Annotated in this window: 53 protein-coding genes and 8 pseudogenes (1 of these 61 cut by a window edge); 30 read left to right on the top strand and 31 right to left on the bottom strand. The window is 69.2% G+C overall.

Annotated features, from left to right (window positions below; genetic code table 11):
* Positions 1-69: 69 nt before the first annotated feature.
* The 3 genes and pseudogenes from OHT77_RS45020 to OHT77_RS15235 all read left to right on the top strand — a co-directional run.
* Positions 70-261, top strand: a pseudogene (locus OHT77_RS45020) (hypothetical protein); the annotation flags it as partial.
* Between the two features lie 31 nt (positions 262-292).
* Positions 293-799 carry a sigma-70 family RNA polymerase sigma factor gene (locus tag OHT77_RS15240; RefSeq protein ID WP_328828953.1) on the top strand — a complete coding sequence of 169 codons (507 nt, stop codon included), beginning with the start codon at positions 293-295 and terminating at the stop codon, positions 797-799.
* On the top strand, positions 796-1476 hold the full coding sequence (locus tag OHT77_RS15235) for a hypothetical protein (protein ID WP_328828952.1): 681 nt from the start codon (positions 796-798) through the stop codon (positions 1474-1476). The genes OHT77_RS15240 and OHT77_RS15235 overlap by 4 nt, the downstream gene beginning before the upstream one ends.
* Here OHT77_RS15235 and OHT77_RS45015 read toward each other — a convergent pair.
* The 5 genes and pseudogenes from OHT77_RS45015 to OHT77_RS15215 all read right to left on the bottom strand — a co-directional run.
* Positions 1436-1810: pseudogene (locus OHT77_RS45015) on the bottom strand (transposase family protein); the annotation flags it as partial. The gene OHT77_RS15235 and the pseudogene OHT77_RS45015 overlap by 41 nt on opposite strands.
* Before the next feature lie 431 nt (positions 1811-2241).
* Positions 2242-2613, bottom strand: coding sequence for a BlaI/MecI/CopY family transcriptional regulator (locus tag OHT77_RS15230; protein WP_328828950.1), 372 nt, complete (start codon positions 2611-2613; stop codon positions 2242-2244).
* 141 nt (positions 2614-2754) lie between these two features.
* A pseudogene (locus OHT77_RS15225) lies at positions 2755-3434 on the bottom strand (IS5 family transposase); the annotation flags it as partial.
* A 280-nt stretch (positions 3435-3714) separates the two neighbouring features.
* Positions 3715-4512 carry a hypothetical protein gene (locus OHT77_RS15220; protein WP_328828948.1) on the bottom strand — a complete coding sequence of 266 codons (798 nt, stop codon included), beginning with the start codon at positions 4510-4512 and terminating at the stop codon, positions 3715-3717.
* Positions 4509-4823 carry a PadR family transcriptional regulator gene (locus tag OHT77_RS15215; RefSeq protein WP_328828947.1) on the bottom strand — a complete coding sequence of 105 codons (315 nt, stop codon included), beginning with the start codon at positions 4821-4823 and terminating at the stop codon, positions 4509-4511. Before OHT77_RS15215 ends, OHT77_RS15220 begins: the two co-directional genes overlap by 4 nt.
* 201 nt (positions 4824-5024) lie before the next feature.
* Between OHT77_RS15215 and OHT77_RS15210 the strand changes: the two genes are divergently transcribed.
* Both OHT77_RS15210 and OHT77_RS15205 read left to right on the top strand, forming a co-directional pair.
* The gene (locus OHT77_RS15210; RefSeq protein ID WP_328828945.1) at positions 5025-5147 is read left to right on the top strand and encodes a hypothetical protein; all 123 of its coding nucleotides are present in this window, start codon (positions 5025-5027) and stop codon (positions 5145-5147) included.
* The gene (locus OHT77_RS15205) at positions 5120-5473 is read left to right on the top strand and encodes a sensor histidine kinase (RefSeq protein ID WP_328834245.1); all 354 of its coding nucleotides are present in this window, start codon (positions 5120-5122) and stop codon (positions 5471-5473) included. Before OHT77_RS15210 ends, OHT77_RS15205 begins: the two co-directional genes overlap by 28 nt.
* A gap of 169 nt (positions 5474-5642) precedes the next feature.
* Here the strand turns inward: OHT77_RS15205 and OHT77_RS15200 are convergent, their stop codons facing one another.
* The 4 genes from OHT77_RS15200 to OHT77_RS15185 all read right to left on the bottom strand — a co-directional run bounded on the left by OHT77_RS15200 (position 5643) and on the right by OHT77_RS15185 (position 10748).
* Positions 5643-7523 carry a phospholipase C gene (locus OHT77_RS15200; RefSeq protein ID WP_328828944.1) on the bottom strand — a complete coding sequence of 627 codons (1881 nt, stop codon included), beginning with the start codon at positions 7521-7523 and terminating at the stop codon, positions 5643-5645.
* Between the two features lie 198 nt (positions 7524-7721).
* Positions 7722-8939, bottom strand: a complete 1218-nt coding sequence (gene efeB, locus OHT77_RS15195; protein WP_328828943.1) for an iron uptake transporter deferrochelatase/peroxidase subunit — start codon at positions 8937-8939, stop codon at positions 7722-7724.
* Entirely contained in the window at positions 8936-10213 is a 1278-nt protein-coding gene (locus OHT77_RS15190) for an EfeM/EfeO family lipoprotein (protein ID WP_328828942.1), read from the bottom strand. Before OHT77_RS15190 ends, efeB begins: the two co-directional genes overlap by 4 nt.
* Positions 10214-10394: 181 nt before the next feature.
* Positions 10395-10748, bottom strand: coding sequence for a hypothetical protein (locus OHT77_RS15185; protein WP_328828941.1), 354 nt, complete (start codon positions 10746-10748; stop codon positions 10395-10397).
* A 138-nt stretch (positions 10749-10886) separates the two neighbouring features.
* Between OHT77_RS15185 and OHT77_RS15180 the strand changes: the two genes are divergently transcribed.
* The gene (locus OHT77_RS15180) at positions 10887-11477 is read left to right on the top strand and encodes a PD-(D/E)XK nuclease family protein (RefSeq protein ID WP_328828939.1); all 591 of its coding nucleotides are present in this window, start codon (positions 10887-10889) and stop codon (positions 11475-11477) included.
* Here OHT77_RS15180 and OHT77_RS15175 read toward each other — a convergent pair.
* Together OHT77_RS15175 and OHT77_RS15170 are read right to left on the bottom strand one after the other, a co-directional pair.
* Entirely contained in the window at positions 11438-11707 is a 270-nt protein-coding gene (locus tag OHT77_RS15175) for a hypothetical protein (RefSeq protein ID WP_328828938.1), read from the bottom strand. The two genes, OHT77_RS15180 and OHT77_RS15175, sit on opposite strands and share 40 nt — an antisense overlap.
* Before the next feature lie 36 nt (positions 11708-11743).
* Complete coding sequence (locus tag OHT77_RS15170; protein WP_443048023.1) at positions 11744-12976, bottom strand: IS110 family transposase; 1233 nt, start codon at positions 12974-12976, stop codon at positions 11744-11746.
* A gap of 261 nt (positions 12977-13237) precedes the next feature.
* Here OHT77_RS15170 and OHT77_RS15165 point away from each other — a divergent pair, with 261 nt between their 5' ends.
* Both OHT77_RS15165 and OHT77_RS15160 read left to right on the top strand, forming a co-directional pair.
* Complete coding sequence (locus tag OHT77_RS15165) at positions 13238-13882, top strand: hypothetical protein (protein ID WP_328828937.1); 645 nt, start codon at positions 13238-13240, stop codon at positions 13880-13882.
* 61 nt (positions 13883-13943) lie between these two features.
* The gene (locus tag OHT77_RS15160) at positions 13944-14621 is read left to right on the top strand and encodes a DUF429 domain-containing protein (RefSeq protein WP_328828936.1); all 678 of its coding nucleotides are present in this window, start codon (positions 13944-13946) and stop codon (positions 14619-14621) included.
* Positions 14622-14934: 313 nt separating this feature from the next.
* On the opposite strand, the gene OHT77_RS15155 is transcribed toward OHT77_RS15160, so the two are convergent.
* The 4 genes from OHT77_RS15155 to OHT77_RS15140 all read right to left on the bottom strand — a co-directional run bounded on the left by OHT77_RS15155 (position 14935) and on the right by OHT77_RS15140 (position 18753).
* Positions 14935-15552 (bottom strand): uracil-DNA glycosylase, encoded by a 618-nt coding sequence (locus OHT77_RS15155; RefSeq protein WP_328828935.1) that lies wholly within the window; start codon positions 15550-15552, stop codon positions 14935-14937.
* 345 nt (positions 15553-15897) lie between these two features.
* A complete protein-coding gene (locus tag OHT77_RS15150; protein ID WP_328828934.1) occupies positions 15898-16944 on the bottom strand; it encodes an SgcJ/EcaC family oxidoreductase in 1047 nt (348 codons plus the stop codon).
* A 216-nt stretch (positions 16945-17160) separates the two neighbouring features.
* Positions 17161-17904 carry an alpha/beta fold hydrolase gene (locus tag OHT77_RS15145; RefSeq protein ID WP_328828933.1) on the bottom strand — a complete coding sequence of 248 codons (744 nt, stop codon included), beginning with the start codon at positions 17902-17904 and terminating at the stop codon, positions 17161-17163.
* Positions 17905-17976: 72 nt separating this feature from the next.
* Complete coding sequence (locus OHT77_RS15140; RefSeq protein WP_328828932.1) at positions 17977-18753, bottom strand: alpha/beta fold hydrolase; 777 nt, start codon at positions 18751-18753, stop codon at positions 17977-17979.
* A gap of 95 nt (positions 18754-18848) precedes the next feature.
* Between OHT77_RS15140 and OHT77_RS15135 the strand changes: the two genes are divergently transcribed.
* Positions 18849-19694: a helix-turn-helix domain-containing protein gene (locus OHT77_RS15135; protein WP_443048022.1), complete on the top strand. Its 846-nt coding sequence runs from the start codon at positions 18849-18851 to the stop codon at positions 19692-19694.
* Positions 19695-19720: 26 nt separating this feature from the next.
* On the opposite strand, the gene OHT77_RS15130 is transcribed toward OHT77_RS15135, so the two are convergent.
* Positions 19721-20281, bottom strand: coding sequence for a carbonic anhydrase (locus OHT77_RS15130; RefSeq protein ID WP_328828929.1), 561 nt, complete (start codon positions 20279-20281; stop codon positions 19721-19723).
* A gap of 111 nt (positions 20282-20392) precedes the next feature.
* Between OHT77_RS15130 and OHT77_RS15125 the strand changes: the two genes are divergently transcribed.
* Complete coding sequence (locus tag OHT77_RS15125) at positions 20393-20818, top strand: MarR family winged helix-turn-helix transcriptional regulator (protein ID WP_328828928.1); 426 nt, start codon at positions 20393-20395, stop codon at positions 20816-20818.
* Between the two features lie 94 nt (positions 20819-20912).
* Here the strand turns inward: OHT77_RS15125 and OHT77_RS15120 are convergent, their stop codons facing one another.
* Positions 20913-21368 carry a hypothetical protein gene (locus tag OHT77_RS15120; RefSeq protein ID WP_328828925.1) on the bottom strand — a complete coding sequence of 152 codons (456 nt, stop codon included), beginning with the start codon at positions 21366-21368 and terminating at the stop codon, positions 20913-20915.
* A 347-nt stretch (positions 21369-21715) separates the two neighbouring features.
* A complete protein-coding gene (locus OHT77_RS15115) occupies positions 21716-21922 on the bottom strand; it encodes a three-helix bundle dimerization domain-containing protein (protein WP_019074973.1) in 207 nt (68 codons plus the stop codon).
* 161 nt (positions 21923-22083) lie between these two features.
* On the opposite strand from OHT77_RS15115, the gene OHT77_RS15110 reads away from it, so the two are divergent.
* Complete coding sequence (locus tag OHT77_RS15110; protein ID WP_328828924.1) at positions 22084-23571, top strand: MFS transporter; 1488 nt, start codon at positions 22084-22086, stop codon at positions 23569-23571.
* Entirely contained in the window at positions 23568-23762 is a 195-nt protein-coding gene (locus OHT77_RS15105) for a hypothetical protein (RefSeq protein WP_328828923.1), read from the top strand. Before OHT77_RS15110 ends, OHT77_RS15105 begins: the two co-directional genes overlap by 4 nt.
* Here the strand turns inward: OHT77_RS15105 and OHT77_RS15100 are convergent.
* Both OHT77_RS15100 and lgt read right to left on the bottom strand, forming a co-directional pair.
* The gene (locus OHT77_RS15100) at positions 23717-24553 is read right to left on the bottom strand and encodes a phosphatase PAP2 family protein (RefSeq protein ID WP_328828922.1); all 837 of its coding nucleotides are present in this window, start codon (positions 24551-24553) and stop codon (positions 23717-23719) included. The two genes, OHT77_RS15105 and OHT77_RS15100, sit on opposite strands and share 46 nt — an antisense overlap.
* Positions 24550-25434, bottom strand: a complete 885-nt coding sequence (lgt, locus tag OHT77_RS15095) for a prolipoprotein diacylglyceryl transferase (protein WP_328828921.1) — start codon at positions 25432-25434, stop codon at positions 24550-24552. Before lgt ends, OHT77_RS15100 begins: the two co-directional genes overlap by 4 nt.
* Positions 25435-25592: 158 nt before the next feature.
* On the opposite strand from lgt, the gene OHT77_RS15090 reads away from it, so the two are divergent.
* Positions 25593-26108, top strand: coding sequence for a MarR family winged helix-turn-helix transcriptional regulator (locus OHT77_RS15090; protein ID WP_328828918.1), 516 nt, complete (start codon positions 25593-25595; stop codon positions 26106-26108).
* Positions 26109-26477: 369 nt separating this feature from the next.
* On the opposite strand, the gene OHT77_RS15085 is transcribed toward OHT77_RS15090, so the two are convergent.
* The 5 genes and pseudogenes from OHT77_RS15085 to pstS form a co-directional block, all read right to left on the bottom strand.
* The gene (locus OHT77_RS15085) at positions 26478-28139 is read right to left on the bottom strand and encodes a penicillin-binding transpeptidase domain-containing protein (protein WP_328828917.1); all 1662 of its coding nucleotides are present in this window, start codon (positions 28137-28139) and stop codon (positions 26478-26480) included.
* A 45-nt stretch (positions 28140-28184) separates the two neighbouring features.
* A complete protein-coding gene (locus tag OHT77_RS15080) occupies positions 28185-28703 on the bottom strand; it encodes a winged helix-turn-helix domain-containing protein (protein ID WP_328828916.1) in 519 nt (172 codons plus the stop codon).
* Positions 28704-28742: 39 nt separating this feature from the next.
* Positions 28743-29582: pseudogene (gene pstA / locus OHT77_RS15075) on the bottom strand (phosphate ABC transporter permease PstA); the annotation flags it as partial.
* A gap of 189 nt (positions 29583-29771) precedes the next feature.
* Positions 29772-30758, bottom strand: a pseudogene (pstC, locus tag OHT77_RS15070) (phosphate ABC transporter permease subunit PstC); the annotation flags it as partial.
* Between the two features lie 89 nt (positions 30759-30847).
* On the bottom strand, positions 30848-31975 hold the full coding sequence (gene pstS, locus OHT77_RS15065) for a phosphate ABC transporter substrate-binding protein PstS (RefSeq protein WP_328828915.1): 1128 nt from the start codon (positions 31973-31975) through the stop codon (positions 30848-30850).
* A 302-nt stretch (positions 31976-32277) separates the two neighbouring features.
* Between pstS and OHT77_RS15060 the strand changes: the two are divergent.
* The 7 genes and pseudogenes from OHT77_RS15060 to OHT77_RS15030 all read left to right on the top strand — a co-directional run.
* Positions 32278-32397 (top strand): annotated as a pseudogene (locus OHT77_RS15060) (phosphatase PAP2 family protein); the annotation flags it as partial.
* 300 nt (positions 32398-32697) lie between these two features.
* Positions 32698-33942 carry an IS110 family transposase gene (locus OHT77_RS15055; protein WP_328828914.1) on the top strand — a complete coding sequence of 415 codons (1245 nt, stop codon included), beginning with the start codon at positions 32698-32700 and terminating at the stop codon, positions 33940-33942.
* A 674-nt stretch (positions 33943-34616) separates the two neighbouring features.
* A complete protein-coding gene (locus OHT77_RS15050) occupies positions 34617-35000 on the top strand; it encodes a BlaI/MecI/CopY family transcriptional regulator (RefSeq protein WP_328828912.1) in 384 nt (127 codons plus the stop codon).
* 34 nt (positions 35001-35034) lie between these two features.
* Positions 35035-35979 (top strand): M56 family metallopeptidase, encoded by a 945-nt coding sequence (locus OHT77_RS15045; protein ID WP_328828911.1) that lies wholly within the window; start codon positions 35035-35037, stop codon positions 35977-35979.
* A gap of 173 nt (positions 35980-36152) precedes the next feature.
* On the top strand, positions 36153-36800 hold the full coding sequence (locus tag OHT77_RS15040) for a phosphatase PAP2 family protein (RefSeq protein WP_328828910.1): 648 nt from the start codon (positions 36153-36155) through the stop codon (positions 36798-36800).
* A gap of 279 nt (positions 36801-37079) precedes the next feature.
* On the top strand, positions 37080-37262 hold the full coding sequence (locus OHT77_RS15035) for a hypothetical protein (protein WP_328828909.1): 183 nt from the start codon (positions 37080-37082) through the stop codon (positions 37260-37262).
* Between the two features lie 5 nt (positions 37263-37267).
* Complete coding sequence (locus tag OHT77_RS15030; RefSeq protein WP_328828907.1) at positions 37268-37873, top strand: undecaprenyl-diphosphate phosphatase; 606 nt, start codon at positions 37268-37270, stop codon at positions 37871-37873.
* A 305-nt stretch (positions 37874-38178) separates the two neighbouring features.
* Here OHT77_RS15030 and OHT77_RS15025 read toward each other — a convergent pair whose 3' ends face one another.
* Positions 38179-39330, bottom strand: coding sequence for a cation:proton antiporter (locus OHT77_RS15025; protein WP_328828906.1), 1152 nt, complete (start codon positions 39328-39330; stop codon positions 38179-38181).
* 317 nt (positions 39331-39647) lie between these two features.
* Here OHT77_RS15025 and OHT77_RS15020 point away from each other — a divergent pair, with 317 nt between their 5' ends.
* The gene (locus OHT77_RS15020) at positions 39648-41084 is read left to right on the top strand and encodes an IS1380 family transposase (RefSeq protein WP_328834243.1); all 1437 of its coding nucleotides are present in this window, start codon (positions 39648-39650) and stop codon (positions 41082-41084) included.
* Between the two features lie 453 nt (positions 41085-41537).
* Here the strand turns inward: OHT77_RS15020 and OHT77_RS15015 are convergent.
* Positions 41538-41990: pseudogene (locus tag OHT77_RS15015) on the bottom strand (transposase); the annotation flags it as partial.
* Between the two features lie 147 nt (positions 41991-42137).
* Here OHT77_RS15015 and OHT77_RS15010 point away from each other — a divergent pair.
* From OHT77_RS15010 to OHT77_RS15000, 3 genes are all read left to right on the top strand, one after another.
* Positions 42138-43760, top strand: a complete 1623-nt coding sequence (locus OHT77_RS15010; protein ID WP_328828905.1) for an IS1182 family transposase — start codon at positions 42138-42140, stop codon at positions 43758-43760.
* 80 nt (positions 43761-43840) lie between these two features.
* Positions 43841-44611 carry a transposase family protein gene (locus OHT77_RS15005; RefSeq protein WP_328826102.1) on the top strand — a complete coding sequence of 257 codons (771 nt, stop codon included), beginning with the start codon at positions 43841-43843 and terminating at the stop codon, positions 44609-44611.
* Positions 44612-44744: 133 nt separating this feature from the next.
* Positions 44745-46829 carry an ISAzo13 family transposase gene (locus tag OHT77_RS15000; protein ID WP_328828904.1) on the top strand — a complete coding sequence of 695 codons (2085 nt, stop codon included), beginning with the start codon at positions 44745-44747 and terminating at the stop codon, positions 46827-46829.
* 15 nt (positions 46830-46844) lie between these two features.
* Here the strand turns inward: OHT77_RS15000 and OHT77_RS14995 are convergent.
* A pseudogene (locus OHT77_RS14995) lies at positions 46845-47615 on the bottom strand (IS256 family transposase); the annotation flags it as partial.
* Between the two features lie 748 nt (positions 47616-48363).
* Here OHT77_RS14995 and OHT77_RS14990 point away from each other — a divergent pair.
* On the top strand, positions 48364-48804 hold the full coding sequence (locus OHT77_RS14990) for a hypothetical protein (RefSeq protein WP_328828903.1): 441 nt from the start codon (positions 48364-48366) through the stop codon (positions 48802-48804).
* A gap of 559 nt (positions 48805-49363) precedes the next feature.
* Positions 49364-50044, top strand: coding sequence for a hypothetical protein (locus OHT77_RS14985; protein WP_328828902.1), 681 nt, complete (start codon positions 49364-49366; stop codon positions 50042-50044).
* Positions 50045-50340: 296 nt separating this feature from the next.
* Here the strand turns inward: OHT77_RS14985 and OHT77_RS14980 are convergent, their stop codons facing one another.
* Positions 50341-50628: a universal stress protein gene (locus OHT77_RS14980; protein ID WP_328828901.1), complete on the bottom strand. Its 288-nt coding sequence runs from the start codon at positions 50626-50628 to the stop codon at positions 50341-50343.
* Between the two features lie 522 nt (positions 50629-51150).
* Between OHT77_RS14980 and OHT77_RS14975 the strand changes: the two genes are divergently transcribed.
* Entirely contained in the window at positions 51151-51993 is an 843-nt protein-coding gene (locus OHT77_RS14975; RefSeq protein WP_328828899.1) for a phosphatase PAP2 family protein, read from the top strand.
* Between the two features lie 137 nt (positions 51994-52130).
* Here the strand turns inward: OHT77_RS14975 and OHT77_RS45010 are convergent, their stop codons facing one another.
* Positions 52131-52625 (bottom strand): three-helix bundle dimerization domain-containing protein, encoded by a 495-nt coding sequence (locus tag OHT77_RS45010; protein ID WP_443048021.1) that lies wholly within the window; start codon positions 52623-52625, stop codon positions 52131-52133.
* Between the two features lie 27 nt (positions 52626-52652).
* On the opposite strand from OHT77_RS45010, the gene OHT77_RS14970 reads away from it, so the two are divergent.
* Positions 52653-52847, top strand: a complete 195-nt coding sequence (locus OHT77_RS14970; RefSeq protein WP_328828897.1) for a hypothetical protein — start codon at positions 52653-52655, stop codon at positions 52845-52847.
* Here the strand turns inward: OHT77_RS14970 and OHT77_RS14965 are convergent.
* Positions 52802-53101, bottom strand: coding sequence for a phosphatase PAP2 family protein (locus tag OHT77_RS14965; RefSeq protein ID WP_328828896.1), 300 nt, complete (start codon positions 53099-53101; stop codon positions 52802-52804). The two genes, OHT77_RS14970 and OHT77_RS14965, sit on opposite strands and share 46 nt — an antisense overlap.
* A 4-nt stretch (positions 53102-53105) precedes the next feature.
* On the opposite strand from OHT77_RS14965, the gene OHT77_RS14960 reads away from it, so the two are divergent.
* Both OHT77_RS14960 and OHT77_RS14955 read left to right on the top strand, forming a co-directional pair.
* Positions 53106-53588, top strand: a complete 483-nt coding sequence (locus OHT77_RS14960) for a MarR family winged helix-turn-helix transcriptional regulator (RefSeq protein ID WP_328828895.1) — start codon at positions 53106-53108, stop codon at positions 53586-53588.
* Between the two features lie 687 nt (positions 53589-54275).
* Positions 54276-55527: the 5' portion of an MFS transporter gene (locus tag OHT77_RS14955; protein WP_328834242.1), read on the top strand. Its footprint extends 161 nt past the window's final position; only the first 1252 of its 1413 coding nucleotides appear in the window; its start codon is at positions 54276-54278; the stop codon falls past the right edge of the window.

Genomic DNA, 55527 nt, shown 5'->3' with positions numbered 1-55527 from the left:
CCACCCGGGCATCGACGCCATGCCGACCACGACCGCACCCGGGGCACCGCCTACGCCGCCTCGCTCACCGCATGGCTGGGCGCCGTGGGCAGCGTCGGCGAGACTGCGCAACGATTGACGATCCAGCCCGACGCCCTGAGGTACCGGCTGCCCCACGCACGGGAGCTGTTCAGCCTGGACCCACCCGGACGACCCGCTGTCACGCCGGCCTCAACTCCGCCTTGGACGACTGCCGCTGGAGCCAGCCACCAGAGTAGGTAAGCCGATCGCGGCCCCGAAGCGTTCAGGGGGTGTGAAGCAGTTGGAGTTCAGCGAGTTCTACGAGGCCAATCGGGACGTCTGCCTGCGGGCGGTGCTGGCCGGGGTGGGTGATCGGCAGTTGGCCGAGGACCTGGTCGCCGAGGCGTTCACCCGCGCCTGGACGTCGTGGCACGTGGTGCGCCGGCACCCCGCGCCCCGCGCCTGGGTGGTCCGGACCGCGTTCAACACCCGGGTGTCGTGGTGGCGCAGACGGCGGCGCGAGGTCGCCATCGACATCGTCCCCGACACCCCAGAGGTCGCCGCCCGTGACCGCGGTCCGGACACCGGGCTGGACCCCGACCTGCTCGCCGCGCTGCGCGGCCTACCGCAGCGGCAGCGCGAGGTGATCGCGTTCCGGGTCTTCCTCGACCTCGACACCAAGGCCACGGCCACGGCTCTGGGGATAGCACCCGGAACCGTCACCGCCCATCTGGCCCGGGCCGTCGCGACCCTGCGCGGCCACTTCGTGAGCACGGACAATCTGGAGGTCAGGCCATGAGCCCGCACAGCATGAACGAGGACACCACCGAGGCCGAGCAGGTCCTGGGCGCCCTGCGGCAGTCCATGGACGGCGTCACCATGGACGCCCCGGTCGAGCGGATCGCCGCGGCAGGCCGGGCCCGGTCCCGGCGGCAGCGCCTCGCCAAGGTCTCCCTCGTCGCCGCGGCGGCAGCCGGGCTGGCGCTCGGCGTCAGCAGCTACGGCAATCCGGCGACCGCCCCGCCCGCTGCCGGGAACAGCACCGGGGCGGGTTCCGTGCACATCCACACCGTCGCGTTCAGCGTGGACACCAAGACTGACGGCACGGTCCACGTCAGCTGGGACAAGGCGAAGTACTTCAGCGACCACGCCGGCCTCCAGGCGGCCCTGGCCAAGGCCGGGCTCCCGGTGACCATCAAGGTCGGCGAGTTCTGCCTGGGGCCCGGCGACGACGCGAGCCTGGACCACGGCCAGGGCCCCGGAGTCACGCAGGTCATGAAAGGCGAACGGCAGAGCAACGGCAGGGTCGACCTGGTGTTCACCCCCTCGGCGATGCCCGCGGGCAAGCAGCTCTTCATCGGCTACCTCAACGCCGCCCAGCTGGCCGCCAGCGGGGGCCGACCCGGCTCCGTCGAGCGCCTGGTCCCGACCGGCGTCACCCTGAACTGCACCACCCAGGCGCCGACGCACGACTGACAACCGCACCCGCGAGTGATCTGTGGGTATGCGGGCCTGATGGTTCGGCTGGTGGATGGTCAGCCGGCCGGATCGCGGGCGAGCACGAATTCGGTGCTGTGCTCGCGGCGGGTGGGTCGCGTGGGGCAGCGCGGTCAGAGATCAGGCCGGCGATTGCCCGGTGGGTCTGCGTGCAGGTCTCGCGGCATCCGGTGAATCTGCGCATCAGTGCCCACTGGCGTAGCTCGGCGATCGCCCGGCCGACAGTCGAGGAGCCGACGCCGTAGGCCACGGCGAGCGCCTCGTGGGTGAGGCCGCTGCGCAGGTGGACGAGCGTGACCACCAGCCGGTCACGGAAAGTGAGTTCGTACTTCGGTCCCGCGCCGGCCTACCTGCGGCGAGCACCACGGCGCCGGTCTTGACGCCCGCAATCGCAGCGCGCCTGCCACTGGGGTTCGAGTTCATCGAGCAACTCACACCGCAGAAGGCAGGATTGGACAAGGCCGCGCGGGCCCACTCCTTGTTCACGCCTGAAGAACCCGTGCGGCCCTCGTCATGTCACGGCCGCACCTCGATCAATCGCGGGTGAGGTCGTATGCCCGCGTTGCCGGTCGCCTGGGTTGCGACAACGCATCCAGCCTGTGGGCGTGCCAATCTGGTTCCGATCCAGGACGGAACGCCGCCCCGAGAGGACCTGCGCGGCGGCGGGAACGACCCGGTCGAGCGTCCGGCGGCGCAGCTGCGGCGCGCGGAGCGGCAGGGCCAGCGGTACGGGCAGCTCAGTGGTCATCGCCCGTCACGGTCCAGGAGCCGGCGCAGGAGCCGCTCGTCGCCGGAGCTGAGCTGGGCGACGAAGCGGGCCAGGACCGTCTCCCGGTCGGTGTCCCGGTCGAGTTCGGTGTGCATGCGCCGGGCAGTCAGGCCCGGGGCGTCCTCCACGGGGAGGTAGACGTAGCCGCGCCCCTGGCGCCCTCGGCTGACGACGCCCTTCTCGTACAGACGGGCCAGCGTCGTCGCCACCGTCATCCGGGCCAGGCCGAAGCCGAGTTCGCTCCGCACCCGTCCTGGCATGAGCGGTGCCCCGGCGTCCCACAGCGCGACCATGACGGCGGTCCCAAGTTCGCCGGCCGACCGCCTCTCGTAACTCGCGTGGGTCATGGGAAGGTCCTCACATGTCCCGGTCGGCGGTGATCATGATGACGTCGGGGCGGGCGCCGCCCTCGCCCGAGCTGAGCAAGCATGACGCCGCCGAGCCGACGGACAGGTAAGGGCGCACAAGCCCGGGAACGCCTCCCACTCGACGTAGCGGAATATGCCCAGGCCAGTGCCGTGCGGCTCGCCTCGCTTCGCGATCACGGGGCGGATCCCTCGCTGCCAGAGCAGGCGACGGTACTTGTCGTGGTCGTACCCGCGGTCGGCCAGCAGCGCGTCGGGGCGTCGGCGGGGTCTGCCGACCCGGCCCGCGACGGCCGGGATCTTGTCCAGCAGAGGCTCGAGTTGGGTGACGTCGTTGCGGTTTCCGCCGGTCAGCGACACCGCGAGCGGGATGCCCTGGCCGTCGACGATGAGGTGGTGCTTGCTGCCCGGACGTGCGCGGTCGACCGGGCTGGGTCCGCTTTTGGGCCCCGTCGGGCCGCGCGGACGTGCGAGGAGTCGATCACCGCCCTCGACCAGTCCAGCTGGTCCTTCGACCGCAGCTTCTCCAGCAGCACCACGTGCAGCTGATCCCAGACGCCGGCCTCGTTCCAGGCCGCCAGGCGCCGCCAGCAGGTCATCCCCGAGCCAAAGCCCAGCTCCTGCGGCAGGTACTCCCACTGGATGCCGGTATGCAGGACGAACAGAATCCCGCACAGGGCCTGGCGGTCCGGCACTCGAGGTCTGCCCTCGACCAGCTTCGGCGTCGGCTCGGGCAGCAACGGCTCGATGAGCGACCAGAGTTCATCCGACACGATCCACGGTCGCGACTGGCGTTTCCCCACGACCAGACCAACGAGCGGACAAGCCAACAGTCACATGATCGACAGCTTTTATTAGAGCCAGTAAGCCATTTCTCGACTCCTGAGTCCAACCCGGAGTACCCGGGCACGATGTGGCTCCGGGTGCTGGTCAGGGTCCAGGACCAGCCGGTCTCGTCCTCGATGGTGTCGCCCTCCTTGACCGGCCACGCCCGCGGGTCGAGGTGTACCGACCATGAACCGTCAGTCTGCTCGTCGGGTCAACCGAAGGCCCGCCATGCCACGTAGGGCGGCGTCTTTGTCTTCAGTCGTCAGCGCGCAGGTGCTTGCTGGCGCTCTCGTCTGGAACGATGCCTCGGATGTGGCGTAGCCAGCGCGAGAGCCCGTATAGCGCGGCCGCGAAGAAGGTGCACGGTTCCCACACCTCGGCTACGAGCGCGACGAGGCCGTCGTCCCCGACGATGTAAATAGCCTGTGCTCCCACGAGGGTGGCGATGAACCCGTTGGTGCGGGACGACTTCCTCAGGAGCCAGTCGACGGGCCGCCAGAGAGGCCGAGCTAGGTCGCGGACCCGCATGTGTACCGCGGCGCACAGGAATCCGAGCGCAAGACAGTACTGTTGCAGCGGCGTGAGCTTCACCCCGTCGTCAGGGGAGCCTGCCAGAACAGCCGACCAGTCCCGCATGAGATGGGGTCGGCGCGAGCCAGCCAGGGCAGCGGCGAGACCGGTCGCGCGCAGCGCAGGCCGAGGCGCGATGCGGTGAGACTTCCCCCGCGCCCGTTTGGCCTTCAGTTCTGCCAGAGATCCGTTGACGCCGTCCAGGCCGACGACCAGGAACGTGCACCCGTTTTCGTGATGCGGTGCGGTGGCCAGTTGAAGGCGCAGCCTCGATGTGACGTGAAGGAGCCAGCGGGTGTCAGTGTGCCGAAGCAGCACCGTGTTGGTGGACTGGCTGACCTGCTGCACGGACCTGAACTCAAGACCCAGATGCGCGAGCCCCTCCACTGCCCTCGCCAGAGACGTGATGTCACGCTCGGTGAGGTAGCCGAAGGCCAGCTTTACGTTCTCTGCGATCAACACTTCGTGGCGAGGAACGCTCATGCCGCACCTCCGGCCAGTCCAAGGCGCGAGCGGCGCGAGGCACGGGCTTCCAGCGCAGCAGTCGCATGCTGACGCCCGCTGGCCGTGAGCTCGTAGAACCGACGAGCTGGCCGCCCGGGGTGCGCGCTTGTCTCTTCGCGGCTGGTGACCCAGCCCCGTTCGGTGAGACGGTCGAGGATGGGGTAGACGGTGCCGGGGCCGAGGTCGGCGTCGCGGCAGATGCTGAGTCCCCAGGCCGGAGTGTCGTCCGTCGTGGAGAGCAGTGTCTCGAGGACGGCGATCGTCGGCTTGGTGAGCCGAATGGGTGTCATGCCGTCAGTGGACCATGTATCGAGTACGAAAGACAAGCGTATATCGAGTACGAGTTTCTGGGCCGTTTCAGCGCACGTCCGACGACACCGTGGATCCAACCTGATGAGACACCACACCTGGCCGAACTGTCCGAGGCCGAATCGGCCCGGCTGTCCCTGAACACGGCCCCGGTCGAACTCGCCCACCTCGTACGCCGTGCCGTGACCGACCGGGAGGCCAAACTGCGCGCCGCCGGACTCACCGTCCGCACCCGCATCGTGACCGACCCGCTGCCCATCACGCCGACGCCGACCGCATCCACCAGGCCCTGGGCAACCTGCTGAGCAACGCGGCCCGCTACTGCCGCCCCGGCGACACCGTCACCGCATCCGCCGAAGGCGACACGGTACTCGTGGAGGTCACCGACGACGGCCCCGGCATTCCCGCCGACGAACTCCCGCACGTCTTCGACCGGCTCTGGCGCGGCAGCGCCGCCCGGAACCGCAGCGGCGGCAGCGGCATCGGCCTCGCCGTGGTGAAAGAACTGATCACCGCGCACGGCGGCACCGTCACGGCCCTCTCGGAATCCGCCGCAGGGACACGGATCGTCATCCGGCTGCCGCGCGACGGCGCCGCCCGGCCGTCCGGTGATAGGCTGACACACCATTGACCCTGGCATCAGGGTTCACCTGCTGTCGGCCAAGGCTTCCGCCCGGCAGCCGGCACGTTGCGGGCCTGTGGGTCTTGCCCGGATGAGCGTATGCGGGGACGGCGGGGTCCCGGCCCGTGAGCAGGGACCCCGCCGTCCGCAGGGGTGTTGCGCGGTCACGCCGCAGTGGTCACACAGCCGTGGTCGCGCCCCGGGTGCGCGCCTTGCGGCGGTGCAGGGCGAACGCGGTGGTCGCCGCGCCGGCGGTGAGGATGCCGGCTGCGATGGCGATCGGCAGGCTCGTTGAGGTGGAACCGGAGTAGGAGACGTTCTGCGCGGCGAGGTCCTGGTTGTACGCGGCCAGGTCGGACGCGGACGAGGCCGTCTGCGTGTAGTGCGGGATCCGCTTCACCGACTTCACGGAACCGTCCGTGTTCAGCAGCACCTGCTTGTTGTTGGGGTGCTTGAAGTCGAACATGTGGGTGAGGCTGCCGGCCCGCTGGTCGAAGGACGCGTCACCGATGCGGCCGGTGTGCCAGTTGTTCTCGATGAACCGGGTGATCGACGCCTGCTCGGTGGCGGTGTGGTCGACCTTGTTGACCTTGCTGTACGGCGAGATGACCAGCAGCGGCTGCCGGGTGCCCGGCCCGCAGCGGTCCGCGTAGCCGCCCTTGGCGGCCGGACCGGACTGGCAGGCGGCACTGTCGAGGGCCTTGCCGTTGGAACCGACGGTTGAGTCCGTGGAGCCGTTGCGCACCTTCGAAGTGACGTGGTCGTACCAGCCGTCGGAGTCGTCGTAGGCGACCACGACAGCGGTGGACTTCCACTCCGGAGACTGCTGCAGCGCGTTGATCTCCTTGATCAGGAAGTTCTGCTCGTCCGTCGGGTCGGAGTAACCGGCGTGCCCGTCCTGGTACTCGGCCGCCTTCAGGAAGCTGACCGCCGGGAGGTTGCCGGTCTTGAGAGCGGCGTCGAAGTCCGTGAGGTCGTAGTTGTGGTTCGCGCGCCCGTTGTGGCCGATCTCGGCGATGGACTTCGGGGCCAGGTGGTGCGGGTTGGACGTCGACTTGTAGTACTCGAACGGTGAGTGGTGCGGGCTGTAGTCGACCACTGCGGCGCCGCCGACGTTGGTGTGGGTGGTGCCGGCGCACTTGGCGTAGTTGCCGCTCTTGCCGTCCCACGCGGTGCTGGGCCGGAAGCCGCCCTGGAACCAGCCCCAGCTCACGTTCTTGGAGTTGAGCAGGTCACCGATGTTCTTGCCCTGCATCGCCGCGAGCGCGTTGGTGCTCGTGTGGTCCTTGTCCGAGCAGTCGTCGAAGGCCGGGTCGGGGTCGTTGATGACCGTGCCGACGCCCTTGGCGTTCGGGGAGACCACGGCGTACGAGTCCGGGGTCGTCGTCTGCTTCGGGTTCTCGGTGCCGGAGGCCGGGTCGACGGATATCACGCCGTGGGTCTGACCGGAGACCAGGTTCAGGGCGCCGGGCGTCGAGGGGCCGTAGACCGAGCTGAACGACTTGTCGTTGAGGGAGTACTGCTGGGCGTAGTTCCACAGGCCCGTGACGGTGTTGCCGTCGTAGTAGTCCATGACCAGGCCGGGCTCACCGAAGAGGCCGGTGCACTTGTTGACCTCGGTGTTCTCGACGTACTTGTCGGCCTTGCCGCCGTCGGCCGCGTACTGCTCGGGGCCGTAGGAGTGGTTCTGGTCGCAGGTCATCGCCTGCGAACTGCTCAGCCGGGTGGGCGTGTAGAGGTTCGGGTTCTTCTTCAGCAGCCCGGCATTCAGCAGGTTGTCGGCCTTCGGCGTGTGCGCTGCGGCCTTGAACTTCGTGCCGTCGGTGTTCGCGGCCTCGGGGTAGGTGGCGAAGTAGTGGTCGAAGGAGACGTTCTCGTCGTAGATCACGACCACGTGCTTGATCGGTGTCGCGGTGTGGGTGCCGGAGGGGTGGTGACCGCCGGAGTTCGCCGACGCGGGGACGGCCCCGCCAGCGGTCGCCAGTGCGGCAGCGCCGAGCAAGGCGCCAATGCGCGTCACCTGACGTCGCCCACCTGAGGATCTTCCTGTGCCGATCATGCTGTCTCGCCTTCCGAGGGAGCATCGAAGTCCAGGGCCCGGCCCACAGATTCGATGTTTGTGCCATCTACAGCCGGATCCTGCGCAATGGTGGCGGCGGCCCGGGGGAGCGGCAATGACGTCAAGGCGAACGGCGGGTCAGGAGATTCTCATGGTTTGTTGGCCTGTTCTTGACCCGTGTCTCAGATCGGCGGTCTCTCAGGTCAGCAGGGTGCGGCCCAGCCAGTCGGACGTGTCCCGCACCCCGGGCAGCGCGAAGAAGTACCCGCCGCCGTACGGCGAGACGTAGTCGACCAGCGGTTCACCGGCCAGCCGCTTCTGCACGTTCTCGAACTGCCGCGCCAAATCCTGCTGGTAGCAGCAGAACAGCAGACCCATGTCGAGGTTGCCGTTGCTGTCCATGCCCCGGTCGTAGTTGTAGCCCCGCCGCAGGACCCGCTGATCGGCACTCTGCGCAGAGCGCGGGTTGGCGAGCCGGATGTGGCTGTCGAGCGGGATCACATCGCCCTGCGGGTCCTGCGCGAAGTTGGGCGTGTCCTTCTCGTGGTGCCCGTCCAGCGGGGCACCGGTGTCCCGGGCGCGGCCGAACATCCGCTCCTGCTCGGTGATGGAGACCCGGTCCCAGAACTCCACCAACATCCTTATCAGGCGTACGACTTGATAGCTTCCGCCGGTCGCCCAGTCCGGCTCTCCGCTGCTATTGCCCACCCACACGAGGTCGTTCATCGCGCGGGCGTCGGTCACCTCGGGGTTGGAGATGCCGTCCTTGAAGCCCAGGTGGTTGCGCGGGGTCCCCGAGGGGCGCGGCGGACTGATGAACCCGTCGGTCCGCCACCGCACTTGGAGACCACCGCGTGTGTGCCGGGTGATGTCGCGCAGCGCGTGCAGCACGGTGTCCGAGCTGTCCGCGCAGAACTGCACACTCACATCGCCGTGACACCAGGCGGCGTTCAGGTCGTCGTCCGGGAACGACGGCATCGCGGTCAGGCGGCGGGGCTTGAGCTTCGCCAGGCCGTAGCGGTCGTCGAAGAGCGAGGCACCGACGCCCACGGTGACGCTCAGCCGGTCCGCCGGGAGGTCCGGGCCGAGCGTGCCCGAGTCGGAGGGCGGGCCGGTGATGCCCAGGTCCTCCGGGCTGCCGCCGGCGGTGAGGAAGCGGGCCCGGTCGGTCAACGTCCGCAGCAGGTCGATGAGTTCGGTCCGGTCGGCGGCCGTCGTGTCGAAGGACACGAACGCCGTGGCGCGCTGGGCCGGGGTGATGATCCCGGCCTGATGCGCCCCGTGGAAGGGCACGCTCGCGGCACCCTGCACCGCTGCGACGGCCGCACCGCGGTCGGCGGCCACCAGCCCGGCACCGGCCACGGCCGCCGCACTCGCCAGGAAACCCCGGCGGCCCACCTCGTATCCGCGCTTCACGCGGTCCTCCGTACGTCCGTGAGAGCGGCCACGTCGGCCAGCCGCTCCACCAGTCCACCGAGGTCGGCGTCGACCTTCTCCCTTTGCGGACGGGTGAGTTGAGTCAGTGGCGTCCACTTGCCGGAGTGGTCCAGGCCGTCCAGGGTGTGCTGCGCGCGGTCCATCCAGGTACCGAGTTCGGCGAACCCCGAGTCCCGGGTCTTCAGCAGCGGGCTCAGATACCCGAGCAGTACGCGCGTGCCGTCGAGGTTGGCGCGGGCGGTGGCCAGGTTGGTGCCGCTGCCGTAGTCGGTGCGGCCGGTCAGCTCGAACTGCACGGTGTTCTCCAGGATCTCGTGCGCCCGCAGCCCGGTGTCGGACGGATCCATCCGCTGGGAGGGCCAGCTGCTCTCCAACGCGTGGACGTCCTTGGCGAGTTGATCGGCCGGACCGCGCAGCCCGCTCGCCGACTCGCCGTGCCACAGCCCGTACTCGACCCGGTGGAACCCGGTGAACCCGGCGTCGTGCACGCCGCCCGCGAGTCCGGCCGTGGTGCCGTTGATCGCCCCGTCGGAGTCGCCGAACGTGCCGTAGGCGGCGCCCATCCGCTCGTAGACGAGATGCGCGGGCAGCCACGCCTTACGGGCGGCGCCGAGGTCGCCCCGGTCGACGGCGGCGCGCAACACGTCCGTCTTCCGGGCGAGTTCGACGGTTCGGGCCTCGATCCACTTCTGGTAGTCGAGCGTCGGCGGGATGAGTTCCTGCTGCGTGATCGGCACGGCGGCGGGCCCGCTCTTCACCTTCGAGCCGGTGATCCGCACGGTGGGCCCGGTCACGGCGTCGGCATCGTCGGGCAGGCACTTGAAGGCGTACGAACCATTCCCGAGGGTCACCCCGAGCGGCCGGACGGTCCCCGGAGCCAACCCTTCGACCTCGCCGTAAACGGCGCCGGTCTTCGCGTCGGTGAGATACACCTCGGCTGCCGTACTGGACGTGTTGTGCAGCTCGAAGACCTGGTGACCGGCCTGCGGGTGCGTCCAGCCGCTGCCGCACCCGGAGGTCGCGACCTCGACGGTGGTGTGCGGGAGCCCGTCGGCAGCGGCGGCTGGCCGCGCGCTCGAACCGGATCCCCGGGCCGCGAGCACTCCGGCCCCCACGGCCGCCACGGCCACGAGAGCACCCGCCGCGAGCAGCACGGTACGGCGGCGGGCGGCGGGGGCAGACGATGCCGGTGCTGGATCCGGGGGCGATATCGGACCGGGTTCGGCTTCGGCGCCGCGCTTGGTGTCGGGCACGCCGGGCCTCCAGAGGGAGTCGTACGAACGGGAGCGGTGTTCTTGATCCTAGGCAGGCCGCAGGGCCCTGACCGGGCCTCTTGACCCTGTTCTGACCGGACGGCGATCGAGAATTCGCCCGTGGTTCATCCACTCGTCCACAAGCATGGCGGTCTCATGGCGGGTTCCGGCCGTGGGCTGGTCAGGAGGGGCGATGGTTCACCTGTCCGTCGTGGGTCACCTCGTACAGGTCGATCCGCAGCAGTCGCCGGATGTGGGCTGGGACGCGTTGCGCATGCCACAGCGAGGATGTCGGTACGACGAGCGCGTAGCGGATGTTCGGGGAGTTGCTCGTCATGCGGCGCAGCAACTGGCCGTGGGCGATGTCGGCGTCGATCCCCTTCTCCTGGGTGCGGCCCTTCGCCTCGGCGATCAGCCGCTCCTCGCCGCGTACGGCCTCGACGTCGGTCCACCGGTCCGTGGGGGTGACCACGGTCCATCCGTCGGCGATCAGATGACGGCGAAAGGAATCGGTGACGCGGTCCTCGTCGCTCACCGGTGCGAGGATCGTCTGTATCGCCTGCAGGTCCCTGTCTCTGCTTCGCCGAAGGCGTCCCCTGGCCTGCCGGGTGCTCCCGCCGAGGCCAAGAGGGTCGGCTGTGCCCTTGTGCTGCGACCTTGCGGGAGGCAACGGGTGCCTGGCGGTTTATTCGCGCGACTCTCCGACCTGGTGGAGTCGCTGACCGGCGACGTGGTCTTCGCGATGTCGAGGGGCAGCAAGGAACTGTTCCACAGCGACACGCTGGCCTGGTACGTGGAGCGCCATTCGGTGCTGGGCGAGGCCCTGCTGGATGCCTGGCTGATACCCGGGAGTGGTCATGGGTTGGGTCAGGTGCGGGTGCGGCGGGAGTGGCGGAACCTCGATCTTGTCGTGGAATATCCCGGGCGCAGCCCGTTGGTGATGGAGAACAAGGTGTTCTCGCTCCCGGACACCGACCAGTTGGACTCCTACGCCGACGGCAAGCTGCACGGGCTCGACCGTCCGGTCCTGGTGCTGCTGAGCCTGCTCGATCCCGGATGGCCGGGACGGACGTGGACGACACTGGCCGGGACGGCGTGGCACTGGCGCGGCTACGACGAGCTGGCCGCCGCGCTGCGTCCCTGCCTTCCGGGGCTGCGCGGGGGGGTGCCCCTATCTCTTCGGTCAAGCCGTTTGGGCGTCCGCGGGAGTCCCCGGTGCGAGCTTCAGTTGTCCGTGGCTGTGTCGGCCCCGGTGTATTCGTAGATCCAGCCGGCGGGAGCATCGGGGGAACGGACAGGTGTGTAGATGTGCCAGGCGGCAGGGTTCCAGGGTCCCTGTCCCTGGCCGCCACGAGCACGGAGGCGTGAAGGTGGAAGCGCGTCTTGATCGAGCTGGACGATCTTGGTCCGTCCGTTGAACGGGCCGCCGGTCAGCTTGATGCCGACGGTGTTGTTGACCACTTCGCCAGCCAGCCAGCGGCGGATGACTTTCATGTGCTCGGAATCCTCGGCCCCCATCTCCGAAGCTGATCACGCACCTGTCCGGAGGACAAGGAGGTCTCCGGTCGCCACGGCGGGCTGGGGTTCGTAGAAGGTGCCGTCGCGGAGCATTGCGAAGAGGACGTCGGCCCGGCGCCTGGCGAGGCAGAGCAGGGCCTGGGTGTGGTGCTTGCCCTGAGCGATCTTCTTGTCGTAGTAGGCCCGCGATGCCGGGTCGCCCAGGGCGGCGAAGGCGGAGAGGAAGAAGGCTCGTTTGAGCTGCTTGTTTCCTCTGCGGGAGGGCTGTTCGCCGCGGATCGACGACCCGGAACTGCGGGTCGTCGGCGCGAGTCCGGCGTAGGCGGCGAGGTGGCCTGCGGTCGGGAAGGTGCTGCCGTCGCCGACCTCGATCAGGATCCGTGCTCCGGTCCTGACGCCGATGCCCGGCATGGACGTCAGGACCTTCGAAAGAGGGTGAGCCTCCAGGAGTTCCTCGATCCGCGTGGCCAGCAGCTTGCGCTGGTCAAGGACGGCCGTCAGGGACCCGGCCAGGCTTGGGACGATCAGCGCGGCCGCCTCGGTCCCCGGAACGACGACGGTCTGCTCGTCCAGGGCGGCGAAGATCTCCTCGACCAGCCGCTCGGCCATCCTCGGAGCCTTCGGCCGCAACAGGGTGACCAGCCGCCGTCGGCCGGCCTTGCGGATCTGGGCCGGAGACCCGAACCGTTGCAGCAAGGTCAGGACCGCCGGGTGCTGCAATCGCGGCCCTAGCACCCGCTCCAGCGACGGATGGATCTGGGTCAGCAGGCCGTGAAGCCGGTTCGCGACCCGGGTTGCCTCGCCGGCCAGGTCGTCGTCGAAGCCCACGATCATCTCCAGCTCGGCGATCGTCTCGTCCTCGCCGTCGATGGCCCGCAGCGTGTGGGGCATGGCGCGGGAGGCGTCCGCGATGATGAACGCGTCCCTCGCGTCCGTCTTCGCCTCACCGGGGTAGAGGTCGGCGATCCGCCGCATCGTCAGTCCGGGCAGGTAGGCGACCGGGCAGCCCATGTCCCTCGCGACCGCCAGCGGCAGGGCTCCGATTGAGGCCGGCTGGTCGACCACGACCAGCACCGTTCCGTGCTTGGCCTGCAACTTCGCGAACAGTTCGCGGAGCTTGGGCTCGGTGTTGGGCAGGCGCTTGTCGAACGCCTTCTTCCCGGCTGGCGTGACGGCAGTGGCGTGGTGTTCGCCCTTGCCGACGTCCAGGCCGAGGAAGACGTCGATGTCGCCGGTGTCGATCACGTGCAGGCCCCTCCATCACGCTTTCGTCCGGCCCTGCCAGGGCACCGAGCTGCCACATCCACGTTACGGAGAGCTCTTCCGACTCGGGTGAAGCCGGTGCTCAAGCCCCTCATCAGCGGTCCGTCGATGCCTCCGGGCCCGGTGACACCACCCCCCGGATCATCAACAACAGGAGGGGGAAGTCATGCCGGACCCGAAGGCCGGAGGCCCCATTGCGGAACCACGAAAACGGTAACGGGGGGGGACCGTTTCGGCGCCGACGTGTTCGAGCGCTGGCTCGGCCTGATCGGCGCACTCGTGGACCTGAGCGCCGAGGTCGGTACGCCCGCCGATTCGGAGCTGTTGCTGCTTCCCGAGGAGGCGGTCGCGATTCTGCGGCCCGCTCGCCTGGAGGCGACGGTGCAGAAGATGCGCTGTCTGCACGCCACGAACCGGATCCGGGCGGAGCTGGCGGGGGAGATCGAGCGGGAGGGGATCCTGGTACGTACCGCGATGAGCCGGGGCCAGGGCATCGTCGAGATGTTCACCGCCTGCCCGGGACCCGGTTTCGGCTGGCAGATCCAGGAGGGCCAGTTCCGTCTCGTGTATCTGACCGGCACGGGCCCCGGGCACGGGAAGGGCGAGGAGCGGCGGGCGGTCCGCGAGGGCCAGGCGCGCGCCTACGGCGACTACTTCCGCTTCGACCGGGCGCGGGACCTGCTCGGCGACACCGGACCCGAACGTCCCGGCGTCGCCCCGCACCAGCCGCTGACCTTCAACGGCTTCGCCCCCGACTTCGTCTACCGCAGCATCCCGGCACCCGATCTGACGATCGCGCAGGTCGTGGGCCTGGGTGTCACCTTCGCCCGCGAGGCGCTGAAGGCCCATGCGGACGCGTTCGGTGACGCTTTCCGCGCGGACGGCTGACCGGGAAGGGCGGCCAATACGATCACGGTAGGCTGCGCTCCTTGCGCGGGGGTGGGGTGGTATGGAGGTCTTGGGAGTCGATGCCTGCGGTAAGCAGGGCTGGGTCGGGATCGGGCTCACGGACGGCGCGTACGCGGGCAGCCTGGTGGATCGTCGGCTCGACACGCTGATCGAGCGTGCCGTCGGAGCGCGGGTGATCGCGGTGGACATGCCGCTCGGGCTCGTCGAGAACGGCTGGCGTGCCGCGGACCTGGCGGCCAAGGCCCTGCTCGGTGTGCGGCGCAACAGCGTCTTCCTCATCGCGCCGAGACCGGTGTGGCAGGAACGCGAATACGTGGCGGCAGCCGACCGGTGCCAGGAGCTCACCGGTAACCGGTTGAGCCGGCAGGCGTGGGCGCTGGCCCCGAAGCTGCTTGAGGCTCGGGCATGCTGGCTCGCCGATGAACGGGTCCACGAGGTACACCCCGAGGTGTGCTTCTCCGCCATGGCGGACGGGGTTCCGCCGGCTTACGCGAAGAAGACCTGGCGCGGGCAGCACCTGCGCCGCTCCCTGTTGGCCGGGGCCGGGATCGTACTCCCGGACGTGCTCGGTGAGGCGGATCGTATTCCCGCGGACGACGTTCTCGACGCTGCCGGCGCGGCCTGGTCGGCGTACCGGATCGCACGGGGGACCTCGGGCAGGGTTCCCGAGGTGCCCCAGCTCGACGCGGAAGGCCGCTCCGTCGAGATTCGTTTCTGACCAGCGTCGGATGCCGACGCCTCTCGCAGGGCCCTGGGAAGACAGTGAGTGCTGAGCGACCCGTTCGTCCGCTTGCGATGGCGGTCGTCCCTACCGAACGGGTCGAGCGGCGTCCGGCCCGGGAGCACGCTTCGCCGCCGCTTTGCAGGCTCGTCTCATCCGCAGTAGCTGGACAAGACCCACACGCAGGTGACGTATGCCGGCACGCGGCACACGTACTCCACGCGATCCGCCCGCCGACGTGAGCAGTGATCCTCATCCGGGAAGCTGGCGACGGTGAGGCGCTGTGGCCGTGGAGTTGCCGCTGTGCCTGCTACCGCTGGAGCGCTTGCGCCACCTGCTGGTACGAGTCGTGGCGCTGTTGTTCCCGGGCTGCTCGGACGGCAGGGTCCGGCGACCACAGGGCCTGCCGGCCGGGGTGATAGGTGTGGACGACCTCATACCGTGCCTCCCGCACGAGCTCGGGGTGGGTCTTCTCCAGTCGTCGCCAGATGTCCTGCGCGTCGCCTCCTTGCAAAAGGACTACTTCAAGGCGGGGAAGCAGACCGAGGAGGCGGGCCAGAACCGTGACGCCGGCTCTGCGTTCCTCGGCGTTGGGAGCGCGGTTGATGTACCAGGGGTAGGCATTCCAGGGGGTGGTGTCGCGGGCGTCTATACCTGCATCTGTAAAGCCGTTGCACTGGCGTTCGGCCGTGGCGTCGTCGTTTTCCATGCACAGGAAACCCGAACCGCTGCCGTCTTGGGTCTTGGGGCCCGGATCGCGCAGAATCGACAACACGCGTGCGTCGACGCCCCCGTGCCAGGGAGCCACGTACGGCATCCAGCCGCGGCCGTCCTGGTCGCGCAGGTCATCGACCATCTCGTTGATGGCACGGACATGCGGCGCGTACCGGCCGTTCTCCTGCTCGTCACGGAACGCGTCGTCCGCCATGCGTCTGACCACTTCATCCTCCGCTGACAGATGTGGCGGTCCACGGTAGCGGCGGCCACTGGCACTGGTCTGAGGAGGCCGTGGTGGACCTTCTGATCGTGGTGCGGGGCTCCGATGCGCCGACCGGCGCCGGACGTATCGCGAGGGTGGCTGACCTGGGAGTAGCCGACCGAGGAGTGGCCGGCGCAGTCCTCGAGCTTGTCCGTGCATGGGCTGGGCCGGTCGGAAGGGGGGGCGCGCCAGGCGAGGTTGGTGATGTTGACGAGGCGGTTGGCGGACAGGGCGAAACCGCTCAGCGCCGTGGCCAGGGGGCCTGTGCGCCCGTGCGCAGGCCCCCCGATGTAGTCAGCTGAAGAACGGGTCGTCCACGACGTGGGCCCAGCCGCCGTCCGGCTGTCGTCGGAGGATCTCGGTGGTGGTGGAGATCACCGGCTCCGGTCCGGCTCCGGTGAGTGTGGCGTTGTTCGACACCAGGGCGACGTCGTCAACGTGTCGGATGTCGCGCAATTCGAGCTTGAGGCGGGAGCCGCTGTCGACCATCTGCTGCATGGCCGCGCGGATGGCGTCGGTGCCCGTCAAGTGAGTCCCAGGGGCAGGGACGAAGTGGGCGTTCGGCTCGTAGAGCGACACTAGACCCTCGACGTCCCCTGCCTCCAGGTACTCCACGAACAAGGTCCCCACCTGCTGAGGTGTCTCAGCGCGGCGCCGGGCGACGGCGCCGACCGGCTTGTCGCCCCAGCCAGCCGAGGCCAGTAGGTCGTACCAGGAGGGATAGGCGCCGTACGGCAGGTGATGGCGCAGCAGCTCGCCCGGGAAGGTGATCGGGGACGCCTTGTGCGGCTTGGCCGTGGCCTGGGTGAGGATGGCGTCGCTGAGCGCGTAGGCCAGGTCCAGGCGTGGGAGCAGGACGTGCACATCGTCGGCGAGGCCGGATGGCAGGCTCTCACGCTGAACTCCGAGGATGTCGGTGCCGATACCGGCCTGGGCCAGCGCGACCTCGGTGCCCTTCCGCGCGGCGATGCCGTCCGAGGTGTGCAGGGCGATGGCGTCCCAGGCAATGGCGATGCGCCGTTCCTCGACGCCGCGCTCGCGCAGGAATGCCGCTGCGGCGTCAGCGCCGTCGACTTCGAAGCGCTGGTCGCCGTTGCCCTCGTCGGTCAGGCCGATGTCGTGCAGAACACAGCTGAGGAACAGCAGCTCGTTGTCGTAGTCGCTACCGGCGCGCAGACCCTGGTTCTGAGCGTGAGCGCGAGCGAAAACATAGCTACGGACGCTGTGATGGAGGACGAATGCGGGCGATATCCGGTCCACATAGGCATAGGTGTCCCGGGTGAGGCGCGTGTCGGGCAGGTCGAGCTGCTCGAAGACGGACGAGCATGCCGCTGCGGTCATGATGTGTGTCTTTCGTCCGGATGCCCCGGTACGGGGACGATTGGTTCGGTGTCTCGGCGACGCGCTGACGCGTGCCGGGTCTTGGAGGTGCTGCGCATGGCACGTGGAGCGACGGCGGATCGCCCTGCCAGGGATGTGCGGTTGCTATCCGGTGCGGCTTGGTGGAGTGGTGCGGTTTGCTGGAGGTGAGGGAGGGGTCGCGCGGTCCCCGGCGGGTCAGACGCGCTCTGCGAAGTCCTTGGCGGCGCGCTCGATGAAGTCGGCGACGCGCTTGGGATGTGCGACGAAGGCCGTGTGGGAGGCGTCGATGTCCTCGGTGTGCGCGTGCATCCGGTCGGCCATGTCCCGCTGTAGCTGCGGCGGGATGGAGTTGTCGTCGTTGGAGACGAGGTACCAGGTCGGCTTCCGGTCCCATCCCCGGACCGTGGCGGCCTCGGTGAACGCGAATGCGGACAGCGGCCGCTGCGTCGCGTACATCGCGCGGGCCAGTTCGTCGGAGGAGTCGCCGCAGAACACCTCGCGGAACCGGCCGGGGTTGATGTAGAGATCGGGGCCGCCCGGGGCGCCGGGAGCGTCGTAGGGGGTCGGCGCGTTCTCAGTGGCGAGCAGTGACGGCGCGTACCCGTCCTGTGCGCTGAGGCAGCTCTCGCCGACATCGAGGCCGAAAGCGGCCAGGTAGACCAGGCCGATCAGGTTGTCGAGGCCGTCGACGGCGTGGCTGATGACGGCGCCGGCGTAGGAGTGGCCGACGAGCACGACGGGGCCGTCGATGGCCGCGACGCGGGTCCGGATGGACGCCGCGTCGGACGCGAGAGTGCGCAGCGGGTTCGGCGGAGCGACGACGGTGAAGCCGCCGGCTTCGAGGCTGGAGATCAGTCCGCTGTAGCCGGACGCGTCCGCGAACGCGCCGTGGACGAGGACGATGGTGGGTTTGGCATCGGTCGTGGTCGTGTCGGTCATGGTTGTGCCTTTCGTGTCGGATGGAACGGTGGGGCTGCGCGATGTGCAACCTTTTTTGGTGCGGATCGCCGGTCAGGCGGCCGGTGCGAATGCGGTGATCGCGTCGACGAGTTCGTCGGGGGCTTCGAGCGGGATGAGGTGCCCGGTGTTCGCAATCACTGCGAACTGCGCTTTGGAGAGGTAGGGAAGGAGGTTGCGGCGCAGCACGTCGACGGGTTCGACGCGGTCGTACTCGCCGGCGATGACGAGGGCTGGGACGCTGATCATGCGGGCGTGTTCGGTGATGTCCTCGGCGATGCCGCGCAGCGGCCATTCCGTGCGCGCCGCCTCGGCGCCGGCCCGGGAGTCCGCGCCGATCTGTGCTTTGACTCGCGCCGGCAGGTCGGTGGCGGTCAGGACGGTGTCCCTCGCGCCGGCGACGGACTCTTCGGTGTCGTAGGCGTGGGAGAGGAACTCGCGGTACTCATCGGTGACCTCCTCGGCCGGCCTGGCCGGTCCGGATCCGACGAGGACTACCCCCCGCAGACGGGCGGGTCGTCTCGCGGCGACGAGTTGCGCCACCTTGCCGCCCATGGAGTGCCCGACGAGGACGTAGTCGTCGATTCCGGCGTCGGCGAGGACGGCGACGGTGTCATCGGCGAGTTGGCGGAGCGTGTAGGGCCCGGGAAGTGTGTTCGAACGACTCCACCCGCGGAAGTCGACCGCGAGCGTGTCACGGCCCGGCAGGCGGTCCACGACCAGGTCCCAGGTGCGGGCGGACCCGCCCCAGTAGTGCAGGAAGACCAGGGTCGGGCCCGTGCCCCGGCGATGGTCATATGCGGGCAGGGAGAGGTGCTGTGTGCTGGTCATGCGGGGATCCTTCGGTCTCGCTTTGCGGCTGGTTTTGCCGTGGTTCCATTGGACCGCCGAGCGCGGAACGGGACATCGGCACAACTGGACGGCCGATGGTGAAAACTGGACTCGTGGCAACGATCCGGCACATGACCTATCAGCCCGTCGACCGCGGGGCCTCGTCGGTCGAGGTGATGACGTTCCAACGGCTCCGGGACATCAACGACCGCGGCACGCAACGAGCCGACTTCCACGTCCTCGCTCTCGTCGACGAAGGGGAGGGCACGGTCACGGTCGACTTCGTCTCCCACCCGCTCTCGGCGCGGACCGCGGTGTGGATCCCGCCCGGCGCAGTGCACCGCTGGGACGACATCACCCGCGTCGCGGGACACCTGGTGCTCTTCGTCCCGACCGCGCCGGTAACGCACCGCACGCGCGAGCTGGTCGCCTCTCCCGATCTCGTCGCCCGGTGGCCGGTGCCCGCCGAGTCCTGGCCGTTCGCCGACGCGGCACGCAGGCACCTCGTCCTCGAGGCGGCCGCCCTGGCCGAGGACCCGTCGACGGAGCTGCCCGAGATCCTGCTGTCCGCGCTGATCACCCGCCTCGAGCCCCCGCATTCCGAGGCGCGCTCGGCGAACTCGACGTTTCAGCTGTTCCGCTCGAGCGTCGAGGCGCATTTCCGGACCCACCACGACGCCGGTTACTACGCGGCCACGCTCGGGTTCGCCCCGCGCACCCTGACCCGGGCAGTGCAGCAGGTCACCGGCCGTACCGCGAAGGCGTACATCGTGGAACGGATCGTGCTCGAGGCGAAGCGCCTGCTGGCCCACGAACGCGTCACCGCGGCGCGATGTGCGAGCGAACTGGGGTTCCCGGACCCGTCGAACTTCTCGCTCTTCTTCCTGAAGGCGACGGGCCTGCGCCCAGGCGCCTGGCAGGTGGCGACGATCCTCGACTGACCCGTCGGCGTTCGCCTCCCGCTCGGCTACCTGCTGGCCGGCGCAACGGGCTCGGCGGCGTTCTCGACGACGTGTTCGACGACGGTCTCGACGAGCCCGGTCTCCAGCCGCAGCACGTATCCCGACACAGACGCGAGGACCTCGCTGGTCATCAGCCGGTCGGCGAGGAGCTTCTCGACATCGCGCCGCACGGTCGCGACCGGGTCCGTCACCGCGCGCTCGGCGAGCACGGCGTCGTCACCTCCGGTGCGCTCTGCGAAAGAGCCTCGGAACGCCGAATCGGCGAGCAGGCCGGTGCCGCACTGCGTGTGATGCACGATCGCGACGTCCATCCTGACCCCGAGCCGCACCGCCAGATACGCGATGTCCTCGATCACCCGGCCGTCCACCCGCCCGCCCGTGTTCCGCAGCACTCCCGCCTCCCCGGTTCCGATCCCGAGGAAGCCCGCCGGCTCGACTCGCGGATCGGCACAGACCAGCACCAGCGGCAGCCGCTCCGGCATAGATTCCGGCATCGCCAACCGGGCGAGGTCGACGTTCGCCGCGAAAACCTGGTTGCGCTTCAAGAATTCGTCGAAGTCCGACACGATTCCTCCATGTGGTGTACCTGCAACATTGATCGCGTCGGCTACACTACATACGAGGAGGTGCATATGCAACACCAAGGATCGGAAGAGTCGCGGCGGCAGGCTCTGTGGATGGCAGACCGGTGTCTCGGCAGGCGCATCGCGCGGCTGCACCGGCTCGTCTCGCGGCGCTTCGAGGCGGAGTTGCGGGAGTCGGGACTCACCCTGCCGCAGGTAGAAGTGCTCTCCGAGATGGCCGTCTCCGGCGAGCCCGTCCGCCCGTCGGAGATCGCCGGCTGGCTCGGCATCGAACGCTCCACGATCAGCCGCAACCTTGACCTGCTCGCACAACTCGGTTACGTCCGCGCCGCAGAGACCTCGGCGACCGGGCGAACGACCCGTGTCGTCCTGACCGACGCCGGCCACCAGGCACTGGCGGACGCCCAGCCCGCCTGGGAACGGGCGCAGGCATGGATCAGCGGCGCGGTCGACGAGGACGCCGTCGACGCACTCGACCGCTGGCTCACTGCCCTCGAACTCGCCCCACGGCCCCGCTGACCGAGGATGGCGCCGCGCTCGGGCCGTCCAGCAGAGTCCGTGGCTGGAGCGGCACGTCGGCGCGATGCGCACCAAGGAGAACGGGCCGGGACGGCTACAGCCGTGCGGTGAACTTCCCGTCGCGGCGCTTGTGCAGCCAGCCGCGGTCCGCGAGTTTGACCGGGTTCGCCCGCTGCGGCTCCAGTTTTCCGCGCACCTCCGCCTGAGGGCCCAGCTCTTCGCCCACCGCCCGCACCTGCACCGGACCGCCGGCGGCTCGCACGATCGCCAGGATCCGGCGGTAGTCGTCGGGCGCCGCGGTCTCGTCAACGCTGTCGCTGCGGTGCGCGACCAGCAGCATCGCACGCCTGCCGACCTGCGCTGACGCCGGTGCGACGGCAGCCCGTTCCCCAGCTGTCCGCTTGTTCATCCGCGTCAGGACCCGCTCGGCGACTGCGAGTTCGTCCCGCTCGGCCTTCACCTCATCCAACTGCTTGACCAGGTGTTCTTCCAGCTCGTCCCATTCCGTTCGGCGCGCGGCGAGCCGTTCAAGTACCTCGGGGTCCACCATGCCTGGGAACACAGGAGCATCGCGGGCTGGAACGGGCCAGAACCCACGAAGACCTCCCTGCCCGACGATCTACACGGCAGGCTGCCGCGCGTGACCAGCTCGAGCACCGGGGCACGGAATCACACCAGGTCCGTGACCTGCCACTTCACGATGCACACCACTCAGTACCGCGGTCTGAGGTCGGGATTGTGGTGGATTCTGGGGCTGCTAGTGGCCTGATACGGCTCGGTCCAGAGGGCGCTAGGGCGTCGTCGGTCGTGCGCCGTCGTCCCGGACGCTTGCCGGCGTGTGCGGGGAAGCCGGTGATCCGCGGCCACATCACGGCGGAGTTATCCCTGCGTTCTTCCTCAGCCGGTGGGCTCGCTGAGGGTGCGGCGGGCCTTGCGTTCCACGAGGACGGGTATGTGGGTTCGAATCGGGAGGGCGCTGAGGGACTCGCGGGCTTCGGCGACCGCGGCCTCGATCTCGTCGGGTGTGTGGCGATCGCTGTAGGAGGTCTTGAGCTGGTCGGTGACGCGCAGGATGGCGGCGTCCTCGTCGAGGTCAATCGGCACGGCTCCCCCTGATGGCAGGACGTTTCGTCTGGGTGGGGAGGCCCGCGGCAGCGCCATGGACATTCCTCGCGCCGTCATCTGGGCGGTGCGGGTGGCGCTGCCGCGGAACCCGAGATGGAACGATAGCAAAACATTTCGGTGACCGATATATCCTGAGGGGTATGGCCACCCGCATGAGTCCCCGCCCGTCCAGGAGGCGCTGGTCCGCCGTGCTGACCGCGGAGCGGGCTCGTCCGGAGGGGATACGGTCGCGGCCGAACGCCTGGTGGCTGGCGCTGGGCACGGTGTGCTTCGGGGCGTTCATGGGGCAGCTGGACGCGAGCATCGTGACGCTGACCTACGGCAGCCTGCGTACAGAGTTCCATACGTCGCTGGCGGCGGTGGAGTGGGTGTCGCTGGCCTATCTGATCACTCTGGTGGCGCTGCTGATTCCGGCCGGGCGGCTGGCCGACGCGCACGGCCGCAAGCTGTTGTACCTGTACGGGTTCGCGGTGTTCACGGTGGCGTCCGCCGCCTGCGGGCTGGCGCCGTCGCTGGGGGCACTGGTGGGCTTCCGGATGGTGCAGGCGGCCGGGGCGGCGCTGATGCAGGCCAACAGCGTGGCGCTGGTGACCACCAGCGCGCCGCGGGAGCGGATGCGCACGGCGTTGGGGGTGCAGGCCGCCGCGCAGGCGTTGGGCCTGGCGCTGGGGCCGACGGTGGGCGGGGTGCTGGTGTCGACGCTGGGCTGGCGCTGGGTGTTCGGGGTGAACGTGCCGGTCGGGCTCATCGCGCTGGTGGCCGGGCACTATCTGGTGCCGCGTACCCGGGCCCGTACCCGTGTGGCGGGCTTCGACTGGCAGGGGTTGTCCCTGCTGGCGGTGGCGACCACCAGTGTGCTGCTGGGTGTGTCGGCGGCCTCCGGGCTGCCGGTGCCCGGCTGGGGTGTGACCGTGCTGTTCGCCGTGGCCGCGGTGGCGGGCTGGGGCTTCGTCCGCCGGCAGCGCCGAGCCGCTACGCCGCTGCTGGACCTGGCCTTGTTGCGGGGGCGGGCGGTGGCGTTCGGACTGGTCGGAGCGCTGAGCGGGTACCTGGTGCTGTTCGGGCCGTTGGTGCTGGTGCCGGTCGTTCTCATGGCGCGGGGCACCTCGGCGTTGATGGCCGGGACGGTGCTGACGGCGCTGCCGGCCGGGTTCGCGCTGGCCGCGACCGGAGGTGACCGGCTGCTTCCGCGCTCCCTGGCCGACCGTAGTCGCTGTCTGGCCGGGGCCGGTGTCTTCGCCCTCGCCACGGCCGCACTGCTGGCTGTTCCGCTGACGATCGCCTGGCTGGTGCCGGTCCTGGCGCTGGCCGGGCTGGGGCTGGGCACCTTCACCCCGGCCAACAACACCATGATCATGCGGGCGATCCCGGACCGTGCCTCCGGCACCGGAGGCGGCCTGGTCAACATGACCCGCGGTCTGGGCACCGCACTGGGCGTCGCCCTGGTCACGCTCGCTCTCCACCTGGCAGGCGATGGCGGGGGCCAGGCCGGTGCCCGGTGGGCCTCCGCGATCCTCGTGGCGGCCTCGGCCGTCGCGGTCGCGTCGGCCTGGCTGAGCCCCGGGCGGGGAGCCGAAGGGGGCACGGGAGACGCTGTGACGAGGTACGTGAGGGGACCGCGAGGGTGATCCGGGACACCGGCGAGTGGGTGTGGGACGCCTGGGTGACCGGTCTGGACGTCCTGGTTGCCGCGCTCGCGGTGACGGGTGCGGTGGTGTTGCAGGCGCGCTGGCTGGCCGCAGTCGCCGGAGTCTGGGCGGTGCTGGCGCTGCGTCAGGGCTGGCTGGCCGTGAGGGCGTTCCGCCGCAGCGCGGGATAGGCGGGGCGGCCGGTGAGCAGCCGCTGGATCAGGAAGCCGGTCGCGAGGGTGGCTGCGCCGGCTGCCGCGTCGGTGACGAAGTGGTTGGCGGTGGCCAGGATGACGGTGAAGGTCGCCAGCGGGTAGCAGAGGCCCAGCACCCGCACCCAGGTGCGGCGGGCGAGGAAGGCCAGGGTGAGGCCGGACCAGGCGGACCAGATGATGTGCACCGAGGGCATCGCGGCGTACTGGTTGGAGAGGGAGGCAACGTCCCCCGACGCCCACGATCCCCAGGTGTGGTGGACGACCACCGTGTCGATGAACCCGCGTCCGGCCAGGAACCGGGGCGGGGCCGTGGCCAGGAACGCGAAGCCGGCCAGTGCCAGCAGGGTGGCGGTATAGAGGGCGGTGCGCACCGAGCGGTAGCGGCCCGGGTGGCGGACGTACAGCCACACCAGGACGCCGATGGTGACGATGAAGTGCAGGGTGGCGTAGTAGTAGTTCATCCCCACGATCAGCCAGCCGACCCGGTCGGCGGCGTGGTTGACGGTGAGTTCGATGTCCACGTGCAGCACCTGCTCGGCGTGCCAGATGGCGTGTGCGCGGTGCAGGGCGGCGGTGCGGTGGGCGGGTACGGCGTTGCGGGTGAGGGTGTAGGCCCAGTAGAGGAGCCCGCTGCAGGCCAGTTCCATCCACAGCCGGGGCCGGTCCAGGGGGCGCAGGCGGGCGGGCAGCAGCGGGCCGATGAGCCCTCCCGGACGCTGACGCGGGTGCTCGGAGGTGGCCGGCGACGCTTGGGTGGCCTCCGTCACGCCTTCTCCCGCGCGGACGCCTGGGCGGGCACCGGCTCGGCATCCGCAGCGTCCGGCGCCGGGTACGGGGCGTCGTCGTCCGGGCGCGGACGCCGGGAGACGATCAGGTATGCCAGCGCGCCGGTGAACAGGATGAGGGAGACGTAGTCGTTCAGGCGCAGGCCCAGGAAGTGGTTGGCGTGGTCGATGCGCAGCGCCTCGATCCAGGCCCGGCCGGTGGTGTAGGCCAGGACGTAGCAGGCGAACAGGCGTCCGCGCCGCAGCCGCTGGTGGTGGTGGGCGTCGAGCCACAGCAGCAGGGCCATCACGCCGAGGTCCCACAGCGACTCGTACAGGAAGGTGGGGTGGTACAGGGCGACGGTGGGGGAGTCGGCGGGGCGGTTGGCCGGGTCGATGTACAGCGCCCACGGCAGATGGGTGGGGCCGCCGTACAGCTCCTGGTTGAAGTAGTTGCCCCAGCGGCCCATCGCCTGGGCCAGCACCAGCCCCGGGGCGACGGCGTCGGCGAAGTCGGACAGCTTGACGCCGCGGCGGCGGCAGCCGAGCCATGCGCCGACCGCACCCAGCGCCACCGCGCCGGGGATGCCCAGGCCGCCGTCCCAGATGAACAGCGCGTGCAGGGGCTGCTTGCCGGAAGCGAAGTACAGCTCCGGATCGGTGATCACGTGGTAGAGACGGCCGCCGAGGATGCCGAACGGCACCGCCCAGATCGCGATGTCCGCGATGTCCTCGCGGCGCCCGCCCCGGGCCTCCCAGCGGCGGCCGGTGAGCCAGACGGCGGTGAAGATGCCGGCCAGGATGCACAGCGCGTACGCGCGGATCGGCAGTGGCCCGAGGTGCCACACTCCCTGCGAGGGACTGGGCAGGTACGCCACGTTCATCAGGTCGACCGTTCTCGCGTGATCTGGGACCCGGCCCGCGGCCGGAGTACCCGCACGACAATACATCGGACACCGAAGCATTCGGAATCGGTGCGGGCGGAGCGTCCACACGGCGGACGCCGGGCTGTACCCGGGCGTGGTCCGACTACTCTTGGCGCATGTCTGCGCAGCCCGACTCCGAGGTCTCTCCGCCCCGTTCCGCCGGACAGGCTCCGGACGCACGCCTGCTCACCGAGGCCGTCACCCGGCTGCGCCGCGCACTGAGGGCCTCGATCCGCACCGACTACCCGTGGGAGACCCTCCCCATGGCCCAGGTCGAACTGCTGCAGGTGCTCGGTGAACACTCCCCGGCCCGCGTCAGCGACCTCGCCTCCCGTCAGCGTCTGGCCCCCAGTACTGTCAGCGGGCTGATCGGACAGATGATCACTGCGGGGCTGGTCGCGCGTGACGTCGATCCGGCCGACCGCCGCGCTTCCGTGGTCACCCTCACCGACGCCGGTCGCGAACAGCTCGCCGCCTGGACCGCCGCCCACGAGCGCCGCATGGACGCCGCGCTCGCCGCCCTCGACGACGCCGAGCGCCGGGCGATCTCGGGCGCACTGCCGGCCCTCTTCCGGCTCGCCGAGAACCTTGGCGAGCCGGCCGACGGCCTTGGAGGCGACGCGCTGCAGTAGGCGCGCCGCGGAGCAGCCGAGTACCTGTACTGAGGGCGGCGCGTGGTGGCCTCCGCGCGGTGCGCACTGAGGATCGGCGCACACCCTGCCTCGGCACCCTCCTGGTCCCGCGCGCGTTGGCCGGCCTGGGGGGCCTGCGCGGGGGTTCACGGTCCAGGAGGTGTGCCGTTCCCGCGATCGACTGCCCGACCGCTCCGGACTTCAGCAGCCCTTTCAGTGCTGCTGCCTCTCCGCGTGCTTTGTGTCCCGCACCGACGACAGCCGGCCCCCGCGCCGGCCGCACGGCATGTCCGACCGGCCCAATCCGGGTGCCTTCGGGTATCGGAGGGGCGTCCGTCCCGGTGGAAGCACCGCTTGCCCGACCGGATGTCACCGTGCGGTGAGCAGGTCCCATACGACGTAGCCGGCGGAGCCGACGCCCGAACTGCCGCCCTCCACGAGGGAGGCGACGGCGAGGTCGTCGTTGTAGGCGGTGAGCCAGCCGTTGGTGCCGTCGCCCTCTTCCGCGGTGCCGGTCTTCGCGCCCACTCCGGAAAGGGTGCCCAGGCGGGCGCTCGCGGTACCGCTCGTGGCCACCGCGCGCATCATGCGCTGGAGGTAGCCGGCGGTGGTGGGCGACAGCGGGTGGGGCGCCGGGGTCTGCGGCTGGTCGGGCAGGATGACCGGCTGGTGGAAGGCGCCGTCGCGGACCGTGGCCGCCACCGAGGCCAGCACCAGCGGGCTGGCCGTGACCTGGCCCTGGCCGATGAACTGGGCCGCCTTGTCCCCGCCCGACGGGGTTGCAGGGACGGACGGGTCGGTGGTCTGCACGCCCCCGCCGATCGACCAGCTGCCGAAACCGAACATGTCGTGGGCCTCGTCGTGCAGGTCGGCGGCGTCGTCACCGCCGTGGACGAGGTGGTCGAAACCCTCCTTGACGAAGGCGGTGTTGCAGGACTCGGCGAACGCCTGCAGGAGCGTGGCGTCCGGGTTGGCCGGCACGTCCGCCTCGTTGTGGAACACCTGGCCGGACGCGGCCTGCGTCTTGAGGCAGGGGGCCGTGCTGTCGGGCGTCATGCCCGCCCGGTCGAACAGCGCCGCCGACGTGATGATCTTCATGGTGGAGCCGGGCGCCTTGGCCGCGTTGATCGCGATGTCGCCGTCCGGCCCGTCGTAGGCGACGGCACGGATATGGCCGTTGTGGCGGTCGAGCGCGACCACCCCGGCCGGCTTGCCACCCACCTGCCGGTCGTGCACCGCCTTTTCGGCCGCCGCCTGCAGCCCGGCGTCGATGGTGGTGCGTACGGACACGGCCGTCGGCTCCTTGAAGACCTTCAGGGTGGCGACGCTGGCCCCGGCGGTGTTCACCACCGTCACTCCGCTGCCGTCCCTGCCCTTCTCGGTGGCCGCCGCGTGCGCTCCGATGGTGGACACGATGGCCGCGAGAGAGGGGAACCGCTCACCCGTCAGCCGCGTCTTGCCGTCCCGCGCGAGGACCCGTACCTGCGAAGCCGGTGGCGCGAGGGAGCCCAGGCGCAGGCTCTGGCCGGCGCCGAGCTGGGGGTGGAGGACCGAGGGCGACCAGCGCACCGCCTGCTGCCCGGCGGCGTCCTGCACCACGTCGAGCACCCCGGGATACGACCACGTACCCGCCGCGAGCCGGGCCGTGGCCGTGAAGGTCACCCGCACCGCGTTGCGGCGCCGCGGGTCTGTTCCGGTCGTGGCGACGTCGCTGAAAGCAAGTGAGCGCAGCTTCACGCCCGCGCGGTAGGCGTCCAGTGCCTGCCGCGCGTCCTTCGGCGCGTCCGTCTCGCCAGCCGCTGCCGTGTAGTGGGCGGGGCCCGCCGCCCAGTCCTTCAGGAAGCCACGCGCGAACGTCCCGGCCTTCGCCGTAGGCGGTGGTGTGCTCGACTCCGCCGCGGGAGTCACGGTTCTGCGCCTCCCGGCCGACGGCCGGGTCTGGCCGTGCGCGATGTCGTAGGCGCCGAAGCCTCCCAGGCCCAGCGCGACCGCGCAGGCCCCGATGATGCCGGTCTTCGCCGCCCTGTTCACTGTCAGCCCCCGGGGGGGCACCAGTTCGGTCAGCTTTCCGGTGCTTCATGCGCGACCGCCCCGGCCGGGTCGAGCCGCACCGCGCGAGGCGTGTGGAAGGCGGGGGACATGACGGTCCCCATCGGGCGTGCTGCTCGGGGCCGGTGCCGGTGCGACGGGACCAGGGGGGTTGGCGTCGAAGACGTAGCCGTACCCGCGCACGGTGCGCAGCCGGGTCCGCAGGTCGGGGTCGGCGGCGGCCAGGTGTTCGCGGACGCGTTTGATGTGGACGTCGAGGGTTTTGGTGCCGTCGGGATGGCCGGGTTCCCAGCACTCGTCGAGGAGTTGGCGGCGGGTCAGCACGAGGCCGGCGTTGTCCATGAGCATGGCCAGCAGCTGGAATTCCTTCATCGGGATGTGGGTGACCTGGCCGGCGATGCGCAGTTGCTTGCCGTCCAGGTCGAGTTCCACCGGGCCCACGGTGAGCAGGCGCAGCCGGCCCTGGGTGCTCGGGGGGACGACCACGTAGTCGCCCCGGTCGGCCGGGGCGGTGGGGGCGGTGGGGGTGTGGCGGGGCGGGGTCATGGGAGCCTCCTGTGTCGGTTCGGCGGGAGGGGGGCGGTCTCAGACGCGACCGGGTTGCTTCCACCGGGCGATCAGGCGAGCGACGAGGTTGAGCAGCATGATGATCAGGATGAGGGTCAGCGCACCGGCCCAGGCCCGGTCGACGGCGGGTGCGTAGGGCTGGGTGGCCTCGTTGTAGATGAAGGCGGGCAGCGAGCCCTGGGCGCCGCTGAAGGGGTTGAAGTTGATCGAGGAGGTGAAGCCGACCACCAGGAGTACGGGGGCGGTTTCACCCATGACGCGGGCGACGCCGAGCATGATGCCGGTGACCATCCCGGGAAGCGCGGTGGGCAGGACGACCCGCGCGATGGTCCGCCAGCGGGGCGCACCGAGGGCGTAGGCGGCCTCGCGCAGGGCATCGGGAACGAGTTTGATCATCTCCTCGCAGGAGCGGATCACCATCGGCAGCATCAGGATGACCAGGGCGAGGGAGCCGGCGAAGCCGGAGTCCTGGAAGCCGAAGGCCAGGATCCACACCGACAGGATGAACAGGCCGGCCACGATCGAGGGCAGGCCCATCATGACGTCCACGACGAACGTGACCATCCGGGCCAGCGCCCCGCGCCCGTACTCGACGAGATAGATCGCGACGAGCACCCCGAGCGGCACGGCGATCAGCGTGGCGATCCCCGCCTGTTCCAGGGTGCCCAGGATGGCGTGGTAGGCGCCCCCGCCCTGGTCGGACTCGGCGATGTTGCGCATGGAGTTGTTCAGGAACACGCTGTCGAAGCGCTTGGCCCCGTGCCCGACCACCAGCCACAGAATGGAGGCCAGGGGCAGCACCGCGGCGGCGAAGGCGGCTGCGGCCAGGCCCTGGGCGGCCCGGTCGCGTATCCGACGTCCCAGACTGGTGCCCGCCATGGGCACGCGCGGTCCGCTCGGACCGTCCAGCGGGTGCGGGGTGGTGCGGGGTGCGGCGTCCAGCAGGTGGTGCGGTTGCCCGGCGGGCGCGTCGGCCGGGGGAGTCGGGGCCTGCGGTGCGGCGGCGGGGGTCTGTGAACGCTGGTCGAGGGTGCCGCGGCGGGCTATCCACCGGGCGAGGTAGTTCATCAGCAGCGTCATGACGAACAGCACCAGGCCCGAGGCGATCAGGGCACCGCGCCCGACCCCGAAAGCGTTCTTGAACTGGATGGCGATGTTGGCGGCGATGGTGTTGCCACCGGGATTCAGGAAGTGCGTGAAGAAGGTCTGTGTCTGCGAGAGCACCATGGCCACCGCGATGGTCTCGCCCAGAGCCCGGCCGAAGCCGAGGACGACCGCGCTGATCACGCCGGAGCGTGAGTAGGGCAGCACGGCCAGGCGGATCATCTCCCAGCGTGTGGCCCCCAGCGCGTACGCGGCCTCCTGGGTTTCGTGCGGGGTCTGGAGGAAGACCTCGCGGGACAGCGCCGCGATGATCGGAAGGATCATGATGGCCAGGACGATGCCGGCGGCGAACACCGAACGCGGCGCGGGCGAGCCGTCGTAGGAGAAGACCGGGATCCAGCCCAGGACCGCGTCGACGAACTTGGAGATGCCGCCCATGTGGGGCACGAGGAAGATGATCCCCCACAGGCCGTAGACCACCGACGGCACCGCGGCCAGCAGGTCGACGATGTAGCCCAGCGCCTGGGCCAGGCGACGCGGCGCGTACTGGGTGATGAACATCGCGGCCCCGATGGCGACCGGCGCGCCGATGACCAGGCCGAACAGCGACGTGACCAGGGTGCCCCAGGCGACCAGGGCCACACCCCACACCGAGGGGTCCTCGTCCGGATTCCATTCGAACGCGGTGAGGAAGTCGGCGTGGTCGACGGTGATGGCGTGCAGGGCCTGGGTCAGCAGGAAGACGGCTATCGCGCCCATCAGCAGCAGCAGGAACACCGCGGCGCCGACAGCGGTACGCCGGAACACCCTGTCACCCCGCCCGGAAGCGCGGCGCCGGCGCCTCAGCAGCCCGGAGGGGGACGTGCCGGGGCTGGGGCGTCCTTGCGCCGTGCCGGCCGGCTCGGCCACGGTCGGCGACTCTCCGCTCATGATTCTCCAGACGGTGCGGGGGTTCTCAAGCAGGAAACGGGGCTGCCGCCGACGGCCTCGGTTCCGGCGGCAGCCGTACAACTGGAGCGTCAGCTCAGGGAGTCGACCGAGGACTGCACCAGCGTCTGGATGTTCTTGGGCAGTTGGACGTAACCGGCCGCCGGCAGCTCGCCCTGCGCGGTGTCACCGGCGCCGTACTTCAAGAAGCCCTTGATCAGGGGCAGTTGGGAGGACTTGTTGCCCTTGGCGCACGCGATCTCGTAGGTCACCAGGACCGCGGGGTAGGCGCTGGGGTCGGAGTAGCCGTAGTCGAAGGCCAGTTGCAGGTCCGAGCCGTTGCGCTGGGTCTTGGCCTTCGCGATGAACGCCGAGGCGTTCTGCGTGGTGGCCTCGACGAACTGGCCCTTGGCGTTGCCGACCTTCGCCGTGGGCAGACCGTTGGCCTGGGCGTAGGAGATCTCCGCGTAGCCGATGCCGCCGGCCGTGGTCTTGACCGCCTGGGCGACACCGGAGCTGCCGTTCTGCCCCTGGCCGCCGCTGCCCGGCCACTGCTTGTTCGCCTTCGCGGGGAAGTCGGCGGCGTCGGTCTGGTTCAGGAAGTTGGAGAAGTTGTAGGAGGTACCGGACTTGTCCGCCCGGTGGAACGTGGTGATCTTCGTCCCCGGCAGGCTCACACCCGGGTTGTCCTTCTTGATCGCCTGGTCGTTCCACGTCGTGATCTTGCCGTTGAAGATCTTCGCGAGCGTCTGCGCGGACAGGTTCAGCGGGGAGCTGACGCCGGAGACGTTGTACATCACGGCGATCGCGCCCGGCACGAGCGGGATGTTGATGGCCTTGTTGCCCGAGCCGCACCGCGCGTCCGCCTTGGGCTGGTCGTCGGCGCTCAGCGGGAAGTCGGAACCGGCGAAGTCCACCTGGTTCTGCTCGAAGGCGGTCACGCCGGCACCGGAGCCGCTGGGGTTGTAGTTGATCGTCGACCCGGAGCAGGCGGCCTGGTAGTCCTTCGTCCACTTCGAGATCGCGTTGGCCTGGGCACTGGAACCGGCCAGCGTCAGCGTGCCCGAGCCGCACGAGACGCCGGAGGCCGACGATCCGCCCGCGCCGGCGGAGGCCGAGGACGACGAGCCTGAGTTGTTGTTGTCGTTTCCGCACGCCGAGAGCGTGGCCGTCGCGAGCAGACCGACACCCGCCACAAGCGCAAACCGCTGGAGCTTCACCGCAACTGTCCTTTCCTGGGCAAACCGGTCCCCCTGAGGGCAGGTCCCGCCGCCGGATTCATGGGCCTGTCGTGTGCAGGCAGCCGTGAACGTAGGAGCGCAGGGTGAAACGCAGGGCGAACGAACGTGAACGAGCGATGTACCGACGGCAAAGCTATTCGGTTACCGATATATTTGGCTAGCGATATGTTCTGACGGCTACATGTTCGGTGTCCGTATCAATGTCGTTGAGGGCACGACAGACACGCCCGTGCCATGACCGCCGGCCCCCTGCCTTCGGAGAACCAGGAGCTACACCCGCAATGACGATCCACGCCACAGCGCTGCGTGCCGCGGCTTACCGTGGCCGCCTTCGCTGGTGGTCCGAACTGCCGCTCATAGCCGTCGTCTACACCGTGTACTCCGGGGCGCTTCTACTGGTCAGCGACTCAGCGCACCTTCGGTGCGCGCCGGGGGCGTGGTAAATGCCGTGGCGCGCGCCGGAGATGCTTCTGTCTGCCCTGACGTGGGCTGATGTCGGTCCGGGACGCTGGAGGGGTTCGTTCCGGCCGAAACCGATGCCTCTGTGATGCCGGTGAGCTCGCAGGTCAGCGTGGTACTGGGGACCGTCCACGGGAACCGTGGAGTGTTGCTGTGAAGCACGTGCGTCAGAATTCCTGATCCACCCTGGTCCTCCCGGAACGGCGTACGACGGGTCCGTCCGCCAGGGAGGGAGCAAGGCCGTGGACGTGCTGCACGAACGCTGCGCCGGCCTCGACATCAGCAAGAAGGACGCCAAGGTCTGCATCCGCACCCCGAGTTCGAAGCGGCGGGGGTCCTTCACGACCGAGACCACGACGTGGGGATCGACGACGAACGCGATCCTGGATCTGCGGGACCATCTGCTTGCCGCACGGGTGACGCTGGTGGTGATCGAGGCGACCTCGGACTACTGGAAGCCGTTCTACTACGTGCTGTCCGAGGGCCTGAACGTGATCCTGGTCAACGCCCGGCAGGTCAAGAACCTGCCCGGCCGCAAGACGGACGTCTCCGACGCGGCCTGGCTGGCCCAGCTCGGCGCCCACGGCCTGGTCAGGCCCTCCTTCGTGCCGCCCGAGCCGGTGCGCGAACTACGGGACCTCACCCGGGCCCGGACCACCGCCACCCGTGAACGAAGCCGTGTGGTCCAGCGGCTGGAGAAACTGCTGGAGGACACCGGCATCAAACTCTCCGCGGTCGCCTCCGACATCATGGGCGTCTCCGGCCGGGCCATGCTCGAAGCCCTCATCCGCGGCGAAGGCGACCCCCAGACCCTCGCGGACCTGGCCAAACGCAGGCTCCGCAACAAGATCCCTGAACTCACCGAGGCCCTGACCGGACGCTTCCGCGAACACCACGCGTTCCTGACCCGCCTCCACCTGGACCAGTACGACCAGCTCACCACGATGATCGACCAGCTCAGCGGACGCATCGAAGAGGCGATGGCCCCCTTTCGTGGCGCCCTCGACCTGCTCGACACCATCCCCGGCATCAACCAGGCCGTCGCCGAAGTGATCATCGCGGAGACCGGCGGCGACATGAACCGGTTCGCGACGGCCAAGCACCTCGCTTCCTGGGCCGGAGTCTGCCCCGGCCACCACGAATCCGCCGGACGCACCAAGAACACGAAGGTCCGCCCCGGCAACCCCTACCTCAAAGGCGCCCTCGGCCTCGCCGCGTTCGGCGCGGTCAGAACGAAGGACACCTACCTCGCCGCCCGCTATAAACGGCTGACCGCACGCCGCGGCCCGCTCAGGGCACTGGTCGCCGTCGAGCACTCGATCATCACCGCGATCTGGCACATGCTGAGCGATCACGTCGGCTACCAGGAACTCGGCGGCACCTACTTCACCCAACGTGATCCCGAACGGGCCACCCGCCGCGCGATCACCGCACTCAACCAGCTCGGATACACCGTCACCCTCAACCCGCGGGAGACCGCAGTCTGACCGGCAGTCCCGGACACCCGGCGACCTTTTACGGCCACCGGGCACTCAGCCCTACCCACACCCACCCTGACCTGCTGCTATTTACGCGTCAGGGGCAGGATGGGGCGTCGTCGGGTCCAGTGTGCTCGGCACCTTAGAGGGGCCGGCGGCGTTGCGTTCCGGTGCTGCGGGCGTCGTCTGAGTACTCGCCCTGGCTGCCTGGTCGGTCCCAGGCGGGAGATCGCTCCCTGGGCAGCGGGCCACTTCCGGCTCGGCCGTCTGATCGGCGCCGGTGTACTCGCCGGGCTCCTGCCGGTTCTGGCTTCCTCGCGGTGCCACGCTTCTACTGGATGCCCGCGCCACACACGTCGCGTCCGTACTCTTCCCGTTCCTGAAGCAGGCCGGTCGCCGGGACCTTGGCTCTGGAGCGCACACGAAGGCCACTGAAGGCGAAGGCGGCGCAGCCACTGCGGACAAGGCTGCCGCTTGCAGCGGGCGCCCGGGTCCAAGGGGCGCATCTGCTCAGGACGAGTTGAGCCAGAACATCCAGACGGTGGCCAGGGGCCGGATGAACGTCACTGACGTATGAGCGGGTTCTTGGCCACGGGCATGGCAGACTCGGAACACGACAGCCTTTACACCGCCGTAGAAGTTCCAAGCGGCGGTATGTGACGAGTGAGGGAATGACGGACGCCATGGACGGCGACACACACGGGCGGGGTCCCAAGCTGCCCAATGGTGCGCGGGAGGCCGAGATCCTCGCGTTGCTGCAGCGGGCCGGCGGCGCGCTGACCCCTGGCGAAGTCACGGAACGCCTCGGCGGCGAGCTGACCTACAGCACGGTGGTGACCATCCTCACCCGTATGCACACCAAGCAGCTGCTCGTCCGCACCCGGCGCGGCCGGGCCTACGCCTACGCACCCGCCACCGACGACGCCGGGTTCGCCGCTCGCCGGATGCGCACGGTCCTGGAGGAGCGGCCCGATCGCGAGGCCGTGCTGGCCCGTTTCGCCGACGGCCTGTCCGACGCGGACGCCGACCTGCTGCGTCAGCTGCTCGGCCCTGACGCCGAGCGCTGAGCCGCCGACCGCCACCCCCTCGAAGAGGCCCCGGATGCGCATCCTCGTCTACCTCCCGCTGCTGCTGCCGCTGCTTGCCCCGCTGGGCGCCCGGCAGCTGTCGGAGCGCTGCGAGCCGCGCCTGGCGACCTGGCTGCTCACCGTCTCCTCGCTGGTCCTGGGCGTGGCAAGCACGGTCTCGCTGGGCCTGCTGGCCGTCACCGGGCTGACTCGCGTCCCGCTGCTCGCTGGACTCGGCCACTGGTCGGTAGACACCGCCCGGCGCGACGACCCCACCGAACTGTCCGTCGCCCTGCTGGCCGGACTGCTGCTCGGCGGCGCCCTCGTCATGGCCGCCCGTACGCTCTGGCGCCGTACGCGGTCCCTGGTCTCCGCCGCGCTGGACGCCGCCTGCATGCCGGCGCGGGACGGACTGGTCGTCGTCGACGATCCGGCGCCGGACGCGTTCGCGCTGCCGGGGCTGCCCGGCCGGGTGGTGGTCTCCACCGGCATGCTGCGCACGCTGGACGAGGCCGAGCACCTCATCCTGCTCGCCCACGAGCGCGCCCATCTGGCCGCGCACCACTACGCTTTCGTCGCCTTCGCCCAACTCGGTGCCGCCGCCAACCCGTTGCTGCGCCCGCTGGCCACCGCGGTCACGTACACGACCGAGCGCTGGGCCGACGAGAACGCGGCCGGCGCCACCGGCGACCGCGCCCGCGTCGCTCGCGCGGTCGGCAAGGCCGCCCTCGCCGCCCGCGACGTCCCCGGCCGCTCGCGTCTTCCGGGCGCCGCGCTCGGTATCCTCGGCCGCCGTCGCAGTCCCCTCGCCGGCGCCGGTCCTGTGCCCCGCCGGGTGGCAGCTCTGCTCGAGCCGCCCCTTGGCCGTCACCCCGGGCTCATGGTCGCCACTGCCGCGGTTCTCCTCGTCGCAGCCTGGTCCAGCACCGAAGCCGCCCACGATCTCCACAGGCTGCTGGAGACGATGGGCGTGAGGTGAGCGCCGCTTTCGCACGGCGTATGGCGCCAACAGGCGTGCACCTGAAGCAAGCCTCCGCATCAAGGTCTGCCGCCGACCAGGAACTTTTACGCGCGTGTAGATGTTAAGGTGCTGTTCTCCCTGCCGCATCTTCGCGTTACCGCGGCCTCCGCCTGCCTGAAAGCACCGCCTTGATGACCCATCGCACCACGGCACAACTCGCCTTCGACGGCTCCCGCATCGACGGCTCGCTCTTCACTTCGGTCACCGACTTCGCGCGTGACACCCCCTGGCTCAACACCGCCATCGCGCTGGCGACCAACCTCGGCCTGGGCGTCTTCGCCGTGCTGATGGTGATGGGCTGGTGGAGGGCCCGCCGACGCGACGACTCCGCCATGGCGCTGGCCCTGGCCGCCCCGGTGGGCGTCGTGGCCGCCTTCGCCGTCGCCGAGGTGATCAAGAAGCTGGTCGCGGAGGGCCGCCCCTGCCGCGCTCTCCCCCGCGACTTCTACGTCAACAGCTGTCCGGCCCCCAGCGACTACGCGTTCCCGAGCGGCCACACCACTGTCGCCGCCGCCACCACGGCGGCGCTCTTCCTGCTCGACCGCAGGCTGGCCGCCATCGCCGCCGTGTGCACGCTCCTGGAGGGTTTCACCCGCGTCTACGTCGGCGACCACTACCCGCACGACGTCCTCGGCTCCATCGTCATCGCCCCGCCCGTCGCCCTCGTCGCCGGCCTGGTGGTGCGGGGCGTGATCCGTCCCGTGGTGTCCCGTCTGCGTGCGGGTGGCGTGCTCCAGCCCCTCCTGAGGGCCGACACGGCCGGTGAGGCGGTTCGCTGAGGTCCTGGCGCGCGGTCACGGTCCGTCTTTCTTCGGCGGCTGATGTCCCCCTGCTGAACGGGCCTTGGGCGGGAGGGGCGGTGAACGCTACGGGTCGGCGAGATGAACAGCTCTCGCCGTTCCTTACGGCTTTCGTCAACTTTTACACGTGTGTAGTAGATTTGCCTGGCCGGGCTCGCTGCGAGCGTCGCCCGAGCCCTGTCCTGGAGTGGGTTCCGAGTCGAAGGTCGCCCATGTCCGCCCTGAGCTACACAGATGCAGTCGGCGTCGGGTATCAGGATGCTGTGCCCGAGGCTGGAGACCGGGAACAGCTCGGGCAACGAGCTTGTCGGCCTCCACCTGGCCACGGCGCTGGCGCTGGTGGTCTACTTCTGGCAGGACTGGATCCGGGTGATCCGCGGAGTGTCCACGTCGATCACACAGCGGCGCATCCAGACCGTGGACAGAGGCTCGCCTGGCTGATCATCATGGCCACCATCCCGGTGGGCGTCGCCGGCATCGCGCTGGACAAGCTGTTCCGCACCACGCTCGGACGGCCCGTGCCGACCGCGATCTTCCTGGCCCTCAACGGCATCGTGCTCTTCGTCACCGAGCAGTTGCGGCGCGGCGGGACGGGGCGCAGGCGCGCGGGGGACTCCACGGCGGCAGGGGAGGAGGGCCTGAGTCCGGGCGAACTGTCGGACCAGCGGATCACGCGGATGACCATGCGGCAGGCCATGGCGATCGGCGCCGCCCCGATCCTCGCCCTGCTCCCCGGGATCAGCCGCTCGGGCTCCACCATCAGCGCGGGAATCTTCCGCGGCCTGAACCACGAGGACTCCGCCCGCTTCGCCTTCCTGCTCGCCACCCCGGTGATCGGCGGAGCGGCGCTGCTCAAGCTGCCCCCGCTGCTGGGAGCCGAAGGCAACGGTCTGCGCGGCCCGCTGCTGGCGGGCAGCATCGCCGCTTTCGTCGCGGCGTATCTCGCCACCCGCTACCTGGTCAGGTACTTCGAGAACCGCACCCTCGTCCCGTTCGCCGTCTACTGCACCTTGGCAGGTCTCGGCAGCCTGGCCTACCTCACCATCGGCTGACCGCACGATCCGGGCGACGGCGTCGCAGGGCAGGGCGACATTGGCGGAGCGCCGCCGACACACCCGCCATTGGTTGTGGCCGGGGTTCTGCGAAGGTATCGACCCGATTAGGGCGAACTAGCTGAAACGGTACGGCCATCGTGATTCGCTGACAGGACGGGCAACCGGGCGGCCGCCGGCCGGCGCGAGCACCCCACTCGTCATTCACACCGGACCGCGCTCATTGATCACGACTGAAGACAAGCCCTAATGGTGGCGCTTGTCATCATTGGTCGGCCTCGAACCCTGACCGCATCGGCACTGGGCTACTGGTTCGTGGCTGGGGCGTTCGTCGGCGCGGCGCGGGCGGCCAGGATGCCCGCGCCGGCCGCCGCCCCGATGGTCACCAGCGCTGCGAGCATCAGTGCGGCGGCTTCGCCGGGCTTGAGCACGTGCAGTTGAGAGCCGAGTGCCGCGGCGGCCACGGGCACGCCCAGTTGCGCCGCGGAGAGCGTGCCGAGCGAGGTGGGCTGGCCGGTCAGTCGCATCGCGGCGTGGACGGCAACCGCGGCAGTCCCCAGTAGCAGCCCGAGCAGGATGAACGAGGGGTGCCGGCCGAGCTGGCGCAGGTCGAGTGAGGCACCGAGCCACAGGAAAAACAGCGGACCGAAGAACCCTTCCGTTACCGCGAAGAGTTGGCGGGCCAGTCGCCGCGGTTCTCCGATGGCCGCCACCACGAGCCCGAAACAGAACCCGGCCAGCATGATCGAGACGTGCGTGCGCACCGCCACAGCCGCGAGAGCGAAGACGATCGTCAGGCTGATTCGCAGTTCAAGGGCCCACTTGCGATTTTGGGACAGGCGGTGCAGGCGCCGCCGACTTCCTGTCCGCTCGAAGTGACGCAGGACCACGAAGCAGACGGCCGCACAGGCCGTCAGGGCCAGCGCCCCCAGCGCCGCGCGCCCGGCCCGCTGCGTCTCGATGACCAGGGGCAGCGCCACGATGCAGGCGGTGTCCGAGAGCGCCACCTGCGGCAGCAGCTCCAGCACCGGCGTGCCCTGCAGCCGCAGCGAGTCGATCATCGGCAGGATCAACGCGGCCGACGACGAGGCCAGCAGCACCGTGTACAAGGCGGCATGCCCGGTACCGAACAGCGCGGCGATCCCGAGGGCGAGCGGCACGGCCAGCACAGCCGCGAAGAGTGCGCGAAGGGCCCCGATCCGCAATCCGGCACGCATACCGGGATCCCGGACTGGGACGTGCGACCCGGCGACGAACATCACCAGCGCGAAGCCGATGTCCGCGAGAAAGGCGAACGTCCCGTTGCCGGGCCGCAGATAGCCGACGCTGCTCGGCCCGAGGACCACCCCTGCGGTCAGCTCTCCGACCACGACGGGCACGTGCCAGCGCTGCGGCAGCGCAAGCAGCGGGCCAACCAGCGCCGCCAGCGAGATCATCGCCAACGTCGCAAAATCCACATCGCACCTCTGACACGTCGGCCGACGGACCCCGGCCAGCCTGCCGCGTCCGGTCAGTATCGTCCCCCCAGCGGCAGGGGATTCCTGTCCCGACGCACGCGGCCTGCTGCCGTCAGACGGATCACGATTGGGCGGGGGCGGGAGTGACCCCTCTGGATTCCGAAAGACAATGGCGTGACTCTGACACGAAAGGTTGAGTGAGTGTGCTGGTCGGGCCGTTGCCTTAGCCTCGCCGTTTCGTTTGGGTATGTCGGCTTTTGGGGCGGAAACGCGAAAGTGCCTTCCTGACCTGGGACGATGGACCTTGCTGAGGGGTTCTGTCGGTCCAGGCGGAGGGCACTTTCTACGTGCAGAGTATCGGGTTGCGTCCCAAGATCCGGGTCAGTGCAGATGGTTCGGGGGTGGTCGGTCATGCTGGGGCACGGTTACTGGCTGATCTTGCTGATGCCATCGGGCTCACTGCCGCGTACTCCACCGCACTCAGGTCGCTTCGGCCGCGCGGGACTGGGCATGATCCGGGCCGGATCGCCACCGATCTGGCGGTGATGCTCGCCAATGGCGGCGAGGCCATCGCAGATCTGGCCGTACTGCGGGACCAGGCAGCGGTGTTCGGCCCCGTCGCCTCGACACCGACGGCCTGGCGGCTACTGGCCGACGTTGACGAGCGGGCACTGGCTTCGCTGCGCTCGGCCCGCGCCCAAGCTCGGGAAGTCGCCTGGATGCTGGCCGCCGAACAAGGCGAAGGCATACCCGCAGTCCGGGCCGCGGGACACATGCTGCCCGGGCTGGTCCTGGACCTCGACGCCACGCTGATCACCTGCCATTCCGAGAAAGATCAGTCCGCACCCACCTACAAAGGCGGCTTCGGGTTCCACCCGCTGCTGTGCTTCCTGGCCAACACCGGCGAGGCACTGTCGGGCCGGCTGCGTCCCGGAAACGCCGGTGCCAACACCGCGAGCGACCACATCACAGTGTTCGACCAGGCACTCGCGCAGATCCCCGACGCTCAACTGCACGGCACCGACATCCTCGTCCGCACCGACAGTGCCGGATCCGCGAAAGCCTTCCTCGCCCACGTGCGCGACGTGCGGAAACGAGGAATCCGTACCTTCTTCTCGGTCGGATACGCCATCACCGAGCCGGTTCGCCGCGCTGTCCGGGCCATCCCCGACCGCCTCTGGCATCCCGCCCTGGACCAGGACGGGGCCCTGCGTGATGGCGCCGAGGTCGCCGAGCTGACCGGCATGGCCGATCTGGGCGGCTACCCGGCCGGCACCCGCATCATCGTGCGCCGAGAGCGGCCGCACCCCGGTGCCCAGTTGTCCCTGTTCGACCAGGACGAGGGCCTGCGGCATCAGGTGTTCCTCACCGACACCCCGTACTCCGGTGGCGGTTCCGCCCAGTTCCTGGAGGTCCGCCACCGCGGACATGCCACCGTCGAGGACCACATCCGGTGCGGCAAGACCACCGGCTTCGGCCGCTTCCCCTCCCGCCATTTCGGCGTCAACGCCGCCTGGCTCGAACTCAGCCTCGCCGCGATCGACATGCTCGCCTGGACCCGTGTCCTCCTCCTGGACGGGGAGCTGGCCACTGCGGAGCCGAAGAAGCTCCGCTACCGGCTACTGCACGTCGCCGCCCGCCTCACCCGCGGCGGCCGACGCCTCCACCTGCGGATATCGGCGACCTGGCCCTGGCGACACGAACTGGCCACGGCCTTCCACCGCCTCGCCGCACTGCCCCGACCCGCCAGCTGACCGGAAATCCCCCGTCCGCCCACGACCCGAAAGAACCCGGAGAACCCGACCACCGCGTCGGAACTCCGACCTGCCCAAGCACCGAAACCACGTCGGCCACCCCACAATTGGCGATCAGCGACGCCGCCTCAGCCCAACCGAAACGGCGAGGTTAGTAAGCCTCCGCCATCCTGAAAAATCAGGTCAAAGGGGCTGGTGTGACAGTTCTTCGATGTACTCGCACTGATTGTGGGCGGCAGGCTGCGAAGTAGATTGTTGGCCACCTGACACCCAGTCACGCTTCAGGCCGCTTGATTGCACGGCGTTCGTGGGGACCCTGAGGGGAGCCAGCCTCAATGAACGGTGCAGTTCCAGTCTGAAACTGTGGGACCAGGTACGGGTGCGCGGGACGAGGATGGGTCACGTCCGCGGGAGTGGTGTATTGACGGCCACTCGGTGATCTCGTATTTGAGGCTATGCGGTGAGTTCGGTGGGCAGGGCGGTGTCGTCGGTTTCTGACTCGATCGGGTGGAGGCGGGCCTTGGCCAGCAGGTCGAGTCCCATGTAGCGGCGGGCCTCGGTCCATTCGTCGTTCTGCTCGGCCAGCACCGCGCCGACGAGCCGGATCAGGGCGCTGCGGTCGGGGAAGATGCCGACCACGTCGGTGCGACGCCTGATCTCCTTGTTCAGCCGCTCCTGCGGGTTGTTCGACCAGATCTGACGCCAGCTCTCACGCGGGAACGCGGTGAACGCCAGCAGGTCGTGCTGGGCGGTGTCCAAGTGGGCTGCAGCCTTGGGGAACTTGGCCTCCAGGGCGTCCAGGACGTGCTGCATCTGGGCCTTCACGGCGTCGGTGTCGGGCTGTTCGAAGACGGTCCGCAGCAATGTGGCCACCCACGGCTGGGCCGATTTCGGAACCTGGCTTAAAGGCAATGCCGTGACTCTGTTGGTGATCTTGACGGGGTGGTGACGGTGGACGCTGGTGGTGGTTGGCTGGTCGGAGGCGGGGCGGCCTCGGTTTTGGGGCGGTGGACGGTGTCGATGCGTCCGGCAAGTTTCCAGCGGATTCCTCCGATGACGGTCCGCACGGCGTGGGCGGCGTGTCCGAAGGGGACGCCGGTGATGCTGATGAGGGACCGTCTGGATGTGGTGTTCGCCGACGAGGACTTCACTCATCTGTATCCGTCCGATGGGCGACCGGGCTTCTCGCCGGGGCAGTTGGCGCTGGTGTCGGTGCTGCAGTTCGCGGAGAATCTCTCGGACCGGGCGGCGGCGGATGCGGTGCGCACGAGGATCGACTGGAAGTACGGACTTGGCCTTGAACTGGACGATCCGGGCTTCGACCACTCGGTACTCAGTGAGTTCCGGGCCCGGCTGGCCGAGGGCGACCGGGCGGATCAGCTGTTGCAGTTGATGCTGGACCGCCTGGTGGCGGCCGGGCTGCTCAAGGGGCGGGGCCGGCAGCGTACTGATGCCACTCATGTCCTGGCGGCGGTGCGACGGTTGAGTCGGCTGGAGTTGGCGGGTGAGAGCGTGCGGGCTGTGCTGGAGGAGATCGCCGAGGTCGATCCGGACTGGCTGGTGCCGCTGATCGAACCGGAGTGGGCCAAGCGGTACGGCCGGAAGGTCGAGATCGGGAAAGTTGCGGGCGGCAAGGTAGCGGTGCGCGAGCGTGCCGAGGAGTTCGGCTGGGACGGGCAGAAACTCCTCACCGCGGTCTGGGCAGCCGACGCCCCAGGCCGTCTGCGGATGCTGCGGCAGGTGGAGATCCTGCGGCGGGTCTGGGTCCATCAGTACTACTGGGATCGTGAGGGGCAATTGCGCTGGCGGGAGGGCACGGCTCTGCCGCCGGCCTCGCTGCGGTTCGACTCCCCGTATGACACGGACGCGCACTACTGCGTCAAACGCGATGTCCAGTGGAGCGGATACCGGGTTCATGTCACCGAGTCATGTGATCAGGATCTGCCGCACCTGGTGACGCATGTTGCCACCACCATTGCTCCCGTCCAGGACGGGCAGTTGACCGAGAAGATCCACGACGACCTCGCCGCCCGTCGCCTGGCTCCGGCCGAGCACGTCGTGGACACCGCTTACCTTTCACCCGCGCAGATCGAGCGGGCTCAGCGCGTGCACGGCATCACGCTGCTCGGCCCGGTTCTTGCGGACAACAGCCGCCAGGCCAAAGCAGATTCGGGCTTCGACAAGACGGCCTTCGCCATCGACTGGGGCAACGAGCAGGCGATCTGCCCGCGAGGTGCGACGAGTGTGTCCTGGACCGAGCTGCATATCTCCGGCCACACCTATCTTCAGGCCCGGTTCGCCGAAAGGGACTGCCGGCCCTGCCCAGACCGTGCCCGGTGCACCTCCTCGGCCACAGGCTCCCGCTCCATCGCAGTCCTGCCGCAGGCACTGCACGAGATCCAGATGCGCAATCGGCTCGACCAACAGACCGAACAGTGGCAACGCCGGTACGCGATCCGCGCCGGAATCGAGTCCACCCTCTCTCAGAACGTACGAGCTCACGGCCTGCGCAGAAGCCGCTATCGAGGTCTGCCCCGCACTCACGTGCAGCACGTCTTGACCGCCATGGCCTGCAACCTCAGCCGCCTCGCCAACTGGCACGACACCACCTCATCGACCCGCCGCGCATCTCGCTTTCAGACTCTCTGCACCGCAGCAGGACTCACGATCATCTGACCACTGAAGATCACCAACAGAGTCACGGCATTGGGCTTAAAGGGTGTTGCACAAGGCCGTGAACTGGGCATCTCCGGTGTATGGCAGGGGTGTTGAGGGCCGAACGGGTGTGGGTGGAGACATTCACCGGGCTGCAAGTGACGCAGTTCGCGCGTCTGTTGAAAGTGGTGCGGGAGCGGGGCGGTAACGGCACCCTGCGGGGCCGGCCATGGTCGCTGCCGCTGGCCGAGCGGGTGCTGGTGGTCGCGGTGTACTACCGCACCAATCTGACGATGCGGCAGCTGGGCCCGCTGTTCGGTGTCTCCTCCTCCACCGTGTGCCGGGTCATCCAACGACTGGGACCGCTGCTCGCGATCGAGCCCGTCTCCCGCCCGGCCGATGCCCCGGAACGCATGTGGATCGTGGACGGCACGCTGATCCCGCTCCGCGACCGGTCGGTGGCCGCATCCAGCCGCAACTACCGGTTCTCGGCGAACGTGCAGGTGGTCGTGGACGCGGACACGCGGCTGGTGATCGCGGCAGCACGACCGGTGCCGGGCACGACGGCGGACGCCCACGCCTGGCGTGCGTCCGGGCTGAGCCGACACTGTGAGGGCGTGACGGTGCTCGGCGACGGCGCCTACCTCAACTGCGGCATGGCGGTACCGCACCGCAAACGCCCCGGACGGGCTCTGCTCCCGGGCGAGGAGGACGACAACGCCGCCCACCGCAAGGTCCGCGCCCGCGTGGAACACGTCATCGGCCGCCTGAAGAACTACAAGATCCTCCGCGACTGCCGACAGCACGGCGACGGCCTCCATCACGCGGTCCAAGCCGTCGCCCACATGCACAACCTCGCCCTCGCATCATGACCAGAAGACTGTGCTCACCCACTCTGGCCTGCCCGAACACGGCCTTGTGCAACACCCTTTAGCAAATTTCGGGCGTAGTGAAGCCGTCAAGAATCAACCTGTTGCTTCGCGGTCAGCGGCTCGTTGGCCTGGTATGGCGATCACGGAGGAGTTACTGTCCCAACTCGACCACCGTTTCGCGGTGTTGCTGCCGCATCTGAACGAGCGTCAGCGGCGTCTGATGCTGGCGCAGGAGGCGCGACTGCTCGGACACGGCGGGGTACGGGCCGTGGCGAGGCTGACCGGGGCGAGCGAAACCACGGTCCGCAACGGTGTGTTCGAGCTGGAGGCCGGTGAGGATCCGCTGCGGGACGGCTACGTCCGGCGCCCCGGGGGCGGTCGTAAGCCCGCCGAGGAGCAGGATCCGTCCCTGGTTCCGGCGTTGCTGAAGCTGGTGGAGCCGGACGAGCGGGGCGATCCGATGTCGCCACTGCGCTGGACGACCAAGTCCCTGCGCAACCTCGCCGATGAGCTGACCGGGCAAGGGCATCCGGTCTCCGCTCCGACGGTCGGCCGGCTGCTGAAGGGGCAGGGCTTCAGTCTGCAGACCAGTGCCAAGACGTTGGAGGGCAAGCAACACCCCGATCGGGACGCACAGTTCGGCTACATCAATGAACAGGTCAAGGAGCACCAGTCCGGCGGGCAGCCGGTGATCAGCATCGATGCCAAGAAGAAGGAGCAACTGGGTCAGCTGCCGAACCCCGGACGGCAATGGCGCCCCGCAGGCGATCCGGTGCAGGTGGAGGACCACAGCTTCTACTTCATCGGACCCGACGTCGAGGTGGCGATACCCTTCGGCATCTACGATCTGGCCCACGACAGCGGCTGGGTGAACGTCGGCACCGATCACGACACCTCGGTGTTCGCCGTCGAGTCGATCCGCCGCTGGTGGCAGGCCCGTGGCCGGGTGGACTACCCGGATGCCGACCGGTTGCTGATCACCGCGGACTGCGGAGGGTCCAACAGCTACCGCTACCGGCTATGGAAGGCCGAACTCGCCGCGTTCGCCGCCGAGATGGGCCTCGCGGTGAGCGTCTGTCACTTTCCGCCGGGTACTTCGAAATGGAACAAGATCGAGCACCGGCTGTTCTCCCACATCTCCATGAACTGGCGTGGCAGGCCCCTGACCAGCCACGAAGTCGTAGTCAACAGCATCGCCGCGACCCGCACCCGCACCGGCCTTCGCGTTCACGCCGAGTTGGACACCGGGACCTACCCGGTGGGAATCTCCGTCAGCCGCGAGCACCTGCGCTCACTGCCGATCACACCCCATGACCGGCACGGATCCTGGAACTACACGATCGCCCCGGCCGGCGCCACCGGCGACTGCGCGATCAACGCCAGTGATCGCGACCACACCAGGTCGCAGGTGCTGGCAATGCTCGCCGACCCGCGACTGAGCGGCATGACCGCACCCGAACTGGACGCATTGTGCGCCCAGTTGGCTCCCGCGCAGGCCGCCCGGGCCGAACAGCGCAAGTTCCAGCAGCGCGGCGGCCGACGCCTGCAAGCCCCCGGAGCACACGGCAAACCCCTGCTCTCGAACGCCGACCGCATCCTTGTCACGGTGACCTACCTGCGCCGCGTCTGCTCCCAGAAAGTCCTGGTCGACCTGCTCGCCATCAACCCGGTCACCATCGGCCAGGTCATCGGCGAGACCCGCACCCTCATGGACTCGCAGAAGATCACCGTCTCGCAGACCGCGCACTACTTCTCCTGCGCCCAGGAACTGCGCGACTGGGCGCAGGACGGCGCGACCACCAGCCGAATGGATCTCTCCCAGACTCTGTCCCACCCCGCACTCACCGGCATGTCCCGTCCGGACTTCCAGGCGCTGATCGGCCGGATCACCGTGCCCTACCAGGCCGCGCTCGAACAACGCCGGCACCGCAAACGCGGTGGTGATCGACGCCCGGGAACGCGTGATGGTGTCTTCCGCCAAAAGATCACCGACGCCGACCGGATCCTGGCCACGGTCCTTTCCCAGCGAGATCTATGCAACCAGCAGACCCTGGCCGACCTGTTCGGTGTCAGCCGCGGCACCATCCGCAACGCCATCGCGGACGTCCGTCCCCTCCTCGAACAAGACCTGTACGTCCCGATCCCCGCCGAACGACGCTTCGCCACGGCCGCCGACGTACTCGCATCCGTCACAGAAGACAGCGAAACACCAAGTTGAATCCTTACGGCTTCAGTGCGTGCGGCACCGCTGCCAGGAAGCGCCAGGCAGGACCGCGCCGATGGCATCGACGAGGCCGGCGTGGGCGTCGGAGGTCACCAGCTGGACGCCGGACAGGCCGCGGGCGATCAATGAGCGCAGGAAGGCCAGCCAGCCGGCGCCGTCCTCGGCGGTGGCGACGTCGATGCCGAGGATCTCGCGGTGCCCGTCGGCGTTGACGCCGACCGCGATGAGGGCGTGGACGTTGATGATCCGGCCGCCCTCGCGGACCTTCTGGGTCAGGGCATCGACCCAGACGAACGCGTAAGGGCCTTGGTCCAGGGGCCGGTTGCGGAATGCGGCGACCTGTTCGTCCAGGTGCTTGGCCATCGCACTGACCTGGGACTTCGACAGCTGGGTGACGCCGAGGGACTCGGCGAGCTTCTCGACCCGGCGTGTACTCACGCCGAGCAGGTAGGCGGTGGCGACCACCGAGATGAGGGCCTGCTCGGCCCTGCGGCGTCGTTCGAGGAGCCAGTGCGGGAAGTAACTCCCGGACCTGAGCTTGGGGATGGCGAGTTCGACGGTCCCGGTCCTCGTGTCCCACTCGCGTGGGCGATATCCGTTGCGGTGGTTGACGCGTTCGTCGCTGACCTGCCCATATGCGGCATTGCAGAGAGCGTCGGCCTCCGCGGACATGAGTGCGTCGGCGAACGTCTTGACCATCGCGCGCAGCAGATCGGGACTCGCCGAAGCGAGGTTGTCCTCCGCGAGGGCGTGCAGGGGCAGACTGTCGGGTGCGGTCATCGTGCTGATCTCCTTCGAGGCTTCGACACTTCGAAGATCAGCCGGTGGCCGTTCATCTATGCGGGCACCATCCCGATGCCGGAGCAAACCCCCGGATCAGGTCGAACCCGTACACCACTTCTCTGGACGCAACCCGAGGATGGAGGGAGGTTTGCGTCATTGTGTGGCGTTCAGTGCAGGTGATGCGGCCCCGGAACCACCTCACTCCAAAAAACTGCCGAACAGGCGAGCCCGGGCGCGCACCGAAGGCGCGCTAGACTGCTGACCTGTGAAAACGCCGGATAGCCCGGAAAAAGACCCTGCTTCAATTCTCCTGGGTCCTGCTCGATCCCGCTCCACCCGCCAGCCGTGCTGACGTGTCAGGACGGGCAATGGGGCGATCGCAGTCACGAATCTAAGGGCCAAATAACTCACTCGAACGCCCATAATTCCTGCGATATATGCAACTTCGCCTGTGATAGCTAATGCAAATCTTCACAACTCATCGGCTCGTCGGTCGCAAGATGCTCCGAGATGTCGCCCCAGGGGCAGCCAGTCCCGCCCGCGCCGGTTCACGCAACCCCGGGCCCGTCGATCCGTCGCGAAACCGGTACCTGTCGACCGTCGATGCCAGGCAGTGGACATTACTCATTCATGACTCAGATTTTGTTTCGGATACCGAATTATCGCCCATACGCTCACCTGTGCCGCCTCCCACGCGCACCGGCACGGCGTACCTGCGTGCCTTTGAAACACCGCAAGGACTCTCATGAACAACCGGCGCACACAGCAACTGCTGCAGTCCGTCGCCCCTCTGCTCGCCCAGGGCGAGCAGGTGGAACTCACCTCCCTTGCCAAGGTCGGCTCCGTCTCGGTCAAGCGCCGGGTGCTGACCACCGCGCTGGTCGGCGTCCTCACGGCCGGGACCGTCATCGCCACTGTTCAGCCGCGCCCGATGTATTGGGCGCTCACCGACCGCCGTCTGATGTTCTTCGACGCCAAGACCACGACCGGCCGCCCCGGCAAGCTGCTCATCAGCCTGCCACGCGAGCTGATGTCCGCCGCTCCGATGAAGAAGGCGCTGCTGGGGCTGGGCCTGCAAACCGTGCTCACCGTTCAGGGGCAGGAACAGGACCTGAAGCTGACGTTCCCGCCCGCCGGCAAGGCCGCGGGCCGGGATCTGGCCTCGCGCATCGCTGCGACGGCCTGACCTCTGATAGCTACCGCCTTCAATACGTTCACCCATGTGAGCCATTCCACATAGGAATTCCATAGACGAGGGACGGCCTTCCCCGTCAGCCACAGGTCTCACGCACGCAGCCACCCCGCCCGACCCGCACCTCACACGCGGAGGCATCCCGACAGCGCTGCGGCGCCGCAGCACGCCTGCCCTATTGAGGTCTTCACATGAAGCTTCGCCGTGCCATGGTCACCGCGGCCGCGACGGCAGTCATAGCCCCGCTCGCCCTCCTTTCGGCTCCGGCCGCCTGCGCGGACGACGGAACGACTCCGACCGCATCGACGAGCAGCCCCGCGGCCGACGAGTCCAGCAGTCCGGCCGCCAACAAAAGCTCCCCCGCAGCCGACGAGTCCAGCCCCACCGCCGGCCAAAGCTCCCCGGCAACCGACCAGTCCAGCCCCGCCGCTGGTGAGAAAGCTCCTCCGCGAACTCCGGATCGCCCACGCCGTCCGCAGCCCCGTCGAAGCCCAGCGACTGGACCCCGGACCAGTGCGACGAGTTCAACCTGGACCAGAACCTCAAGGTTACGGTGAACGGCCTGCCGAGCAAGATCGTCGCCGGTTCCGGCTGGCACGACTTCACCTTCTCGGTGCAGAACAACTCGGACACCGACCTGAAGAACGTCTGGGTCGACACGTTCACCGAGTACGCCGACAACGTGAACGTCAACGACTCCCTCGCCTACGAGCTCGCCCAGCTCCAGTACAAGGACCCGCAGACCGGCAAGTGGACCGACTCGTACCAGGACAACGACGGCGATACGACCGTCCCGGGCACCTTCGTCGGCGTCATCGACGCCATCGACAAGGGCGCCAAGGTCGACATGGACCTGCGCGTCCGGGTCAGCTCCAAGGCCCCCGCCGGTACCTCGTTCGCCATGAGCCGCGCGATCTACGCCGGTAAGGGCACGTCCTGCAACGGCAACGGCGACACGTACGAGTTCACGGTCCTCGCATCTGGCAGTATCGCTCCGGGCGGCACCGGCGACGCCAAGCCCACCGGCGGCAAGCCGACCGCCAAGCCCAAGACCGACATGAAGCCGCAGGGCGGCTCCGAGCAACTCCCGGTCACCGGCTCCCTCGCGCATACCGGTTCCTCGTCCGCCCTGCATGTGATCGGCCTCGGCGGCGGCGCCGCCGTCGCCGTCGGCGCCGGTGCGATGTTCATGGTGCGGCGCCGCAAGAGTGCCGGCCAGAACGCCGCCGCGTAAGCACACTCAAGGCGCGGTTACCGCGTCCGAAGGGCCTGCATCCGGAACGTGCTGCAGGCCCTTCGGACGTGTCTGCAAGCGCAACACGAACATCCGCTGCTGTCCGCCGCCTCCGCCCTCCAAAACAGCCAATGCCGCCTTCGCCTTGGCGGAGAACCTGCTGCGTGACCGGCCCATGCTGTCCCTGACCGCCACCGTGCTCATCGCGGCTGACCTGTACGCACGGTGGACGGGGGCCGGACACCCACCACTATCGAGAACATCGAGGCACAGCTGGAAGCGCAAGAGCTCCAGAGTCAGCGACCACCGTCACGGACGACGAGGACCAGACAGGTGGCATGCTGCACGCAGTGCTGGCTGACCGAACCGAGGAGCATCCCGGCGAAGGCGCCATACCCGGGCCTGCCGACCACCAGCAGGTCGGCAGGCCCGGCTGCCTCGGTCAACACCGCCGCCGAACGCCCCTGCACCACCTGGGGATCGACGGGCACGCCCGGATGCTTTCCCAGGGTTTCCTCGACCGCGCACCGCAGGTTCTCGCCGACCTCCTTCTCGAAGCCGATGTCGGAGTAGTCCACAGGCATGCCCCAGGCGGGTGGCACCTGCTACGCGAGTCCAGGGCGCAGATGCGCGCCAACCAGTTCGGCCTGGTGGGCGGCCCAGCGCAGCGCGGCTCGAATCTGATCCGTCAACACCCACCACGATCAACGGCGGGGAGATGCGGCTGGTCACGGTTTCACCTGCGTGGTTCGTACGTCCCCTTCCCAGTTACATTCGCGCGAGCGTGATCGCAGGCCAAGGGGCCGTTCGGCCTTGATGAGCGGGCAAGTGGCGCAGCTGCACACGAACATCCGATACAACCCGGCTTTCACAGGTGAACGGCCCGACGTACCGCGGCGACCGGCCAAGTCCTTGCCGCCCTGCGGGGCGAACGAGCGTGGAGGGGGCGGGTGCCAGCAGGGATCACTTCGGTCACCGATATATTTGGTCGGCGACGACTCCGGGCAATCACCCGCTCGGAGTCCGCATCACCCTCGGCGACACAGGGACTGACCGCCACACAACCGTCGGCCCTCAGCCTCGGACAACCCTGGAGCCACGTCCGGATGACGACCAGCGCCAGCGCGATACGCACCACGGCACACCGCGACCACCTCCGCTGGCGGACCGAACTACCCCTACTCGCCGTCGTCTACGCCTTGTACTCCGGCGTGCGCCTGCTGATCCGGGGCGAGGTCGGCGACGCCGTGAGGAACGGAGTGGACATCCTACACTCCGAGCAACTGGTGCACCTGGACCCGGAGCACTGGCTCAACCGGCTCTTCGCCAACCACGCCCTCCTGGGCATACCCGCCGACTTCGCCTACGCATCACTGCACTACATCGTCACACCGGCCGTCCTCATCTGGCTGTGGCGCCGCCACCCGGCGCACTACCGGGCGGCCCGCACCTGGCTGATGATCTCCACCCTGATCGGCCTGGTCGGCTTCACCGTGCTGCCCACCGCCCCGCCCCGGCTGTTGCACGGCGGGTACGGCTTCATCGACACCATGGCGCAGTACAGCTCCTACGGTTGGTGGGGAGCCGACGCCAGCGCGCCACAGGGCCTGGGCCATCTCACCAACCAGTACGCGGCCATGCCGAGCCTGCACGTCGGCTGGTCGCTGTGGTGCGGCCTCGTGCTCTTCCGCCGGGGACGCCACTGGCTGATACGCACGCTGGGGATTGCCTACCCGGTGGTGACCACACTCGTGGTACTGGGCACGGCCAACCACTATCTGCTGGACACAGTCGCCGGCGTCATGGTGATGGGCATCGGCTTCGTGCTCGCCAAGCCAGTCCTTCGAACCGTCGAAGCACTGCCCGTCCATGGGCCCGCAGGCGAACGGGTCACCTCCGTCTCGGGGCGGGCTATGGAGGCACCGGCGGCCGGCAAGCCCCGGTCATGATTCGATCGCCCCACCGCCCTCACCTTGTGGTTCCGGCGCAATTGAGCAACCGCCAGGCGCGTCCAAACCGCCTTCAGCGCAATCGACTTCATGGGCCGCTGCAGCGCCTCGGCGTCGGCCTTGTCCGGCTGTTCTCCTCAGCGGGGGTGCTCACCGAGGATGCTGCGGGACTTGCGTTCCACAAGGATGGGCACGTAGGTCCGGATGGGCAGGGCTGTGAAGGCACGGCGGGCTTCGGCGACCGTGGCCTCGATCTCTTCGAGTGTATGGCTGCCGTGGCACCAGGCGTTGAGATGCTCCGTGACGCGCCGGATGGCAGCTTCTTCGTCCAGGTCGATCGATACGACTCCCCTGACGTTGGAGTTCTTCGTTTTCCTGGGAGGAAGGTCCGCGACAGCGCCATGGACATTCCGCGCATCTGGCCACCGGGCGGATCTGGTGGCGCCGCCGCGAAACGCGAGATGGGACGATAGCGAAACACTTCGGAGTCCCACATAACTTTGGGGTAGAGCTATCTGCACACGTCCCAGCTGTTCTGTGGGCCACCGCCGTGGTGGCCGGGGTCCCGTCGCGGTGGGCTCAGCCTGGCCGAGCCCCCGGACCGCAGCCGGAGACGACACTGAAAACGCCATGACGAGGTCCGTGAGGGGTTCGCGAGAGTGATCCGGAACACCGGCGAGTGGGTGTGGGACGCCTGGGTGACCAGTCTGGACGTCCTGGTTTCCGCATTCGCGGTGACGGGCGCGGTGGTGTTGCAGGCGCGCTGGCTGGCCGCCGTCGCCGGAATCTGGGCGGTACTGGCGCTGCGTCAGGGCTGGCTGGCCGTGAGGGCGTTCCGCCGTAGAGTGGGGTAGGCCGGGCGGCCGGTGAGGAGCCGCTGGATCAGGAAGCCGGTCGCGAGGGTGGCTGCGCCGGCTGCCGCGTCGGTGACGAAGTGGTTGGCGGTGGCCAGGATGACGGTGAAGGTCGCCAGCGGGTAGCAGAGGCCCAGCGAGCCAGCCCTCGGGCGGGGGACGACCCGTCCGACGATACATCGGACACCGAAGCTCTTGGAATCGGTGCGTGCCGGGCCGGCTCGGCGTCCATCCCATGGACGACGGGCCCGCACCTGTGTGCGGCCCGGATACCGTTACCCCACGTCTGCGCAGCCCAGCTCCGAGGTCTCTCCGCCCCGTTCCGCCGGACAGGCTCCGGACGCACGCCTGCTCACCGAGGCCGTCACCCGGCTGCGCCGCGCGCTGAGGGCCTCGATCCGCACCGACTACCCGTGGGAGACCCTCCCCATGGCCCAGGTCGAACTGCTGCAAGTGCTCGGCGAACACTCCCCGGCCCGCGTCAGCGACCTCGCCTCCCGGCAGCGCCTGGCACCCAGCACCGTCAGCGGACTGATCGGACAGATGATTACCGCGGGGCTGGTCACACGCGACGTCGACGCCGCCGACCGCAGGGCCTCCGTCGTCGCTCTCACCGACGCCGGCTGCGAGAAGCTCGCCGCCTGGACCACCGCACACGAACGCCGCATGGATACCGCCCTCACCGCCCTCGACGACAGCGACCGCGCGGCTATCGCGGACGCGCTGCCCGCCCTCTTCTAACTCGCCGAACGCCTGGACGAACCGACAGACGGCACGGACCTGGGTTGAACCGTGCTGCAGATCAGACGCGCGGGTTTCCGCGCTGTTGCCACGATGCCGCATCCGGGCGGGACCGGCGCACTCACGCTGCCGTCGCGCCAGCCGTGTCCCGGCCGGTCCGGTCGCGCAGCGGCTGGGGCGTCGTCATATGTACGGCCCGTCGCCGACCACCTGTCCGACCTCCTCGCCGACGGCTGCGCTTTAGTGCATCCGCACGCCTGATCGACACCCCCAGGTCAGCCGGCTCGGCCCGGCATTCCTCGTGCACGGGGGCGGCCGGCAGCTCGACCGCCGCGGTAGCAACCGCCAGACCCGCCGCTGCCGAGGCGATCAACCGCCAGCCGCCGTGCGCTCCCCAGCCGAGCGCGGCGATCGCCCTGCTGCCGTGAGAGCGCCCACCATGACGGCCGCGCTGTCGGCCAGCCCGCTCCACCAGTGCCGTCTTCTCATGCCCAGCGCCCTTTCCCTCCCCGCGCAGAGGCCCCGGCCGGAGCGGGGCTCCCAACCCCAGCACGCATCGGCTACAAAATAGTTTGGTAGCCAATGTAATATCGGAACGCAAGGTCCTCTGCCGGAGCGAAGGACGGAGGCATCGTGGGTAATGACGATGGCGATACAGCCCCCATACCCACCCGGACCTGGTCGTCGCTGCTGATACGGGAGCGGCCCCGGCCCGAGGCGATACGCAGCCGGCCCGGAGCGTGGTGGCTGGCAGTGGTGACGGTGTGTTTCGGTGCGTTCATGGGGCAGCTGGACGCCAGCATCGTCACTCTCACCTACGGCAGCCTGCGCAGCGAGTTCCGGACTTCCCTCGCCGCGATCGAGTGGGTGTCGCTGGCGTATCTGCTCACACTGGTCGCCCTCCTGATACCGGTCGGACGGCTATCGGACGCGTACGGCCGCAAGCTGTTCTACCTCTACGGCTTCGTGGTTTTCACCGGCGCGTCGGCGGCCTGCGGCTTCGCTCCGTCCCTGGCCGCGCTCGTGGCCTTCCGGGTGGTGCAGGCGGTGGGCGCGGCGATGATGCAGGCCAACAGCGTCGCGCTGGTGACCACCAGTGCTCCCCGGGAGCGGATGCGGACCGCGCTGGGTGTGCAGGCGGCGGCGCAGGCGGTCGGTCTGGCGCTGGGGCCGACCGTGGGCGGGGCGCTGGTGTCGGCGCTGGGCTGGCGGTGGGTGTTCTGGATCAACGTGCCGGTGGGGGTCGTGGCGCTGGCGGCCGGGCACTATCTGCTCCCGCGTACCCGCAGCCGTAACCGGGTGGCTTCGTTCGACTGGCCGGGGCTGGTCCTGCTGGCGGTGGCGACCACGAGCCTGTTGCTGGGTGTCTCGGCGGCGTCCGGGCTCGCGGTGCCGCCCTGGGCGGTCGTCGGCCTCTTTGTGCTCGCGGTGGCGGCGGCCTGGGCCTTCGTGCGCCGTCAGCGACGTGCGGCCGTTCCCCTGCTGGACCTGGGGCTGTTGCGGGTGCGGGCGGTGTCGTCAGGGCTGGCGGCGGCGCTGTGCGGGTACCTGGTGCTGTTCGGGCCGCTGGTGCTGGTGCCGCAGATCGTGGTGCGGACCGGGGGTTCGGAGCTGCTGGCAGGGGTAGTGCTGACCGCTCTGCCGGGCGGCTTCGCGCTCGCGGCCACAGGCGCGGAGCGCGTCCTGCCCCGCGCCGTCGGCGACCGGGCGCGCTGCCTGCTCGGGGTGGCGGTGTGCACGGGCACACTGGCCGCGATGCTCGTGCTTCCCGTCACGCCGCTGTGGCTGGCGGCGCAACTGGCCGTCCTCGGGATCGGGTTGGGGCTGTTCACCCCGGCCAACAACACCCTGGTGATGAGCGCCATACCGGCGAACTGTTCAGGCACCGGCGGCGGCCTGGTCAACATGACCCGCGGCGTGGGCACCGCCCTCGGCGTCG

The organism is Streptomyces sp. NBC_00252, from assembly GCF_036187565.1.
In the GTDB taxonomy this organism is placed as follows: Bacteria; Actinomycetota; Actinomycetes; order Streptomycetales; family Streptomycetaceae; genus Streptomyces.
Note: the sequence above shows the minus strand (reverse complement) of the source record. Positions and strands in the feature narration are given on the sequence as shown.

What these genes read in the sequence shown, in the direction of transcription:
- OHT77_RS15140 (WP_328828932.1), bottom strand. Translation starts at nt 18,753, where the DNA reads ATGACCAGCACACAGCACCTCTCCCTGCCCGCATATGACCATCGCCGG.
- OHT77_RS15080 (WP_328828916.1), bottom strand. Translation starts at nt 28,703, where the DNA reads ATGACCCCGCCCCGCCACACCCCCACCGCCCCCACCGCCCCGGCCGAC.
- OHT77_RS15120 (WP_328828925.1), bottom strand. Translation starts at nt 21,368, where the DNA reads ATGGTGGACCCCGAGGTACTTGAACGGCTCGCCGCGCGCCGAACGGAA.
- OHT77_RS15030 (WP_328828907.1), top strand. Translation starts at nt 37,268, where the DNA reads ATGGCCACCATCCCGGTGGGCGTCGCCGGCATCGCGCTGGACAAGCTG.
- OHT77_RS15235 (WP_328828952.1), top strand. Translation starts at nt 796, where the DNA reads ATGAGCCCGCACAGCATGAACGAGGACACCACCGAGGCCGAGCAGGTC.
- OHT77_RS15050 (WP_328828912.1), top strand. Translation starts at nt 34,617, where the DNA reads ATGGACGGCGACACACACGGGCGGGGTCCCAAGCTGCCCAATGGTGCG.
- OHT77_RS15045 (WP_328828911.1), top strand. Translation starts at nt 35,035, where the DNA reads ATGCGCATCCTCGTCTACCTCCCGCTGCTGCTGCCGCTGCTTGCCCCG.
- OHT77_RS15005 (WP_328826102.1), top strand. Translation starts at nt 43,841, where the DNA reads ATGGCAGGGGTGTTGAGGGCCGAACGGGTGTGGGTGGAGACATTCACC.
- OHT77_RS15125 (WP_328828928.1), top strand. Translation starts at nt 20,393, where the DNA reads ATGGCAGACCGGTGTCTCGGCAGGCGCATCGCGCGGCTGCACCGGCTC.
- lgt (WP_328828921.1), bottom strand. Translation starts at nt 25,434, where the DNA reads ATGAACGTGGCGTACCTGCCCAGTCCCTCGCAGGGAGTGTGGCACCTC.
- OHT77_RS15230 (WP_328828950.1), bottom strand. Translation starts at nt 2,613, where the DNA reads ATGACCCACGCGAGTTACGAGAGGCGGTCGGCCGGCGAACTTGGGACC.
- OHT77_RS15150 (WP_328828934.1), bottom strand. Translation starts at nt 16,944, where the DNA reads ATGACCGCAGCGGCATGCTCGTCCGTCTTCGAGCAGCTCGACCTGCCC.
- OHT77_RS14975 (WP_328828899.1), top strand. Translation starts at nt 51,151, where the DNA reads ATGACGACCAGCGCCAGCGCGATACGCACCACGGCACACCGCGACCAC.
- OHT77_RS15155 (WP_328828935.1), bottom strand. Translation starts at nt 15,552, where the DNA reads ATGGCGGACGACGCGTTCCGTGACGAGCAGGAGAACGGCCGGTACGCG.
- OHT77_RS15010 (WP_328828905.1), top strand. Translation starts at nt 42,138, where the DNA reads ATGACGGTCCGCACGGCGTGGGCGGCGTGTCCGAAGGGGACGCCGGTG.
- OHT77_RS15220 (WP_328828948.1), bottom strand. Translation starts at nt 4,512, where the DNA reads ATGAGCGTTCCTCGCCACGAAGTGTTGATCGCAGAGAACGTAAAGCTG.
- OHT77_RS15175 (WP_328828938.1), bottom strand. Translation starts at nt 11,707, where the DNA reads ATGAAAGTCATCCGCCGCTGGCTGGCTGGCGAAGTGGTCAACAACACC.
- OHT77_RS15215 (WP_328828947.1), bottom strand. Translation starts at nt 4,823, where the DNA reads ATGACACCCATTCGGCTCACCAAGCCGACGATCGCCGTCCTCGAGACA.
- OHT77_RS15040 (WP_328828910.1), top strand. Translation starts at nt 36,153, where the DNA reads ATGACCCATCGCACCACGGCACAACTCGCCTTCGACGGCTCCCGCATC.
- OHT77_RS14990 (WP_328828903.1), top strand. Translation starts at nt 48,364, where the DNA reads ATGAACAACCGGCGCACACAGCAACTGCTGCAGTCCGTCGCCCCTCTG.
- OHT77_RS15135 (WP_443048022.1), top strand. Translation starts at nt 18,849, where the DNA reads ATGGTGAAAACTGGACTCGTGGCAACGATCCGGCACATGACCTATCAG.
- OHT77_RS15035 (WP_328828909.1), top strand. Translation starts at nt 37,080, where the DNA reads ATGCTGTGCCCGAGGCTGGAGACCGGGAACAGCTCGGGCAACGAGCTT.
- OHT77_RS15000 (WP_328828904.1), top strand. Translation starts at nt 44,745, where the DNA reads ATGGCGATCACGGAGGAGTTACTGTCCCAACTCGACCACCGTTTCGCG.
- OHT77_RS15160 (WP_328828936.1), top strand. Translation starts at nt 13,944, where the DNA reads ATGGAGGTCTTGGGAGTCGATGCCTGCGGTAAGCAGGGCTGGGTCGGG.
- OHT77_RS15200 (WP_328828944.1), bottom strand. Translation starts at nt 7,523, where the DNA reads ATGATCGGCACAGGAAGATCCTCAGGTGGGCGACGTCAGGTGACGCGC.
- OHT77_RS15090 (WP_328828918.1), top strand. Translation starts at nt 25,593, where the DNA reads ATGTCTGCGCAGCCCGACTCCGAGGTCTCTCCGCCCCGTTCCGCCGGA.
- OHT77_RS45010 (WP_443048021.1), bottom strand. Translation starts at nt 52,625, where the DNA reads ATGGCGTTTTCAGTGTCGTCTCCGGCTGCGGTCCGGGGGCTCGGCCAG.
- OHT77_RS14980 (WP_328828901.1), bottom strand. Translation starts at nt 50,628, where the DNA reads ATGCCTGTGGACTACTCCGACATCGGCTTCGAGAAGGAGGTCGGCGAG.
- OHT77_RS15110 (WP_328828924.1), top strand. Translation starts at nt 22,084, where the DNA reads ATGGCCACCCGCATGAGTCCCCGCCCGTCCAGGAGGCGCTGGTCCGCC.
- OHT77_RS15145 (WP_328828933.1), bottom strand. Translation starts at nt 17,904, where the DNA reads ATGACCGACACGACCACGACCGATGCCAAACCCACCATCGTCCTCGTC.